A 56,755-nucleotide genomic window follows, 5' to 3' on the forward strand; every position below is an offset into this window, starting at 1 on the left:
CAACGTCGAGAACGACGCAGCGGTCCTCGATCACCTGACGGTGACGAGCAGCGGTCTCCTGGGAATCGGGGCCAACGCCTCCTACGGTCTCGCGATCGAGAACTCCGTCGTCACCGGCAACAACAGCCAGCAGTTCAATGCGCAGCCGGTCGCCGGCGGTGTGAAGGTCACGCGCTCGCGCGGCGTCACCGTCTCCAACATCGACGCCAGCCGCAACACGGGCACCGGCATCTGGTTCGACGAGTCGGTGTACGACGGGTCGATCGTGAACAGCACCTCGAGCGACAACACGGTCGACGGCATCCTGACCGAGCTGTCCGACCACATCATCGTGGCCGGCAACCAGCTCAACAACAACAAGATCGGCGTCATCGTGTACAACACGGCGAACGTGCAGATCTACAACAACGACATCGGCAACAACCGACAGTTCGGCGTCAAGCTCGCGCAAGACCAGCGCCGTCAGGCCAACACAGCCATCACCGGACACGACCCCCGCAGGCCGCTGCCCGACTCGACCCTGACCTGGATCGTCAAGAACGTCACGATCGCCAACAACGCCTTCGGCAGCGGCGGCCTCTACCAGATCTACGGTCTCGACGGCGTCACGAACATCCCGATGGACGCCATGCAGGTCACCATCACGGGCAATCTGTTCAACCAGCATCTGACGAGTTCGCAGTCGATCCTGGTCGGCTGGGGTGCCGGAGACAACCACACCGTCAAGCAGTTCAACGACGTCGCTTCGCTGGCCCAGGCCAAGAACACGTCCTGGAAGAACGGCGAGACGACGGGCGTCCTACCGATCGCGTCGATGGCCACGGCTCTGAAGGGCTCGGTCGGCATCGCCTCGTCGCTTCCGTCGGACGTCGCCGCGGCCCTCGGCCTGAAGGCCGGCACGAAGGTGATCGGCGACTTCTGACCGCTCGCGAGAGCGAGCGAAGGCGCCTCCCGAATCGACTTCGGGAGGCGCCTTCGTGTCGTTCGGCAGGCCGGCCTCAGCGAGCCCCGCGAATGCTCGGTGCCTCTTCGATGGCGTCGGCGGTCTCGGTGATCGCTTCCGCGGTGCGCTCGAGGAGGGCCGTGATGTCACCGGCCTCGAGCTCGGGGGCGGCCTGCAGGGCTCGGGCGATCGCGTCGTAGTACTGCGCATACATCGTGTCGCGGGCCCGATTGCCGGTCACGGTGAGCGAGAGCAGCAGGCTGCGACGGTCGTTCGGGTTCGGCGTGCGCTCCACCAGACCGGCGCCGACGAGACGATCGGTCATCGCGGTGACGGCGCCGGTCGTGATGTCGAGGTAGGCGGCCAGCGCCTTGGGCGTCGGCTCGTCGCCCTCGCCGATCCGCATGAGCGCGTTGAACTCGAGCGGGCTCAGTCCGACGCTGCTCGCGAAGACGCTCCGCAGCCGACGGTGCGCGGCGTCGGCGTCGGACATGGCGTGCGCCACCTCGCGGACGACGGGCGTGTCACCGGTGAGCTGGACGCCGTCGGAGGCACCGGGGTCACTCACCGCGAGGCTCGTGGGGTCTGAGGACACGGAGGGGTCTCCTTCTGGGAGATGTTCGGAAAGGGCGGAATCGAGATGCGCGTCGGATCGACGCGCACACGTGTGTTCGTAGGTCCATGTTCGCAGCACCGAGGCCCTTCGGTTTTGCCCCACTAGTGGGGGTTTCGGTCGATGGCAAAGAATCCCCATCATTGAGTAGCTTCACAAGTGAGTAATCCACTCACTCCTAAAGACTACTGATCAAGCGGCTCACTCAGGCCGATAACCGCATCTACCGAACAAGGGGTTCACGAATGTCCAGCAGCAACCACGCCGCGAAAGCCAAGCGTCTCCGTTTCGCTCCTCTCGCGATCGCCACCGGCGTCCTCGGGGCGGTCCTGCTCTCCGTCTCGATGTCCGGCACGCTGTCGGGCTTCGTCGCCAGCATCCAGAACACGACCAACACGGCCGCGTCGGGCGCCTTGACCATGCAGGAGCAGAACTCCGGCGCCACCGTCACCTGCTCCTCCACCGACGGCGGCACGGTCTCCACGAACACGGCGACCTGCGGCGGCATCAACAAGTTCGGCGGCTCGACCACGATGGTCCCCGGCCAGACCGTCACCACCCCGATCACCATCAAGAACACCGGCTCGGTCACCGCCAACACCTTCACGCTCACTCCCGGCACCACCTGCACCCAGACGGCCAACGGCGCCCTCAACGGCACCGCCACCGACCTCTGCGCGAAGATGACCGTCGTCATCACCAACACGACGGCCAGCCCGAACACGACGATCTACTCCGGCACGCTCGCCGGACTCGCCTCGGGCGGCGCCATCAGCCTCCCCACCGTCGCTGCCGGCGCCACCACGGGCTTCAGCTTCGCCGTCACCCTCGCCTCCACCGCCGGCAACACCTACCAGGGCCTCGCCGCGTCGCTGCCCCTCACCTGGACCTACACCAGCTGATACCGGCAGGATCCCGCCGCACCGGCACCCAGCACCACCCGCACCGCCGCTCCACCCGCACCGCCGCACCACCCGCACCGCCGCACCACCCGCACCGCCGCTCCACCCGCCCCACCCGCCCCTCGGTCGGGACCGCAACAACCCGCGGTCCCGCCCGATCACCCGATGGCCCACCCAGGGCCCCAGGCCCCGACCGGAGTCACAGCATGACGGACACCACGCAGCAGGCCGCGACGCCGGTCGCGGCGGCCCAGCCCGTCATCGACATCCCGGTCGGGGCTCCCCTGCGTCCACGCCGCCCCGGGCGTCACGTCGGACAGTCGATCGCGATCTGGTCGGGCGCCGCCGTCGCCACGGCGCTCGTCGTCCTCGCGCTCCTCTTCCAGTCGCAGGGCGGACGCTGGTTCATCGTCGAGACCCCCTCCATGGGAACCGTCGCCCCGGTCGGCACCCTCGTGCTGACCACGCCGGTCACGACGAACGACCTCCGCGTCGGCGACGTCATCACCTTCCACCCGCCGACGGAGCCCAAGGCCGTCTACACCCACCGCATCGTCGGCATCACGCCGCGCGGCATCGCCACCCGCGGCGACATCAACGGAGCGACCGACCCCTGGGCGCTCGGCCAGAAAGACCTCATCGGTCAGGCGACCACGATCCTGCCCGCCGTCGGCTGGCTGATCCGTGCCCTCCCGATCCTGCTCGTCGGCACCGTCTTCGTGCTCCTCGCCACCCGGCTGTTCGGCAATGCCGCGCGACGCATGTCGTACCGCATCCTCGGCTTCTCGATGCTCCTGTCGCTCACCGTGTACGTACTCCGCCCGTTCGTGAGCCTCGTCGTGCTCACGACCACCGGTACCGCGCACGGCGCCGAGGCGCAGATCGTCTCGACCGGTCTGCTGCCGATCAGCGTGACGGCCAAGGGCGGTACGACGGTCGACCTCGTCGCCGGGCAGGTCGGAACCGTGTCCGTCCCGTCGACGGTCGACATGGGGCACTACAGCCTGTCGTCCGCGCTGCACCTGACTCTTCCCGAGTGGATCCTTTTCGGGGCGATCTGCGCGATCCCTCTCCTCTGGACCTTCATCGTCGGTCTTCCGTCGACCCCCGACGAGGACGACGTCGCGTGATCATCCGCACCGCAGCCGTCGTCGCCCTCGTCGCCGCCGGAACCCTGGCTCTCGTCGCGGCTCTCGCACCCGGATCGTCCGCGGCCTTCGTCGCCAAGGTCGCGAACACGGGCGACACCGCCGCCACGGCGCCGTACTTCACCTGCGCCGGCGCTCTCGCCGGAGACAGGAGCAGCTCGCTCTTCACGCTTCCCCTGAACGAGGCGTCCGGGTCGACGACCGCCGCCGACACCGACACCGGAACGATGCCCGGAACATACCGCGGCACCATGACCACCTCGGCCACGACGCCCCTCGCCTGCCCGAGGGACACCGGCGGCGCGTACGTGCTCAACGGCACCTCCAGCTACGTCTCGAGCGCCACGCAGCAGACCAACCCGCAGACCTTCAGCGAAGAGGTGTGGTTCAAGACCTCCACGGCCTCCGGACGCCTCATCGGTTTCGGCAACGCCCTGACCGGCGCCTCCTCGACCTACGATCGCCACATCTACCTCAACACGGCCGGGCAGCTGGTCTTCGGCACGTACAACGGAACGTACAAGACGATCTCCAGCACAGCCTCGTACACCGACAACGCCTGGCACCAGGTCGTCGCCACCTTCTCGTCCTCGACCGGGATGACCCTGTACGTCGACGGCGCGCAGGTCGCCGTGAACGCGAGCTACAACCTGGCGCAGACCAACACCGGCTACTGGCGGATCGGCTACGACAGCATCACCGCCTGGACCGGCTCCGGATCGAACCCCTACTTCACCGGGAGCATGCGCTTCGCGTCGGTCTATTCGACCGTGCTCACCGCGGCGCAGGTGCAGCAGCACTACAACGCAGGCCGCTGATCGGCGATCCAGGCACTCCACGTCGATCCAGCCACGCACGTGGATCGACGCGGAACGCGTGGATCGAGGCGGGTCAGAGGGCCGAGATCGTCCATGCAGCCGTGTGCGCCTGGCCGGGCTCGAGTCGGACGAGGTCGGTGCCGCTCGAGAACGCGTCCGGCGGGCAGGTCATCGGCTCGACGGCGAGGCCGAGTCGGTCGAGCTCCGGTTCGGGGCGGTCGGCGGTGTGCACCTGCACCCACGGCAGCTCGGTGCCCCACGACATCGCGACTCCGGTGCCGCCAGGGGCCGTGACGGTCACCGTCGACGTGCCGCCGTCGCGCTCGAGACCGGTGAAGGCGTGGTCGAGGAAGAGGTCGCCGATCGGTTTAGCCGAACGGAAGTCGAAGTCTCGGTGAGTGGCGACGGGGTGTGTGGCGACCGGGATCAGCCGCTCCTCGGTGACCTCGAGGTAGTCGGCCGCGGGGAGGGTGAGGGTCCAGTCGTCGACGCGACCGGGACCCGCACTGAGATAGGGGTGAGGTGCCGTGCCGTAGGGAGCCGCCTTCGATCCTGCGTTCGTCGCGTCGACGGTGGTCGTGAGGCCGCCGTCGTCCAGGGCATAGGTGACGGCCACGTCCAGGGCGAACGGGTAGCCGTCGCTGGGGACGACCTCCGCCTCGAGCCGGACCGACGCCGAGGTGGACGATGCGACGTGCCACCTGGCCCAGACGAGCAGGCCGTGCAGAGCGTGCCCGCGATCGGGTTCCGTCAGCGGCAGCTGGTGCTCCGCGCCGTCGAACTCGTACCGGCCGTCGACGACGCGGTTGGGCCACGGGGCCAGGATCGCTCCGCGGTAGACCGGCCGGATCGCGTCTTCGTCGAACGGCACGACCAGATTGCGCCCGTCGAAGGTGAGGCTGCGGAGGCTGGCCCCGACGGCTGCGATCTCGGCGCGGTAGGAACCGTGGACGAGCGTCGTCTGCTCGCCGGAGAGGGGGTGGTCGTCATCGGATTCGTCTTTCTCAGGGGGTCGAATTCAGGGTACCGGGCGCGACGGTCGAGTCGCGCACGATGAGTTCGAAGTCAGCCGTGACCGACGCGAACCCGTTCTCGGTCTCGGGCTCTCTGATCCTGCTCACCAGCAGTTCGACCGCGCGCCGAGCGATCTGAGCCCGCCCCGGCGACATCGTCGTGAGTGTCGGGTGCGCGAACCGGGCATCGCGGGTGTCGTCGACGCCGATCACGGCGACGTCGCCCGGGACCGCGAGACCTCGTTCGAGGAGCACCCACTGCGCTCCGAGAGCGAGAGCGTCGTTGAACCCGAAAACCGCGTCGAAACGTCGTCCGTCGTCGAGAGCCCGCGCGGTCGCGGCGGCGCCCGCGTCGCGCGTCCAGCCGTCGGTCGAGACGACCAGGTCGCCGTCGACGGGGAGCCCTGCCTCGGCCAGCGCCGCCTCGCTCCCCCGACGACGGAGGATCGCCGTGTGGGTGCCGGGAGAACCGGCGCCGAGCAGCAGGATCCTGCGCCTCCCGATCTCGACGAGGTGGCTGACGGCGCGGTGGGCGACCTCCTCGTCGGCGATCAGGACGTGGTCGGCCAGGCCCTCGAACTGCCGCTCGCCGAGGATGACGAGCGGCAACCCGCCGCCGAGCTGCGGGGCATCGGACGGCCCGAGCGCCAGCGGATCGAAGATGGCGCCGTCGATCAGCTGCCGATGCAGGCCCGAGAGCGCCTCCAGCTCACGATCGCGATCGCCGGAGGTCGTCTCGACGAGCACCGTCAGGCCGAACGTCGCGGCGACGTCGATGACCTCCTGCGCGAGCTCGGCGAAGTAGGCCTGGTCGAGCTCCGGCACGATCAGCGAGATCATCCCCGTGCTCCCGCGACGGAGGCTGCGCGCGGTGACGTTGAGCCGATACCCGAGCTCGTCGACCGCCCGTTCGATGCGCGCCCTGGTCTCGGCGCGCATGTACGGGTAGCCGTTGAAGTAGTTCGAGACCGTCTTGACGGAGACGCGGGCCAGCGCCGCAACGTCGTGCATGGTCGCGGGCACGGCGGGGGCCTACTGCTCGGCCAGGCGCACCACGTTCCAGGAGAGGGGCGGCAGGATCACCGTCAGGACGCTGCCCTCCCAGCTCGTGTCGCCGTTCGCCTCGGGCGCCACGGAGTCGGCCGTGTCGACCGTCACCGTGAGATACGGGTCGGGATTGTGCAGGGTGGTCGCCTCCACGAGGTTCAACGCCTTCTCGCCCGCCCCGAAGGACCTCGTGTCGAAGTCGATCGCGATCGACTCGGTCAGCGAACGGTTGACCGCGAACACGGCCACGTCGCCGGTGGCTGCGTCGTGCGTGGCGACGGCGTCGATCGCCGGAACCTCGCCGTACTTCGCCGTCTCGTAGGTCGGCGCCTGGATCTCGCCGCGGAGAACGTCGCCCTGCGCGAACTTCGAGGCCTGCGCGAACGGGTGGTAGGTCGTCTGCTTCCAGCTGCGCCCGCCGGTCTCCGTCATGATCGGGGCGATGACGTTGACGAGCTGGGCCAGGCTGGCGGACACGACGCGGTCGCTGTGCTTCAGAAGCGAGATGAGCAGGCTGCCGACGACCACCGCGTCGGCGACGCTGTACTGGTCTTCGAGCAGGACCGGGGCGACCGGCCATTCCGTCTCGGGGTTCTTCGACGCCTCGCCGTCGAGGTACCAGACGTTCCACTCGTCGAACGAGATATTGATGCGCTTGGTCGCCTTCTTGGCGGCCCGAACGTGGTCGACGCTCGCGATGACGTCCTCGATGAAGTGGTCCATCTCGACACCCGACGCGAGGAAGCTGGCCAGGTCGCCGTCCTTCTCCCAGTAGTAGGCGTGCATCGAGATCAGGTCGACCTCGTCGTAGGCCTCCTCGAGCACCTCGCGCTCCCAGGTACCGAACGTCGGCATCGCCGAGCCGGAGCTTCCGCAGGCGACGAGGGTGAGATCAGGATCGATGAGCCTCATCGCCCGGGCGGTCTCGGCTGCGAGACGGCCGTACTCCTTCGCCGTCTTGTGGCCGATCTGCCACGGGCCGTCCATCTCGTTTCCGAGGCACCACATCTTGATGCCGTAGGGCTCTTCCGCGCCGTTCTCCTTGCGGAGGTCGGAGTGGAACGACCCGCCCTCGCCGTTGGCGTAGTCGAGGAGGTCGATGGCCTCCTGCACGCCGCGAGTCCCGAGGTTCACCGCCATCATCGGCTCGACCTCGGCCTTCCTGGCCCACTTCATGAACTCGTCGAGCCCCACGGTGTTCGGCTCGGTGGAGTGCCAGGCGAGGTCTTTGCGTACGGGTCGCTCGTCGACCGGCCCGACGCCGTCCTCCCAGCGGTACCCCGACACGAAGTTGCCGCCCGGGTAGCGCACGGTCGAGATGCCGAGGTCGCGGACGTACTGCAGCACGTCGCCGCGGAAGCCGTCTTCGTCGGCGGTCGGGTGCCCCGGGTCGTGGATGCCGCCGTAAACGCAGCGACCAAGGTGCTCGACGAAGGTACCGAACGTCTTGCGGGAGACCGGCGCCACGACGAAGGCGGGGTCGAGGCTGAGGCGGGCGTGAGGCATGGGGATTCTCCTTGGTTACATCGTTGTAGTGAAAGTATGTACAACGATGTACTACGGCGTCAAGCCCTGTGGTGGCGCGCGTCGCGCGGTCGCCGTGCCGACCCCCGCCGCGTCGGGGCCGGAGGATCGGGGCCCGGTCGCACGCCGTCGGGCGCGTCGGGGTGCGGTCGCTTCGCGAGGACTTCGGGCCGGATCCTGCCCCCGAACGAGGAGCCCCTCACCCAGACTCCTCTCGTGGCGCCGCCGCACACGACGAAGGCAGGCTCCCGAGGGAACCTGCCTGAGTCGTGGAGCAGAGAGGAACAGAGCCGCTAGACGGTGACGGCCGCCAGCACCTCGTCGAGGACGGCCGAAGCCTCTTCGTCGGTGGACTTCTGGGCGAGCGCGAGCTCGGAGATCAGGACCTGGCGGGCCTTGAGGAGCATCCGCTTCTCACCGGCCGACACGCCGCTGTCTTGGTCGCGACGCCAGAGGTCGCGGACGACCTCGCTGACGCTGTAGACGCTGCCGGAACCCATCTTCTCGGTGTTCGCCTTGAAGCGGCGCGACCAGTTGCCCGGCTCTTCGACGTGGTCGCTGCGCAGAACCTCGAACACCGCCTCGACGCCCTTGGCGTCGATCACGTCGCGGACACCGACCAGATCGACGTTGTCGACCGGCAACTCGATCATCAGATCGCTGGCGTGGACGTTGAGGGTGATGTATTTCTTCTCGACGCCTTTGATGGTGCGGGTTTTGACCGCGGTGATGGTTGCAGCGCCGTGGTGGGGGTACACGACGGTCTCCCCTACTTCGAAAATCATCTAGTAGTGCCTCATGTTCTTTTGATTTGAGTGCGTAGACCAATGCCGGGCATCATCTCGGCAGTCTTATCATTCTACCCGATAAAAGCGTTGTATGATGCCGCGGCCCCGACCCGGGCGACACCTGTCAGCGAACACGCCGGGCAGGATCAGAAGACCAGCACCAGCAGCACGACATTGAGCGTGATCAGGGCGACGGCTGCCACGGCGGCCAGCGCGGTCGTGTGCCAGCGGTTGCGCAGGTCGCCCATCGTGGCGCGCGACGCCGTGAACAGCACGAGCGGTACGAGGGCGAACGGGATGCCGAACGACAGGACGACCTGACTCAGCACGAGCGCGGCGGTGGGGTCGGCGCCGAAGGCCAAAAGAGCCAGCGCCGGCAGCAGCGTGACGATCCGGCGATAGAGGATCGGGACACGGACGTTCAGCAGGCCGTGCATGATCTCAGACCCCGCGTAGGCGCCGACCGAGGTCGAAGCAAGGCCGGAGGCCAAGAGCCCGATCGCGAAGAGCGTCGCGATGACCGGGCCGAGGTGGGTCAGCAGCGCGGCGTAGGCCCCCTCGAGGGTGTCGGTGCCGGAGACGCCGCGTAGGGTGCCGGCGGCGACGAGCAGGATCGCGACGTTGACGGTTCCCGCGACGACGAGCGCCACGGTCACGTCGATCTTCGTCGCCCGCAGCAGCAGCCGCGGCGCGTGGAGGAGCCCGCGAATCTGTCGCGCGCCAGAGCCGAGTGCGCGTAGATGGCGTGCGGCATGATCGTGGCACCCAGGATCGAGACCGCCAGCAGCACCGATCGGGAGCCGTCGAACTGCGGGACGAGCCCCGATGCGACGCCAGCCCACTCGGGCGGCGCGGCCACGAGCCCCGCGCAGAAGCCGATCGCGATGAGCACGACCATCGCCGTGATGATCCGCTCGAAGACCTGAGCGCGGCCGCGGCTCTGGAGCAGCAGCAGACAGAGCGAGATGACGCCGGTGATCAGGCCGCCGACGATGAGCGGGAGATCGAAGAGCAGGCCCAGGGCGATGGCGCCGCCGATCACCTCGGCGATGTCGGTGGCCATGGCGACGATCTCGGCCTGGAGCCAGAAAGCGCGCCGCACCCAGCGCTGCGAGAGACGGCGGCCGAGGAGCTCGGGAAGGCTGGCGCCGGTGGCGATGCCGAGTTTGGCGGAGAGGTACTGGATGAGCCACGCCGTCGCGTTGCCGGCGATGACCACCCAGACGAGCAGGTAGCCGAACAGCGCGCCCGCCGTCATGTTGCTGGCGACGTTGCCCGGATCGAGGTAGGCGACACCCGCGACGAGCGCCGGGCCGAGCAGCGTGACGACGCGGGCGGTGGTCGCGGGGCTCGGCGCGTGACCGGGTGGCGCCTGGGTCGTCATCGCGGCCTCCTGGTCATCGCAGCCTCGTCGTCGTCGCAGCCTCGTCGTCGCAGCCTCGTCGTCGTCGCGGTGCCTCGAACGTCTGGATTGCCAGAGTAGAGGGTGCCGCCGACAGACGTGCACCTCGCCTCCCGGCCCCGCTCGGGCCAGGGCTGACACAATGACAAGACCATGTCCATCAGCCGGCGGCTCTTCCTGACGGGCTCCCTCAGCGGAGCGGGCGTCCTGCTGTTGTCGGCCTGCACCGATCCTGCGCCGAAGCCGAGTGCGACGGCCACCCGCAGCCCCTCACCGACGCCGACGCCCACCCCGACGGCCACCGGGCCGAAGCCGAGCGCGTTCCGACGCAGCACGTGGGGCACCGACCCCTACGCCTACGGCTCGTCGAGCTTCCTGACCGCCGACTCGACCGACGACGACCGGTCCACCCTCCGCACACCCCTCGACGACAAGGTCTTCTTCGCCGGCGAGGCGGTCGCCGAGACCGACCCCGGCACCGTGATGGGCGCTCACGCCTCCGGTCTCGCGGCCGCGGCGCAGGTGGCCGCCGTGGCGGGCTCCGGCGAGCGCATCGCGGTCATCGGCGCCGGCATGGCCGGAGCGACGGCTGCCCGCGCTCTGGCCGATCAGGGCTTCGACGTCGTCGTCGTCGAGGCCCGTCACCGGGTCGGGGGCAGGATCGCGTCGTACGAGTCGGACGACTGGCCCATCGAGGTGCAGCTCGGGGTCTCGACGCTGTTCGGCGACGGGGCGTCGGCGTTCGAGTCCCTCCTCGCCGCCGAGGGGGTCAGCACGGTCGAGCTCGCCGCCTCCGGAACCGCCAGCCTCGACGGACGGACGAGCCCGCTGCCGACCACCGCTGCGATCACGACCGCGCTGGCGAGCGCCTACGCGTGGGCGGAGAGGCAGTCCCAGGAGGTCACGGTGAGCTCGGCGCTGACCGGATCGGGCGCTGCCGCGCGACTCGGCACGACGGCAGACGCGACCGGCGTCTCCGATGCCGACCGCCTGGCGTTCCTCCTCACGGACGCTCTGCCTGCCCGCTTCGGAGCCGGCCCGAGCGCGCTCTCGGCACGCGTCCTCGACGAGGAGCCGCTCCCCCAGGGCGCTCACCTCGTGACCGAAGGCTTCGGCGACTACGTCACCGCCCAGCTGAAAGACCTCGACGTGCTGCGCGGCAGCAACGTCACCCAGATCGACTACGGCAACCAGGGCATCGGGCTTCGCTTCGTCACCGGCGAATCGCTCTCGGCCGATCGGGTGGTCTCGACCATTCCCCTCGGCGTGCTCAAGAAGAAGAAGATCGTCTTCGTCCCGGCCCTTCCGGCAGCGCAGCTGGCCTCGATCGACGCGCTCGGCGTGGGCGTCCAGGACGTCCTGTGGTTGCGCTTCGACGAGAAGCTCTGGTCGAGCGACGCGACCGTCTGGGCGGTGCTCGACGACTCGGCCACCTACAAGATCTGGCTCAATCTCGAGCCGGCGACCGGTTCGCCGATCCTGGTCGCCCTGACCGGTGGCTCGGCGGCGACGAAGATCGGGAAGCTCGGAGACGGCGAAGCGGTCGCCGCCGCCGTGGCGAGCATCTCGTCCTACTTCGATCTCGCCCCGTCGACCGCGTCGCCGACACCGACACCGTCGTCGAGCCCGGCTCCGTGAGCCGGAGGGCTCGCGATCCGGTGCCGCAGCAGGTGCGACGGCCGGAGTCGACTGAGGCCGATCAGTCCGCAGAGGACGGCGAGGAAGATCACGAGGACGATCCCGTTGTAGAGGGCGAACTGCCTCGGGCTGACCTGCGCAGGATCGAGGAAGAAGTACGGGTACCAGCGCACGTCACGCCCGCGATCGAGCGTGAAGAAGCCCCAGACCAGCGGGTAGACGAGCACCAGCCACAGCGTCCGCCACCGCACGGGCGTCCGGCCCGGCGCGAACACCCAGTCGAGCAGCACGTAGCCGGCCAGCCAGAAGTGGAGCACTTGACTCGAGGGCGGGAACGCCAGCGAGTAGTGGTGGCTCGCCGACTGCGACACGATCACGGCGAACACGATCCCCGACACCATGACGTAGCAGGTCACGATCGCGTGCAGCGCCGCGAACCACCGAGGGTCGCTACGACCCCGAAAGGTCAGGACGCCCGACACCACGAGGATGACGACGTTCACCAGGTTGCTCTGCTGCGTGAAGTAGCTGAAGTAGTTGACCGTCGCGAACGTCGAGAAGCCGAGCACGTATTGGAAGTTGGCGACGAGCGCCACGATGCCGACGGCGGCTGCGATGAGCCGGAGGATTCCGAACAGGCGGAACGACAGGGTGGTGTGCACCGCCTCACCCGCTCCCGAGTCGTCCGTCTCGGCGACCGGGGCCGCCACCTACCCGAACGACAGTAGCGAGAACGCCCGGGAGCGAGATGGTGGCGACGGGCGACCCGTCGCCGGCGTCACGCGTCGTCGACCGCGTTGAAGCGCTGCAGCCCCCTGGCGAGGCGGTCGATCTCGTCGTCGCTCCAGTCGGCGAGACGCCGCTCGAGCTCGCGCTGGTTGGCGCGCGTCGACGACTCGAGGAGCTCTCGTCCCCGCGGGGAGAGCACCAGGATCTGCCCGCGGCTCGTTCCCGGAACGGGCGCGGTCGCGATCTCGACCAGCCCCAGCTCCTGCAGGTCGCCGACCTGTCGGGAGACGGTCGATCGGTTGAGCCGCATCGAGTGGGCGATGTCGATGGCCCGGCAGTCGCGCGTTGCGGCGATGAAGGTCAGCAGCGTGTGCTGGACGACCGTCAGCGGAGCGGACGCCCGCCGGTTGCGAGCGACGGCGCGCCTCGAGATCGTCTCCATCTGCGTGTAGACGACTCCCATCCGCTGCTGGCGACCGGACTCCATGCCGAGGAGTTTATCGATCGGGTGTACGCTTTCTCCATGTTGCATAATGCAACACTAACGTCTTCCCCCAATCACGCGAAAGGCCCGTGGTGACCACAGACACGTCCCCCACCCGATCCCTGCAGCAGGTGGCACTCCGCCCCGCACCGGCTCCCGAGCAGCAGGATCACGCGGGCAGTCACCGCCAGCTCCCTGCCACGAGGCCGGGGCCGCGCACCCTTCTCGGCACTCCGGCGGCCGTCTTCCGCGCCTTCGGCCTCGCGGTCCTCGTGCCGCTCTTCCTGGCCGTCGGCATGTCGATGGCGTATCTCGGCGCCTTCCACCAGCCGACACCGCACGACCTGCCCGTCGCCGTGGTCGGGACGAGCGCTCAGACGCAGGTCTTCGCGCAGACGCTGAGCGATCAGGATCCCGGCGCCCTCTCCGTGCGCACCGTCGACACCGAGGCGCGGGCGCGCACCCTGATCGAGAACCGCACGCTCACCGCCGCGTATCTGCCCACGGCGACCTCAGCCACCCTTCTCGTCTCGACGGCGGCCTCCGAGACGAGCGCCAACGTCGCCGAGAAGGTCTTCCTGCCGATCGCCTACTCCGAGAAGCTGCCCTTCACGGTCGTCGACGTCGTCCCGTCCGGCACCCACGACTCGACCGGCCAGGGGCTCTTCTTCCTGCTCGTCGGGCTCAGCGTCGGGTCGTACGCCACCGCCGCGGCCGTCGCCGCCTTCGCCGCGCGCCTCGGCATCCGCTGGTCGATCATCACCTCGGTCGTCATGTCGGGCGTCGTCGCGGGGATCGCTATGACCGTCGCCGGCCCGATCTTCCACGTGATCGACGGCCACGTCTGGGGCATCTGGACGGTCGGCTGGCTCTACTCGCTGGCGATCATCCTGATCGGAGTCGGCCTTCACCCGATCCTGCGCCACTGGACGACGGCCGCCCTGACCCTGATGTTCGTGATGCTCAACTTCACCTCGTCCGGCGGGATCTTCGCCGTCCACCTGATGCCGGGGTTCTTCGCCGGGCTCAACACCTTCTGGAACGGCGCGGCCTGGCTCGACGCGGCACAGACGATCCAGTACTTCCCAGGACACGCCTTCGGCCTCGACATCCTGCGCCTCGGCCTCTGGGCCGCCGTCGGGCTGGGACTGACGCTGCTGACGCACCTGCTGAGCCGTCGCCGGGTCCGTCTCGCCGACGAGCGGGTCTCGACGCGCGAGGAGGAGGCGGTCATCGCCGCCTGACCCCTGCCGGAAATCGAAGGGGATCCTTCCGCCCGCACGGGTTTCGCTGCGATGCGGCGGTCGTCGGACGAAAATCCCCTTCGATTTCGGGAGAGGGTGGGGCCCCTAGGGCATGGCACTGCGCCTGCCGGACATCGCCGGACAGGCGCAACGCATTCCCTCTCCGCCGAATACGGCGACACGTGATGTCGATTTCGGGCTCCCGAAAAGCTGGTGCGGCGGCTGACGAGCGTGCCAGGCTTGAGAAATCGAAGGGGAGTAGTTCCCAAACGGTGAGTCGACATACTGGCGGTCACGACGACCAGCCCGGCGCACCTCCTGCAGGCGAGACAGCGGCAGGCGAACGAGACCTTCGGCCCCCACGGCCGAAGTTCCTCCCTGCCCGGACGACTTCGACCCCGACCGAAGGCACGTCCGCATGTCCCTTTCCTCTTCCATTCGCCCGCGCGCGTTTCTGCCCGCACCCCTGATCCGGCGCATCGTCCTCTGCCTCGCCGTCGCCGGCCCGGCAATCGCCTTCCGCATCACCGGTTTTGCGCCCAACCCGGTGCTCGACCTGTTCGTCTTCGGCGGCGCCGTCGTGGCCGCGTCGTTCATGCTGGCCTGGGCCGCCGAAGCGGCCCAGAAAGACATCTCGGGCGCCCTCGCGATCGCGATCCTGGCCCTCATCGCGGTGCTGCCCGAGTACGCCGTCGACCTCTACTACGCGTTCCGCTCCGGCTCCGACCCCGCCTACGAGCAGTTCGCCGCCGCCAACATGACCGGCTCCAACCGACTGCTGCTCGGCTTCGGCTGGCCCCTGGTCGTCTTCGTCGCGCTCTTCGTCGCCAGGAAGGCCGCCGCCGCTCGTGGCGCCAGCGGAAAGTCACTCCCGCGCGTGCTCGATCTTCCCGGCTCGTCGCGACTCGACGTCGGGGTGCTCGCCCTCGTCGCGGTCCTGGCTTTCTTCATTCCTCTCACCGGCCAGATCGCGATCTGGTTCGGGATCCTGCTGATCGCGATCTTCGCCGCCTTCCTCTGGAAGGCCGGCCGTGCGGCCAACGACCACGACGAAGACGACGAGTTCGTCGGCACCGCCGCACACATCGCGAACCTCCCGGCCCGGGCCCGGAAGATCACGTTCGTGTCGATGTTCGTCGTGTCGGCGGCGATCATCCTGTCGTCCGCCGAGCCGTTCGCCGATTCCCTGGTGAAGTCGGGTTCGGCGCTGGGCGTCGACAGCTACTTCCTCGTGCAGTGGCTCGCTCCCCTCGCCAGCGAGGCGCCGGAGTTCATCGTCGCCGTGCTGTTCGCCCTCCGCGGCCAGGGTGCCGCCGCCATCGGCACCCTGATCGCCTCGAAGATCAACCAGTGGACCCTCCTCGTCGGCTCGCTGCCGATCGCGCACTTCTTCGGCGGCGGCGGCACCGCCCTGCCGCTCGACGGTCGCCAGGTGGAGGAGTTCGTGCTCACCGCGTCGCAGACCGTGATGGGTGTCGCCATCATCATCGCTCTGCGCTTCAACCGCTGGGCCGCGGTCGCGCTCGTCGCCCTCTTCGCCGTGCAGTTCTTCGTCACCGACGAGACGGGGCGCTACGTGCTGAGCACGATCCACATCGTCGTCGCGGCCGTCGCGCTCGTCCTCCACCGGCGCGCCATCCTGCCGACGCTCAGCGCACCGTTCCGTCGAGCCGGCACGATCGCCGACGGCCCGGCCGAGCGGGTCCGCGAGCTCGAAAACGCGTCCGCCCGGTAGCGGTGTTCGTCGTCGGCCTGCGTCCCGCAGCCGTCAGGCGACAGGCGTCACCCAGATGGCGTTGGCGGCGACGGTCGCGAGCTCGGTGGCGGCGACCGAGCCTCCCGCGGAATCGAGCAGTTCGAGGCGGAGGCTCCCCGCGAAGCCGTGGTGCTCGACGACACGCACTCGGCTGCCGACGCGGATCGACAGCGTGCCGAGGAACCTCAACAGCGCAGGATCGTGATCGCTCACCCGGACCACGTCGCCGGACGACCCAGCGGCCAGCTCGTGCAGCCGCCGGCCGGACGGGTGCGTGATGGTGCCGTCCGCGCGCGGGATCGGGTCGCCGTGCGGATCGTGGTCGGGGAAGCCGAGCTCTTCGTCGATGCGGCCGAGGAGGCGATCGGAGACGGCGTGCTCGAGTACTTCGGCTTCGTCGTGGACTTCGTCCCAGGCGTAGCCGAAGTGCTCCACCAGGTAGGTCTCGAGCAAGCGGTGCCGCCGGACGACCTGGACGGCAACCGCCCGCCCCGAGGCGGTCAGCGTCGCGCGACCGTACGGCTCGTAGTCGAGGAATCCGTCGCGGGCGAGCTTCTTGAGGTTGCCGGACACGCTCGACGGCGCGACCCCCAGGGTGGCTGCGAGCTCAGTGGTCGTGAGCCCCTCACCCGACCACTCGTGCGCCTTCCAGATGACCTTGACATAGTCTTCGGTCATCGTGCCGACGCGCTCGGTTGCCATTCCCCAAGCCCAGGACGCACCCTCTGCGGCACGGCGACCAGCCGGCCCGGCATTCACCGGCCCGGCACCCGCCACCGCCGACGGGCGGAGGTCAGTGACCGCCGACGGGCGCCGGGGCACCGTCGACAGCGGCCGGCTTGCGCACGAAGAAGCTCGCCACGATGGTGAACAGCGAGATGATCGCCCCGGCCAGGAACGCCGTCTGCACGCCGGTCATGGTCGCGTCGACCTGGCTGGCGCCCGCCGCGATGCGGCTGGCGGTCCCGGTCGCCAGAAGCGTCACGAACAGGGCCGTGCCGAGACCGGCGGCGACCTGCTGCACGGTGTTGAGGATCGCGCTGCCGTGCGAGTAGAGCTCCGGCTTCACAGCACCGAGCGACGCCGTGAACAGCGGTGTGAAGGTCATGGAGAGCCCGATGCTGAGCACGATGTGAATGACCGGGATCATGTACGCCGGCGTGTCGACGCGGAAGACCATCGCCATCGCCCAGAGTGCGCCGCTGACGAGGATCGAGCCCACCACGAGCAGCGCCGTCGGCCCGATGCGGTCGTACACGCGGCCGACGAACGGCGCCAGGACGCCCATCACGATGCCACCGGGCAGGAGCAGGAGTCCCGTCGTCAGCGTGTTGAAGCCGAGCACCGTCTGCATGTAGATGGGCAGGATGATCAGCGAGCCGAACAGCGCGATGCTCGAGACCGCGATCATCGCGATCGAGATCGAGAAGGTGCGCGACAGGAACGTGCGCAGGTCGAGCAGCGGCAGCTTGCTCTTCGCGAGCCGAGTCTGGCGCAGGACGAACAGCGCGAGCGCGACCAGGCCGACGATCACAGGAACCAGCGGCGTGACGGGCTGGTCGGAACCCGAGGCGGCTTCGCCCACCGATGACAGCCCGTAGAGCAGGCCCGCGAAGGCGAAGGCCGACAGGATGACCGAGAGCACGTCGAGCGGCACCTTGCGCGGCACGGTGACGTTCTTCATCTTGATCGAGCCCAGGATCAGCGCGGCAACGGCGATCGGGAGGACGATGACGAACATGAAGCGCCAGCTGAGCGCGCTCAGGATCAGCCCGGAGATCGTCGGCCCGATGGCCGGAGCCACCGAGATGACGATCGAGATGTTGCCCATGACGCGGCCCCGGGCCGCCGGAGCGACCAAGGTCATCGCCGTCGTCATCAAGAGCGGCATCATGATCGCCGTGCCGCTCGCCTGGATGACGCGCGCGACCAGCAGAACCGGGAAGCCGGGGGCGATGGCAGCCACCAGCGTGCCGGCGCTGAACAGCGACATCGCCAGGATGAAGACGGGGCGCGTGTTGAAACGCTGGAGCAGGAAGCCCGTGACCGGGATGACGACAGCCATCGTGAGCAGGAAGCCCGTGGTGAGCCACTGAGCCGTCGCGGCGGAGATCTTGAGGTCGATGATGAGCGTGGGCAGCGCCACGCTCATGATGGTCTCGTTCAGGATCACCACGAAGGCGGAGACGAGGAGCAGCCCGAGGACGAGGCGGTTGCGCGCGGCGTCGGGGTCGTGCGCGGGCGCCGTCGAGGCGCCCCGGGAGTCAGCGGTGACAGCGGGTGCCGTCGTGGTGTCGTTCGACAAAGAAGTGTTCCTCACGGTGATCATGGAGCAGTACAGAAGCGAACGTCGTCGTCGGGTCAGTATTCCCCTGACCACCGACATTCGCACGTGACTTCACACGCTGTTAACGCGGGAGCCCCGGTGCCGTCCGAGGACGACACCGGGGCTCCCGGAGAACGGGTCAGACCAGGGCGTCCTGCGAGACGAAATCGACCGTCCCGGACAGCGGAGTCCGGGTGACCGAGGTACCGACGTGCACCTCGAACGCGCCCGTCTCGTACTGCCAGCCCGCGTCCCAGTGGGCGAACGCCCGGGCCGGGAGCGCCACCTCGACGACGGTCGAGGCGCCGGCGGCGAGCTCGACGGTGGCGAAGCCTGCGAGCCAGCGCTCGGGTCGCTCGATCGCGGTCTGGGGACGCGCCAGATAGACCTGCACGACCTGCTTGCCGGGTCGTGATCCTGTGTTCGTCGCGGTCAGGGACACCGACGCGGGGGCGGAGGTCGAGAGAGACTCGGAGACCGCCAGGTCGGAGAGCTCCCAGGTGGTGTAGCCCAGGCCGTGACCGAATTCGAACGCCGGCACCGCTCCCGAGCGCAACCAGGCCTTGTAGCCGATGTGGATGCCCTCGTCGTACGCGACGACTCCGTCTTTCGGCGTGACGTCGAGCACCGGCACGTCGGCGAGGGCCGCAGGCCACGTCGTGGGGAGTCTCCCGCCCGGCTCGGCCGCGCCGAACAGCAGGTCGGACAGCGCGTTGCCGTACTCCTGCCCGCCGAAGTACGTCAGGAGGAGCGCTCGGACGTCGTCCCGCCAGGGCATGACGACGGGCGAGCCCGCGTTCACGACGACGATCGTGTTCGGGTTGGCTGCGAGCACGGCCCGGACGAGGTCGTCCTGGCGGCCGGGGAGGTCGAGATCCGTCCGGTCGAAGCCCTCGGACTCGACGCGAGAGTTGGTGCCGACCACGACGATGGCGAGGTCGGCGTCGCCGGCGGCTGCCGCGGCCTCGGCGATCAGCCCCTCGGGGTTCGAGCTGTCGGCCTCGGTGCCCACGGTGATGCTCCAGACGCCCACCATCGACGCGTCGCGGGACTTCATGTCGAACTCGATCTTCACGGCGACGGGTGTGCCGGCCGTGACTTGGACGGGCGCGACGATCGACGGCGGTGCCAGCAGGGAAGCGCCGAGATCCGTGCCGGCGGCGGCTCCCGACGTCTCTTCGCGGACGAGGGCGCCGTCGATGACGATGCGGCCGTGGCCGACGGCGGCGAAGCCCAGGAGCGCTTCGCCCGTCGTCGTCGGCGTCCATGTGGTCGTCAGCTCGGCGACGTGCGAGGTGTCGATCGGAGCGTCGCCGCCGAAGTAGACGAGGGCGGTGCCGCGGCGGTCCTCACGGAACAGCTCGTCTCCGCGTTCGTCGAGGAAGCGGACCAGCATGCCGGGCTCACCGGTCGACGGGTTGACGATCGTCTCGAGCGGCAGCTCGGCGATGCCCTCCTGAACGACGGCGCCGATCGAGTAGGTGACGCGAGCACCGGGAAGCGCGTTCGTGATGCCCTCGAGCGGCGAGACGACCTTCTCGGGCAGGACGGTGGCGCTGCCCCCGCCCTGGGTGCGCGCTTGGAGGGCGTTGTGCCCGATCAGCGCCACGGTGGTCAGGGACGCCGCCTCCAGCGGGAGGACGCCGTCGTTCGTGAGCAGGACACTGCCGGCCGCCTCCGCTTCGCGGGCGAACGCGACACCGTCTTCGACGGTCACCGGGGCGGACTGGACGGGCGCGAAACCCTCGAGGGCGCCCACGCGAGCAGCGAGGCGCAGGATCCGCACCACCTTGCGATCGACCGCCTCCTGCGACACCGCGCCCGCTTCGACCGCTTCGACCAGAGCAGCGCCCCAGGGGCCGTCCGGGCCGGGCATGACGAGATCCTGTGAGTGCTTGGCGCTCTCGATCGAGCGCACCGCGGTCCAGTCGCTGATGACCACTCCGTCGAAGCCCCACTCGGAGTTGAGCGGTGTCTCGAGCAGCTCGTTCTCGGTCGCGGTGATGCCGTTGATCGAGTTGTACGACGACATGACGAGCCACGCGTGCGACTCGGTGATGGTCTTCTCGAAGGCGAGGAGGTAGAGCTCGCGGAGGGCGCGCTCCGAGACCTCGGTGGAGGCGGTGAAGCGGTCGGTCTCAAAGTCGTTCGCGATGTAGTGCTTGGGGGTCGCGCCGACGCCGTTCTCCTGGACGCCCGCGACATAGGCGGCGGCCAGCTCGGCCGTGAGCGTCGGGTCTTCGGAGAAGGCTTCGAAGTGCCGGCCACCGAGGGGCGAGCGGTGCAGGTTGATGGTCGGGCCGAGCACGGCGTCGACCCCCTTGCGACGAGCCTCGACGGCGGACGCGGCGCCGTAGCGCGCGGCGATCTTGGTGTCCCACGACGACGACAGCGCCGTCGCCGAGGGGAGATTGAGCGACGGGGACCGTTCGTCCCAGACCTCGCCGCGGACTCCGGACGGGCCGTCCGAGAACAGGATCTTGCGCAGACCGATCTTCTCGAGGGGCCACGTGTTCCAGAAGTCTCGACCGGTGAGCAGCTGGACCTTCTCCTCGAGGGTCAAGCGGCCGACGAGCTCTTCGAGACGGGCGGTTTCTTCTTCGCTGTCGTACGACATGGAGTGCCTTTCGTGCTGAGTACCACCGCCGTCGGTGGCGCGCGCCGTCCTTGGAGCGCTCCCCGAGGATACCACTAAAACCTACCTTCGGTAGGTAAGTTCGCGGCGCCCCTGCGGTACCGTGGCCGCGTGACCAATGACGCCCCGACCCGCCGGTACGCCAAGGGCGATGCGAAGAGGCGCGAGATCCTCGCGGCGGCCCTCACCGTGATCTCCGAACGCGGCTACCGCAACTCGTCGTTGCAGGAGATCGCCGACTCGGTCGGCCTGACCAAGGCCGGCGTGCTGCACTACTTCGACTCGCGGGAGGGACTCCTGGTCGAGGTCCTGAAGGAGCGCGACGAAGCCGACGTGAGCAGCCTCGTCTCGGCCGACGACGACGCCGTCTCGGCCCTCGAGTTCGCGGCGCAGCACAACCGCGAGGTCCCCGGCCTCGTCGAGCTCTTCTCTCGGCTCGTCGTCGAATCGGAGTCGGACGAGCATCCGGGTCACGACTACATCGCCGAGCGCTACGCGGACCTCGAGAAGAACCTGGCGGCGGATCTCCGCGCGCGGCAATCGACCGGAACCGTCCGCAGCGACGTCGATCCGGACGTGTTCGCGCGGGTGCTGACCGCGGTCAGCGACGGAATCCAGCTCCAGTGGCTGCACGACCGCACGATCGACATGCGCGCCACCTACGCCGCCGTCGTCGACCTCCTGTCGACGCGAGAACCGACCTCGACGGATCACGACGAACGCTAGGGGTATCCCCCACTCGGTCGGTGGGCGGAGGGCTCGACACCCCCAAAGTGAGTGGCATTCCGCATTTGACCTGGAAAAATGCTCGTGATAGTCTTACCGTTGGCTTTCTGAGAGCGAACCATCTATTCGCTCGAATGCCGACGTCAGACCCTGATCCAATGAAGATCCGAGTTTGGCCACCCACTCGTACCGCTCTCCCTGTAGGGCGCATTCCGAACGAGTCACGCAGGTCCGTTCTTCACCAGAACGACCTCATCCAGCACGTCGATACACGGCGTGTGCGAACCGCACGAGGCCTTCGCCCGTACGAACTCGCCGCACAGCATCGAAAGACAGCACCATGAACAATACCATTTCCCTCATCACCATCGACGGGACCGTCACGACGGCTCCCGTCCTCACCCATGACAACCTCGTGGAGTTCGTCGTCGCCGACGAGGCCCAGCGCGAGTTCGTCGTCCGTATCGCCCGCACCGAGCTCGGCGGCCACGTGGCCCCTGGCGCCCACGTCGTCGCTTCCGGCGCCGAGGGCTGGGTCATCCCCGGCCGCGGCTGGCGCGACGAGCCCTCGCGGACCATCCTGCAGGCGCACGACGTGCAGCTGCGCGAACTCGCGTTCGCCGCGTAACGGCTCCTCGACACACGACAGCGGCGCCCACCCCTCGGGGTGGGCGCCGCTTCGTTCGTCCGTCCGGACGGTCAGGTGCGCGGCTTCGCCGGCAGGTTCCCCGCGATGATCCGGTCGAGCCGGCGGTCGTACGCCCGCTGGTCGACCGTGGCCGCGGCGAAGACGGCCGCGTCGTCGGCCGTGACCTTCGACTGGAGGCGGTACTCGGCGTCGTAGAGGGCCGCGCGATAGCCGGACGAGGTCTGGCACGCCGCGTCCTTCACCGCCAGAGTCGTCTCGGCGCTGGTGACCGGGCTCGACGAGACCTCGGTGGAGAACGTCTGCCGGATCGCCGTCGAGGGCATCTCTGCGGGCGAGGACGGCACGGTCGACGACGGCGACTGCGACTGCGCCGGTGCGAGCGCGGTGTCGTAAGCCGGTGCCAGGCAGGATCGCCAGCGCCGCGCCGCCGCGATCACGGCCGATTCGCGTCCGGCCGCGTCGTAGGCCCGGTTCGCGAGCTGTACGGCGCGGACTCCCGCCTCCTGGGCGCGGCCGTCCACGGCCGTGATCGGAAGATCGGTCCGTCGGACGGATCGGATGCACGAATCGACGGCGGCCCCGCGGTGGCCGGTCAGCGGCGGCTGCGTGGAGAAGCGATGCCACAGATACGTGGAGAGTCCGTCCTCTGCCGCACCGTGATACCCCCGCTCGGCCGCCGCGTGGCTCGCCAGCGGCCTGGAGACGGAGAAGTCTCCGTCGGCGGGAAAGGCCAGAGGCCCCTGCCAGGGAACGTCCCAGTCGATACCGCGAGCCGCGAGGCACTTCCCCACGAGCAGGTCGTTCGCATAGTCGCTCTTGTGCGTGTCCACGAGCAGGTAGCGGTCGAGCGGCATCGCCCACGATGCGACGTCCTCGGCGGGGAGATGACTCAGGGTCCGGTCCACGGGCTGCGGGACGTTGGAGACGACGACCGCGGCGGTACCGGCCACCACGACCACGAGGGTCGCGGTCTTGGCGATCCACTGGTGCCCGAAGAGGGCGAACGGGTTCTTCACGGGATTCCTTTCAGGCGCCGACGAGGGCGTTCTCGTAGGCGAAGATGACGACCTGGATGCGGCTGCGCAGGCCGAGCTTCGAGAGCAGCGATCGCACGTGCGACTTGACCGTCGCCTCGCTGACGAACTCGCTCTCGGCGATCTCGGCGTTGCTGAGCCCGCGGGCGACGAGCGAGAAGATCTCGCGCTCGCGGCCCGTGAGGTCGTGGAGGACGTCGGAGGGCACCGGCGAGGCGGCGGGCGCGGCGAACTCGCGCACGAGGTCGACCGCGCTCGACTCGGTCGGGAAGGCGGCCCCGGCGTGAGCCGCGCGGATGGTCGCCAGCACGATCTCCGGCTCGGCGTCCTTCGTGAGGAAGGCGACAGCGCCGGCGGCCAGAGCCGAGTACACGGCTTCGTCGCGGCGGATCGTCGTCAGCGCGACGATCCGGGGCGGGCCGTCGGGCGGCGCCTGCTCGAGGATCAACCTCGTGGCCTCGAGGCCGTTGATCACGGGCATCCTGAGATCCATCAGGATCACGTCGGGACCCTCCTGCTCGACCAGTGCGATGGCCTGCTGGCCGTTCGTCGCGGTGCCGACGCAGACGAGGTCGGGCTGTGATTCGACGAGCATGGCCATGCCGGAGGAGAACAGACGCTGGTCGTCGACGACGGCGACCCGGATCGGGACGGTGGGCTCAGACATCCTGCGCCCCTCCGGCCGACAGGCCGACCGCCGGAACGAAGGCGGTGACGACGAACCGCGAGACGCCGGGGCCGTCGAGACGACCGGTGTGGGCGGCGCGGAGCCACCCGCCCGCGAGACGGGCCCGTTCCTTCATGCCCGCGATGCCGATTCCCCGGCCGGACTTCTCGACGAGCGGCCGGTCGCCCTCGGAGGCGACTTCGAGACTCAGCCCGGTGCGTTCTCCCTCGAGCCCCACGGTCACGTGCGATGCGGTGCCCGCGTGCTTCAGGGCGTTGGTCAGGCTCTCCTGGACGATCCGGTAGACGGCGACCTGCTGAGCCTCCGTGAGCGCGACGGTCTGCTGACCCGAGATCGACAGGTCGATCCGCATCCCCAGCGACCGCATCTGGTCGACGAGATCCGGCACGTCGGCCAGGCTCGCGGCAGGAGCGGTCCCGTCGCCCTCGGCCTGGATCCGCTCGACCAGCATGCGCACGTCGACGAGAGCCGTTCTCGCGACATCCGTGACCGTCGACAGCGCTTCCGCCGCGACGCCGGGTCTCGTGACGTCGAGCGCCCGAGCTCCCTGGGCCTGCGAGACGATCACGGCGAGGAGTGCGCCAACGAGTCGTGCACGTCGCGCGAGATCCGGGCGCGGTCCTCGGACAGGCGCAGCTCGAGGTCGGCCTTCTCCAGCGCCGTGGACGTCTTCTCGACGTCGAGCCGGACGCGCCCCAGGATCCAGCCGATGCCGATCCCGAGCAGCCAGGCGAGCACCCCCACGCCGAAGGCGGACAGGGCGAGCAGGACCGCGTCGTGACGCGGACCGAGTGAGCTCGAGACCCAGGATCCCCAGCGATCCGGCTCGGCGGCCGTGGGAATCGCCGTGACCCACCCGAAGGTCGCCGAAGCCACGGCGATCACCGGCAGCGCGAGCCAGCGCGTGCCGGAGCGGCCGAAGAGACCGACGAAGAACGCGACGTACGCGACCGCGGCGGCCGTCGGCCAGGTCGTCTCGTCGGGCGGACGGACGAGGTGCAGCGCCTGGAGGAACCCGATCGCCAGCAGCAGCCCCATGGCCGTGCGCGGCATCCAGACCGAGAGACCGACGGCGACCGCGAAGAGCGTGAACAGCTCGATGTTCTGCGGGAGGTCGCTGCGATGGACCTCGGCGAGGATCCAGAGGAGAAGGTACAGCGCTCCGGCGAGCGGGGCGAGGGCCTGCCGGAGCGCCCCCAGCAGCAGGGCGGTCCGGCGTCCGATGACGCGAGAGGTTGCTTCCATGCCTCGACGGTAGGGCCGAGGGCGGTGGGAGACGCGACGACCGCGTCGATTTCATCCCTGGTGATGAGACGGTGCTCGAAGCGCGATTCCGGCGTGGACCCAGTTGTGGGGACTGTCTCGCCCGCGATCCTGCCCGTAGTTTCTCGGGTGGGGGCCGCCCCTTCACCACAGGGGAAAGGACCCGCTCCATGACCGCTCGATCCGTGCATCATCGCGCTCTCCAGACGTTCGCGACCGTGGCCGCCGTGGCGGTCGTCCTCTCGGGGGCCAGCCTCGTCGGAGCGGGCAGCGCGGAGGCCGCGACTCGGGTGAGCTACACCGGGTCCCTCCCCACCTGGGCGAAGAAGGCGAATGCGACGGGATCGCCGTCGAGCACGACCGTGGTGCAGGGCGAGGCCTTCCTCGCGCTCCGGAACCAGGCCGGGGCCACCGCTCTCGCCAAGTCCGTCTCCGATCCGGCGAGTGCGGGCTACCGCCAGTACCTCACGCCTGCGCAGTGGATCGCCGCCTACGCCCCGACGCAGTCGACGTACTCGTCCACCGTCTCGATGCTCCGCGGGCGCGGCCTCACGATCACGGGCCAGCCGGCCGGTCGCCAGTACATCGTCTTCCGCGGCACGGTGGCAGCTATCCAGAAAGCCTTCAGCACCAGCCTCCGCACCTACAGCGTCGACGGGCAGGATCTCATCGCCCCGGCGACGACACCGTCTCTCGCCACCTCCGCGGGCAAGACGATCTCCGGGCTGACGCTCGACCAGGGTCGCCTCCTCACCAAGCCGGCCAGCACGTCGCAGGCGGGTTCGGCGAGGTCCGCCGGCTCGACCCTCTCGTCGCTGAGGTCCCTCCTGACGCCTGCCCTGTCGGCCCCGGCCTCCGTGACGGTCAAGACTCCGTGCTCGAGCTATCTGAGCCAGCATCTGGCCACCGTCCCCTCCACCTACGGCACCACCAGGATCTCGACGGCGAACTGCGGGTACACGCCGAAGCAGATCCGCTCCATCTACAAGACCTCGGCCTCGTCGGGCTCCGGCCAGACCGTCGCCATCGTCGACGCCTACGACTCCCCGACCATGCGAACCGACGTCGACACGTACTCGCGCCGCGTCGGTGAGCCCACGCTCACCGCCTCGCAGTACGTCGACCTGTCGCCCAGCAAGACGACCTTCACCGACAAGAAGGCCTGCGGCAACCCGAGCGGCTGGCAGGGCGAGCAGACTCTCGACGTCGAGGCCGTGCACGCCGTGGCCCCGAAGGCGACGATCCTCTACGTCGGCGCCACCGACTGCGGCGCCGGAACCGACGTGGCTCTCTCGCGCATCCTCGACAAGGGTCTCGCCACCATCGTCAGCAACAGCTACGGCAGCGTCGGCGAGCCCAGCTCGAGCGGTTCGAAGGACTACGTCCAGGGCGAGGTGAACCTTCAGCTCCAAGCAGCGGGCGAAGGCATCGGCCTCTACTTCGCCAGCGGCGACGACGGCGACGAGCGCGCCAACACCGGCACCTACCAGGCGGACTTCCCCGCGTCGTCCCCGTGGGTGACCGCGGTCGGAGGCACCAGCGTCGGCCTGACCAAGACGAATTCCACCGCCTTCACCATGGGCTGGGGGAACACCCTCGACCAGATCGTCCCCGGCGCGCACCGCACTCTCCGGTACCACAGCAACCTCCCCGGCACGCTGTTCGCCGGCGGGGCGGGCGGCGGGCGGAGCCGGATCGCGGCCTTCACGGAGCCCTGGTATCAGAAGAGCGTCATCCCGACGTCCGTCGCGGCGGGCCGCCGCGCGGTGCCCGACGTCGCCGCCCTGGCCGACCCGTTCACGGGCTTTTTGATCGGCTATCACCCGATTTCCAACGAGACGACACTCGCCACGCACGCTTTCGGACTCGGAGTCGCCGGCGGAACCTCGCTCGCGACTCCGATCACGGCGGCGCTGGTCGCCACCGTGCAGCAGCAGACCAAGGCCGTCGTGGGCTTCGCGAACCCGGCGCTGTACTCGGTGGCGAAGTCGACGCCGTCGGCCTTCGCGGACGTCCTTCCGCGGGCGAAGAAGGTGGCGCTCGCCTACTCCGACGGCCACAACTCGTACACCGTGACCCTCGACACCGACTCGAGCCTGAAGACCACCAAGGGATACGACTTCGTGACCGGGCTCGGCCAGCTGAACATCGCCGCCGCAGCGAAGTTCGCCACACCGGCCCGTCCGAAGCCGAAGCCCACTCCGACGCCGACCCCGAAGCCCAGTCCCACCGCGACCCCGAGCCCGACGTCTTCTTCGACGCCGACCCCGACGCCGGCCCCCTCCGACTCCTCCTCGCCCGAGCCCACCGACACCCCGTCTCCCGACCCCACGCCGTAGGCCGGGTCGCGCGATGACGCGGAACCTATGAATTTGCACAACTGCACGTTTTCACTTGCGTAAATTTGCAGTGCGAGCAAGAATTGGTCCATGGTTCCCGAACAACCGGGTCTGCGCGACCGAAAACGCGAAGAGACCCGCCGCCGCCTCGAAACGGCCGCCGTCACGCTCGTCCTCCGAGACGGCATCGAACACACGACCGTCGATTCGATCAGCGCCACGGCGGACGTGTCGTCCCGCACGTTCTTCAACTACTTCGACACGAAAGAAGACGCGATCCTCGGCATCAGAGATGCCGAGCTCACGCCCGACTTCCTGGCCGAACACCTCGCCCATCACGACGGCGCCGACATCGTCGAGTCGACCGTCGCGCTCCTGACGTCGCTGCTCAGTCCCTCGATCGAGGGCGCGGCGCTGCACGAGCAGCGGGTCGAGGTCCTGCGTCGCCACCCGCACCTGTTCGGGCGGCACGTCGTTCAGATGACCCGCATGATCGACGAGCTCGTCTCGGCGGTCGGCACGGTCCTGCGCAACGACGGCTCTCCGGCCGACCGCGCGGAGGCCGAAGTGCTCCTCAGCCTGTGCGGCGGAGCCGTCCGCTCCGTCGTCAAACAGTGGGTCGACGAAGGCGCATCCGCGCCGACCGACACCATCCAGCCACGCGCCACCGCGCTGGTCCGCTCTCTCCTCGAAAGAATCTCATGACCTCCGTCGCAACCACCCCCGCGAAGGGTGTCGACACCGGGTCGGGAAGACGGGGCATCCTGCTCGTCTTCGCCGGCCTCATGGTGACGATGCTTCTCGCATCCCTCGACCAGACGATCTTCTCCACCGCCCTGCCGACCATCGTCGGTGACCTGCACGGCGTGAACCTTCAGCTCTGGGTCACCACGGCCTACATCCTCGCCGAGACCATCGTGCTGCCCGTGTACGGCAAACTCGGCGACCTCCTCGGCCGCAAGAACATCTTCATCGTCGCCATCGCGATCTTCATCCTCGGATCGATCGTCGGCGGTCTCGCGACGAACATGGGCACCCTCATCACCGGCCGCGCGATCGAAGGCCTCGGTGGCGGTGGCCTGATGATCCTGGCCCAGGCGATCATCGCCGACGTCGTGCCGGCCCGCGAGCGCGGCAAGTACATGGGCGTCATGGGCGGCGTCTTCGCCTTCTCGAGCGTCGCCGGCCCCCTGCTCGGCGGGTTCTTCACCGACGGCATCGGCTGGCGCTGGGCGTTCTGGATGAACGTCCCGCTCGGCCTGCTCGCCATCGCGAGCGCCGTGTTCTTCCTGAAGCTGCCGAAGCGCCGCGACCAGGGCAAGCCGAAGATCGACCTCTGGGGCATGATCCTGCTCGCCTTCGCCTCGACCAGCCTCGTCCTCGCGACCACCTGGGGCGGCAACCAGTACGACTGGATCTCGCCGCAGATCCTGGGCCTCTTCGCCCTCCTCGCCGTGTCGGGCGTCGCCTTCGTGCTCGTCGAGCGCAAGACCGCCGAGCCGATCATGCCGCTGCACCTGTTCAGGCAGTCGAACTTCGTCTTCACCACCGCTGCAACCCTGGTGGTCGGCATCGCGATGTTCGGCTCGATCGCCTACATCCCGACGTTCCTGCAGATGGTCACCGGGTCGAACGCGACCCAGGCCGGCTTCCTCCTCATCCCGATGATGGCCGGCCTGCTCGTCACCTCGGTCGTCTCCGGGCAGATCGTGTCCAAGACCGGGCGCTACAAGTTCTTCCCGGTCGTCGGCATGGTCATCACAGCGGGCGCCCTGGCGCTCATGAGCACGATGACGGCGACCACGCCCCTGTTCGTCATGTGCGTCTACTTCGCCCTGATGGGCATCGGTCTCGGCCTCGCGATGCAGATCCTCACCCTCATCGTGCAGAACACCTTCCCGCTCCGCGAGGTCGGCACGGCGACCGCGTCGAACAACTACTTCCGCCAGATCGGCGCCTCGCTCGGCGCCGCGGTGGTCGGGAGCCTGTTCGTCACGAAGCTCACCTCGCTGCTGGCCGAACGGCTTCCCGCCGGCTCGGGCAGCGCGACCGGTGGCACCGACTCCCTGACGCCCGCCCTGGTCAAGAAGCTCCCGACCGCCCTGCACGACGTCGTCATCGGCGCCTACGCCGACGCGCTCACCCCGATCTTCCTGATCATGGTGCCGCTCGTCCTGCTGGCCGCGGTGCTGCTGCTCTTCGTGAAAGAGGTGCCGCTCGCGACGACACTCGACCGCGGGGCCGCCGAGAACCTGTCCACCGGTTCGATCGCGGTGGTGCCCGCCTCGACACAGACCGAGATCGAGGCGCAGGATCACGGCGACACGGGTTCGTCGGACGACCGAGAGCCGGTCCCGGCGCACTAGCACCGCCACGACGCGCGGCGGAACGGGGGCTTCGGTCCCCCGTTCTGCCGTCTATCCGGAGCGGTCCCGCTCGGTCACACTGAGCGGATGCACGACCGCTCCCACCCCTTCGCCAGCTGCTCCTGAGCCTGCTGGCGGCCCTGGCAGCGGTCGTCCTCGTCGTGGGCGCGGTGAGAGCCGTCGTCACAGGAGAATCGCCGATCTGGCTGCTCGGCGCGGCGATCGTGCTCGTGGCGAGCCTGATGCTCATCACGGCGCTCCGCCGAAAGCGAGACTGATCCCCGGTTCCGCTGCGTGGGCGGGTCCCCGCAGGCGCGGGCGGGTCTGCGGCGACCGGCCGAGACCTCCGGCAGCCCGCCCACATCGGACGGGCGAGCGACTCAGCTCATGACGCGAGCGACGACCGGAGCCTTCTCGCGACGCCGACGACGGATGTCGCTCGGCGTCTCTCCGAGCACGCGACGAATCGCCAGGGGCAGGATCACGCGCCGACGGCCGACGGCGGTCTTCCAGGTCAGGATCGCTCGGGGCGCGTCGGTCTCGCTGCTTCGGTAGTGCTCGAACGCCTGGTTCCACGGCTTCTTCGCCGCGAAGACCGAGTGGCCGCGCGGCGGGACGTCGCCCAGCCGGACGTGGCCCGAGACGTCGTCGGAGCCGGCCAGGAGCTCGACGTGAACGCCCTTGACGACGTGGTCGGTACGGTTCTCGACGCGCACGTCGTAGACGACGTAGCCCTTCTTGAACGACGTCGGCGCGAGGTGCTCGTGTGTCTTCTTGTCGAGGTAGTTGCTGAAGACGGTCACGACGAGCGGGGACTCCTGCCCGGCGAGGACGGGAACGGCCGCATCTTCCTGCTTCCGGAGCGAGCGCGCCGTGAGCCCCAGCGCGAGGGCCACCGGTGTGCCGACGACGAGAGCGCCGAACGCCTTGATCAGCGGTGCGACCATCAGAGAACCCCTCGAGAAGACATGTCCATACAAGAATCTTGCACCCGTTTACCCGACAGCTGGATCCGAGCTCCGGCGGGACTTGCCCGGGAGGCGACAAAACCGAGCCCCGTTTGTTGGACTTCTCCACGCCCTTTGGTCGACTCCTCCAGTGTTGAATGGATGGCGGCCGACTCGAACCAGGCACGATTCAAGGAGAACCACGCATGAAGCCCCTGCAGAACCGACGAGTCGCCGTGACCGGGATCGGCGTCGTCACGCCGTACGGAATCGGCGTGGACGCCTTCTGGAAGAGCCTCTTCGAACCCGCCGAACCGCTTGCGGTCCGCCGTGTCGACGAGGAGCAACTCGACGCGAGACGCCTCATGAGCCACAAGAACGCCAAGAACTCCGACATGGTCACCCGGATGGCCGTCGTGGCCGCCGACGAGGCCCTCCGCGACGCGGGCCTGCTCAAGATCGACCCCGACGCGCCGAATCCGTCGACGAGCGACACCGGCGAGCTGATCGACGGCATCGACCACGACCGCGTGGCCGTGTCCCTCGGCACGGGCATGGGCGGCGTCCAGACACTGGCCGAGCAGATCCTGGTCCTCGACCGCAAGGGCGAGCGCATGGTGTCGCCCCACCTGGTGCCGATGGTGATGCCGAACGCCCCCGCCGGCGCTCTGAGCATCCGCTACGGTCTTCGCGGCGTGGCGACGACCATCAGCACGGCCTGCGCCGCCGGCACCGACGGAATCGCCGCCGGCGCCCGCATGATCGCCCAGGGCACCGCCGACATCGTGGTCGCCGGCGGCACCGATTCCAGCCTCACCCCGGTCTGCCTCGCCGGCTTCGCCAACATGCGCGCGCTCTCGAAGACCGGGGTCGCCCGCCCCTTCGACCGCGACCGCGACGGGCTCGCCGCGTCCGAGGCGTCCGGCATCCTGATCCTCGAGCCGTTCGACGACGCCGTCGCCCGCGGCGCGCACATCTACATGACGATCGACGGCGCCGCCTCGACGGCCGACGCCTACCACGTCACCGCGCCGGCTCCCCACGGCACCGGCGCCGAGCGCACCATGCGCCTCGCCCTCGACGACGCAGGGCTCGAGCCGGCCCAGATCTCGCACATCAACGCGCACGGCACGTCCACCGGCCTCAACGACGCCGCAGAGAGCGAAGCGGTCGCGCGAGTCTTCACGACGAACCGCCCGGTCGTCACCAGCATCAAGGGCGTGACCGGCCACTCGTTCGGGGCCGCCGGCGCCGTCGAGGCCGTCGCCGTCGCACTCACGATCAAGAACAAGACGATCCCGCCGACCGCCAACCTCGAGCACCAGGACGAAGCGATCGACCTCGACATCCCCACCGAGGGCCGCTCGTGGGAGCCCGGCCCGGTGCTCTCGAACAGCTTCGGCTTCGGGGGCCACAACGGCAGCGTGGTCTTCTCTCCCGCTGTGTAATTTGTGCCCTTTCGCGACCCACTCGGCGCGGAGAGCGCCTCCTGGCCCACGAAACCGGGCTCCGGGGAGACCGACGGCGTGACGCCTCGCGACGGTGGCGGACCGGCGGCGCCCGAGGCCCTTACACTGACCGACGTGAGCACCCTTCAACGACGAGCGCGGGCCGAGAACCGCGCGTCGGCGATGGTGGCGCTGCTCCTGGCCCTGCTCCTCTACGCCTTCCTGCCCGGCGTCATTCCCGCGTGGCTTCGCTTCGGCGTGGCCGTCGTGGCCGTCGCGCTTCTGCTGCCGCGCCTGTGGGTGAACCCCATCCGCCTCCGCCACTCGTCCCGCTGGGCGCGAACGCTCGGCATCGGGCAGTCGTTCTTCCTCGTTGCGGCACAGATCGTGGCGCTCGGTCTCCTCGTGGTGCAGCTCGTCGGCTCCACGACCGATACGGCGCCGCGCCTTCTGCTCGGCGCCCTCCAGATCTGGGTGGTGGGCGTCATCGCGTACGGCCTGGTGTTCTGGCAGCTCGACCGCGGCGGGCCGATCGCACGGCGGGCCGTCGGCGTCGACGAGCACGACCATCCCGACTTCCGGTTCCCGCAGGAGGCCGAACCCGCGACCTTCCTGCCGTCGTTCGTCGACTACCTCACGCTCGCCCTGGCGAACTCGATCGCCTTCACACCCACCGCGACGATGCCGCTCACCAGCCGCGCCAAGATCCTGATCTCGGTCTCCTCGTTCACCGGGTTCGTCCTTCTCGGCGTGGTCATCGCCCGCGGGGTCGCACTGTTCATCTGAGGTGACAGGTAGTTCGAGGGGCGAACCATCGGCGTAGAGTGGGCCCATGGCCGATCAGACGTCCCTCATCCGCGCTGTCCGCGCGCTCGCCCGAGCCTCCCGCGTGGTCGAGCGCGCGTCCGACGGGCTCAGCTTCGCCGACTACCGCGTGCTCGCGGCCATCTCGTCGGGTGAGGAGCGCGCGTCGCGCCTCGCCAACCGCCTGGCGGTGGGCAAGCCGGCCATCAGCGCGACGGTCGACTCGCTCCACAAGCGCGGGCTGATCCTGCGCAACGCCGTCGAAGGGGATGCTCGAGCGACCTCGCTGGCGATCAGCGAGGAGGGTGCCGAGCTGTTCGCCCGAATGGAAGGCAGGATGGCGCGCCAGCTCGAACTCCTCGCGGATCGCACGGGCGATCCCGCCGGGGTGATCGCCTCGCTCGCGTCCCTCGGCGACGCCGTCGAGCAGGCCATGCAGGAGCGCGAGCGGAGGGTCGACGCGTGACGCCGCCCGCATCCGAGACCGGCAGCGGCGGGGCCGCCGGCGCAGCTACGACCGCAGAGCCCACCGCAGGCACCACCGCCCCGACAACGGAGGGCTGGGTCCGCCGGCTCTGGCGCTACATGCTGCGCCACCGTCGCAGCGTGGTCATCTCGCTCGTCGCCGCCCTCTTCGGCAGCCTCTGCCAGGTGCTCGTCCCGCTCGTCGCGCGCCAGATCGTCGACGGCGTGATCGTCGCGAAGACCTCCCCGCTCGTCCCCTGGCTCGTGCTGCTGATCGCGCTGGCCGCGCTCACCTTCGGCTTCACCTACCTGCGGCGCTACCGCGGCGGCCGGGTCGCCCTGGAGGTGCAGAACGACCTCCGCAACGACATGCACGACCACCTCCAGCGCATGGACGCGGCCTCCCTCGACCGCATGTCGACGGGGCAGCTCGTCAGCCGGGCCAACTCCGACTCCGCACTCGTGCAGGGCCTGCTCAACATGCTTCCGATCATGAGCGGCAACCTGACCCTGATGATCCTGTCGATCATCGTGATGTTCACGCTGGCGCCCGTCCTGGCGCTGGTCAGCCTGGTGATGGTGCCGGCTCTGGTGATCGTCTCGTACCGGATGCGCTCCAAGGTGTTCCCCGCCACGTGGGACGCCCAGCAGAAAGAGGGCGACGTCGCTCAGATCGTCGACGAGGACGTCAACGGCGTCCGCGTCGTCAAGGCCTTCGGCCGGGAGAGGCGTGAGGTCGAGAAGATGGCCGGCGTCGCCGGCGGCGTGTACGGGGCGCAGATGCGCTCCGTGCGGATCCAGTCGCGATTCCAGCCGATCCTCGAGGCGATCCCGACCCTCGGCCAGGTCGCCATCCTGGCCCTCGGCGGCTGGCTGGCCCTCCACGGCACCATCACGATCGGCACCTTCCTCGCCTTCACCTCCTACGTGGCCGCCCTCATGGCGCCGGCACGGCAGCTCGCCGTGGTCATCGCCATCGGCCAGCAGGCCCAGGTCGGTGTCGAACGCATCTTCCAGCTCATCGACCGGGAGCCCGCGATCCGCGACGCCGACGACGCCACCGGCCTCGGGCATCTCCGGGGCGACGTCTCGTTCGAGGGCGTCAGCTTCGGCTACGGAACAGAGCACCTCGCGCTCGACGGGCTCGACCTGCACATCCGAGCCGGCGAGCGTGTCGCCCTGGTCGGCCCGAGCGGCAGCGGCAAGTCGACCGTGGCGCAGCTGGTCGCCCGTTTCGCCGATCCGGAGCACGGGCGCGTGCTGGTCGACGGGCACGACCTGCGCGCCGTCACCCTGCACTCCCTCCGGAGCGGCATCGGGATGGTCTTCGAAGAGAGCTTCCTGTTCTCCGACACGGTCGGAGCGAACATCGCCTACGGCCGTCCGGATGCCACCCCGGACGAGATCCGGCACGCCGCGTCCGTCGCCCGGGCGACCGGGTTCATCGAGGCTCTGCCGCGGGGCTACGACACGGTCGTCGGCGAGCGCGGACTCAGCCTCTCGGGCGGCCAGCGGCAGCGGATCGCGCTGGCCCGCGCGATTCTGTCCGATCCCCGCATCCTGATCCTCGACGACGCCACGAGCGCCATCGACGCCTCGACCGAGCAGTCGATCCACGAGGCCCTGCGCGGCGAGCTGGAAGGACGCACCGTTCTGCTCATCGCGCACCGCGAGTCGACTCTGCACCTGGCCGACCGCATCGTCGTGCTCGAGCACGGCCGCGTGGTCGACGAGGGCACCCACGACGAGCTGGTGGCGTCGAGTGCCGTCTACCGCGCCCTCATCACGGGGCTCGACGACGACGAGACCGACGACACCGCTGCCCTCCGGGCGGTCGGCGACATCGACGCCCTGGCCAGGGCGACCTCGGGCGGCACCACCGTGAGCGCCTGGGATCAGGAGTCGCCGGGCGGCGCCGGACGCCCGCGCGCCGCGAGCCCGGCCGGTGGGTTGGGCATGGGCCTCGGAGGCGGTGGCGGCAGGGGCGGCGGCCGAGGCATGGCGTCGTTCTTCGCTGCCACTCCCGAGCTGCTCGCGCGAGTGGCGGCTCTCGGGCCTATCCGCGACAAACCCGCCATCGACCTCGACCGGGAGACCACGCAGGATCGCGACTTCTCGCTCGGGACGATCCTGCGCGAGTTCCGAAAGCCCCTCCTGCTCGGCCTCGTCTTCGTCATCATCGACGCGGTCGCGGGTCTGATCGGTCCGTATCTGGTCAAGACCGGCATCGACGGCGGCGTCCAGAAAGGCTCCGAGATCGTCCTGTTCGCGGCCGCCGGCGCGTTCCTTCTCGTCACGCTCGCCGACCTCGCCGACGGAATGGCCGAGACCTTCGTGACGGGGCGTGCCGCTCAGCGCATCATGCTCAGCCTCCGCATCCGCATCTTCGCGCAGTTGCAGCGACTCTCGCTCGACTTCTACGAGCGCGAGATGGCCGGCCGCGTGATGACCAGGATGACCACCGACGTCGACCAGTTCGAGTCGCTGATCCAGAACGGACTCCTCTCCGCGCTCGTCTCGATCGTCACCTTCGTCGGGGTCGGGGTCGCGCTCGTGGCGATCGATACGGAGCTCGGTCTCCTCACGCTGTCGGTCGTCGTGCCGCTGGCCGCGGCGACGGTCTGGTTCCGCAGCCGCTCGTCGCGCCTCTACGACGAGGCTCGGGAGCGCATCGCGATCGTCAACGCCGACTTCCAGGAGAGTCTCTCCGGCGTGCGCGAGTCGCAGGCGTTCGTCCACGAGTCGGTGACCATGGAGCACTTCCACGGTCTCGGGCGCCGCTACCTCGACTCGCGGATCGCGGCCCAGCGACTGGTCGCGACGTACTTTCCGTTCGTCCAGTTCCTGTCCGGCATCGCCGACGTCATCGTCCTCGGCGTGGGTGCCACGCTGATCGCGTCGGGGCATCTCACCTCGGGTGCGCTGATCGCCTTCCTGCTCTACATCGACATGTTCTTCTCCCCCATCCAGCAGCTCTCACAGGTGTTCGACTCCTGGCAGCAGACGCGCGTCTCGGTGTCGCGGATCAGTCAGCTGATGGCCCTCGAGACGTTGACTCCCGAGCGGCAGGATGCCACGCGACCCGAGCGGCTCACCGGCGCGCTCCATCTCTCGGGCGTGCGGTTCTCCTATCCGGCGGTCGTCGTGCCGGGTGGCTCGGCCGAGCGTCGAGGGCCGTCCGACGTGCGCTCGATCGTGATCGCCGACGAGCTCCCGGCGAAGCCTCCGGAGGCTCTGCACGACATCGAGTTGACCGTCGAACCGGGCGAGACGGTCGCCCTCGTGGGCGAGACGGGCGCGGGCAAGTCGACGATCATGAAGCTGCTCGCCCGCTTCTACGACCCCGACGAGGGCGCCGTCCTCGTCGACGGCCACGACGTGCGCGACCTCGACCTCCACGGCTTCCGCACGCAGCTCGGCTACGTGCCGCAGGAGGCCTTCCTGTTCACCGGCACCATCCGCGACAACATCGCCTACGGGCGCGCAGCGGCGACGGACGCGGAGGTGGAGGCTGCCGCCAGGGCGGTCGGAGCGCACGAGTTCGTCAGCGAGCTGCCCGGCGGCTACCTCCACGAGTTGTCGGAGCGCGGGCGCTCGCTCTCGGCGGGGCATCGTCAGCTGATCGCGCTGGCTCGAGCCGAGCTGGTCGATCCTGCGATCCTGCTTCTCGACGAAGCCACCTCCAACCTCGACCTCCTGACCGAGGCGCGCGTCACCGAAGCGATGCAGAATGTCGCGGAGGGCCGTACGACCGTCGTCATCGCGCACCGCCTTCAGACGGCGCGCGCCGCCGACCGCATCGGTGTCCTCGACGGCGGCCGGCTCGTCGAGCTCGGGACGCACGAGGCCCTCGTCGAGGCGGGCGGGCGCTACGCGGCCATGTGGGACGCCTACGAAGCCGTGGACGCCCCTTGAGCGCGATTCGACGACAGCTGTCGGTGACTCATCGCCGCGGGCGCGTAACCGGGCGGTAACGACCGGACGGTAGAATCGATCCGACGGGAAGGACACAGCGGCGCATGGCGACGGGAACACAGGCCGACGAGGCGAAGCCGGTCGCGACTGCGAACGCTGGGGGTCGTCGTCGAACCATCGGCCTGTGGGACCGCGTCCTCATGAGCGACATCGGCCTGGTGAAGCTCCTCGCCGGTGGCCGCGTGCTGTTCTGCGTGCCGGCGGGCATGGCGGCGGGCTTCGCCATCGCGGGCCTCTTCGGGCTTCCGCCGGTCGTCGGTCTCATGCTCGGGGCGCTCCCCGCGTTCCTGACCTGCTTCGTCGTCGTCGACGAGAAGGCGTCGCGGGTGGCCGCCCGGTCGGCAGCGCTGCTCGTCCCCTTCGTACTGGCCCTGTTCTGCAGCATCGCGCTGCGCGAGTTCCGTGTCCTCGAACTCGTCCTCATCGTCCTCCTGCTGTTCGTGCAGTTCTACTCGTCGCGGTTCGGGGTCTGGGCCGGCGACTTCGGCGGCGGGCTGTTCGCGGCGTACCTCTGCGGGCTCCTCCTGCCGCTGCCCCTGGCGTCGTTCCCCTCGCTCGCGCTGATCTTCACGATGTCGATGGCGGCGACCATCGCGATCCGCTCGATCCTGTTCCATCCCAACGCCTACCGCTCGCTGTCCAGGGCCCGCCGCGCCTTCGTCGGCCGGCAGACCCGCGTCCTCGAAGCCGCCGCCACCCTCCTCGAGGCGCCTGCCGATTCGAACTCCGAGCGCGACGCGGCGACTCTGCAGCGTCGGCGGCGGCAGTCGCACGAGGCTTCGCTCATCACCGACGGCCTCCTGGCGAAACCCGGCTCGGGCCCGACCGGTGTGCGGGCCGAGCAGCTGCACACGCTGCTGTTCGACATCGAGCAGACGGTCGACGGCCTGGCCCGCGTCGCGGTCGATCTCGCCCAGGGCGACACACCCGCTCCCGTCCGGGCCCGGATCGCCGCGGCCATCGAGCTCGTCCTCGACGAGTCGGGGCGCGCCGGTGACCGTGCCGCCGCCGAACTGCTGGCCTGGGCAGACTCCGAGCCGATCGTCGCGACCGATCCCCGCTGGGCGCACGCGGTCAATCGCACGGCACTGCTCCTGTCCGACCTCGCGAGCTCCTCAGCCGGCTGGAGCTCCCTCCGAAAGACGCTGCCCACGAGCGGCGAAGGGGTGCCGTTCCAGTCTCCCGTCGTCCTGGTGGGCGGCCGGCCCGCCGGCGCCGGGCCCATCCTCGACGCCGAGATCGCCGGGGGCGGGATGTCGGGCCCGTGGCGTCGGGTCCGCGTCTCGCCGCCGCTGCGCACCGCGATCCAGGCGGCCGTGGCCGTCGCCATCGCCGAGCCGCTGGCGTTCCTCGTCGACGGGCAGCGGTTCTACTGGGCCGTGATCGGCGTCATGATCGTGCTCGCCGGCACCAACTCCACCCACGACCGGCTGCGCAAGGTGGCCAGCCGCGGCATCGGCACGGTCATCGGCGGCGTGATCGGGATCGCGCTCGTCGACCTCCTCGGCACGACCCACGTGTGGTGGACCTTGGCCATCGTGATCGTGTCCCTGACCCTCGGCATGTACGGCTTCACGAGGTCGTACGTCTTCTGGGTCGTCGGCCTCGTCGTGACGCTGTGCCAGGTGTACGCCTACTCCGGCCAGTTCACCGACACGCTGATCGTCTACCGCCTCGCCGAGAACCTGCTCGGGGCGCTGATCGGCGTCGGCGTCAGCCTCGTGATCCTGCCCGTCGCGACCGGCGTCATGATCAAGCGGGCCGTGCTCCGGCACCTCGCCACCGTGCGCTCCTTCCTCGAGTCGGCCAGCGCCCTCGAGGGCGGCGCCGACGCGGCCGCGCGACTGCGCACCGCGTCGCGAGCCGTCGATCAGGCGACCTATCAGCTCGAGGCCGTGCTCAAGCCCATGGTGCGATTCCCGACGGGCGGCGGATCGCGTCGCGACGACCAGCTGCTGACCGTGCTCCGCGGGGTCGCGGGAAGCCTCAGCGGCATCGCGTACCGCGGCGAGCGCAACGACACGATCGACGGCGAGAAGGCCGAACGCCTGAGCGAGATCGTCTCGGTCATGGTCAGGTCGGTCACCGCTCTGAGCGAGGCCGTCGCCGGCGCGAACGGCGGTGTGTGGCAGAGCTCCGCGGCGCTCCTGGCCGACCTCGACGGCACTCTCACCGACAGCGCCGACGACATCCTGCTGAGCTATCGCGTGCACGCGCTGGTGCGGGTCGACGAAGCCCTCGCGAGCCTGGCGACGTCGTCGGGCATGACGGTGGAGGGCACCGACGCGCAACCCGACCTCAGTGCCCGCCGCGCTCTCAACTCCGCCGGGCACGTCCGGCGCCGCTTCGACGACCAGCGACACGCACCCGCCAACTGAGCCCAAGAAGGCACCGATGACGTCGACCGATCCCGTACCGCTGCCGGACTACGCCGGCGAAGCCCCCGGTCACGGGGTCGAGAGGGTCGACGTGGTGGTCGTCGGCGCCGGCCTCGCAGGTCTCACGGCGGCCCGTGCCCTGACCGCCCGCGGCCTCGCGGTCGTCGTCGCGGAGGCGAGCGATCGGGTCGGCGGGCGCACCAAGGCCCGCGAGGTCGAAGGCTCCCTGGTCGACCTCGGGGGCACCTTCGTCGGGCCTACTCAGGATCGCATCATCGCGCTGGCCGACGAGCTCGGCCTCGACCGATTCGCCACCTTCGACGCCGGCTCGAACGTGATCAGTTGGCGCGGAGCCATCAAGCACTACCGCGGCACCATCCCGCCGATCGGGCCCATCGGCCTCGCCGACATCGGGCGGATCCAGTTCGAGATCGATCGCCTCGGACGCGGCATCGACACCGCCCACCCGGAGCGTTCTCCGCACGCGGCGAAATGGGACTCCCACTCGCTCACGTCGTGGCTCCGCTCGATCCACGCTCTGCCGAGCTCGCACACGCTGATGAGTATCGTCTCGGGGACGACCTGGGGCTGCGAGCCGGGCGAGATCTCGTTCCTGCAGGTGCTCCGCTACATCGCCATGGCCGGGGGCATCAGCCGAATGCTCGACACCGCCGGCGGCGCCCAAGAAGAGCATTTCCGGCAGGGCTCCTGGCAGGTCTCGGCCCGCATGGCCGCCGAGCTGGGCGACCGCGTCCGCCTCGCGACACCGGTGACCGCCGTCGACTGGACCGATGACGGCGCGGTGGTGACCGCGGGCCCGGCGCGCTTCCGTGCCGCACGGGTCGTGCTCGCCGTGCCGCCTGCCCTCCGCGCGCGGATCGCCTTCTCCCCCGCCCTCCCGACCCCGTACTCCGCGCTCACCCAGCGCTGGCCGCAGGGCATCCTCTCGAAGGCGTACGCCGTCTACGAGCAGCCGTTCTGGCGAGACGCCGGGCTGAGCGGGCAGGCTCTGGCCGACACCGGGCCGGTCACGATCACGTTCGACGCGTCGCCGCACGACGGCTCGCGAGGCATCCTGCTCGGCTTCATCGGAGGCGACCACGCCAGGCACTGGGACGCCCTGCCTCCCGCGGAGCGCCGGATCCAGGCGCTGTCGTCGTTCGCGGAGGTCTTCGGCGAGAAGGCGCTGACGCCGCTCGGCTTCACCGACCAGCTCTGGGCCGCCGAGGCGTGGACCGGAGGCGGGCCGACCGCAGCGCCCGCCGTGGGCACGGTCGTCTCGACGGCGCCGTACCTGCGCGAACCCGTCGGTCCGCTGCACTGGGCCGGGACGGAGACCGCCGAGGCGTGGACCGGATTCATGGACGGCGCCGTGCGGTCGGGCGAACGCGCGGCTCGCGAGATCCTGCGGGCCCTTCGCCCCTTTGCCGAGGTGGCGCCGTGACCTTCCAGGCCTCGCACACCCGCCTCACGACCGCCTCGCCCGAGTCCGTCTGGACGCGCTGGACCACCGCCGCCGACTGGGCCCCCGACGACCCCGGCACCGAGTGGGCCGTCTTCGACGGACAGGTCGCAGCGGGCGAGACCGGTCACGTGAAGAGCGCCGGATCACCGGCGCAGCGATTCACCTTCACGCGCGTCGAGCACCACGCGGCGATGGACCTCGCGATCGCGCTGCCCGGCGGGCGCCTCGAGATCCTGCACTCCCTGGCGGAGACCCCCGCTGGGCTGTCGGTGACCCACGGGCTGCTCATCACCGGGCCGCTGTCCGGCCTCTACGCCGCCGTCGTCGGACGCGCGCTGGCACGGGAACTGCCGGAGGTCGTCCGGCTCGTGACGCTGCACGCGCTTCGCGCCTGAGCGAGCGCACGACCCACGGCACACACGGCCCACGGTGAAAGGAGAGTCACGCCCTAGCGGACGGAGCGCACCCGCAGCACGCAGAGCGCTCCGGCGATGGCCGCCGCCCCGGAGAGGACGAACAACCAGACGAAGCCGCCGGTCGACGCGACGACCAGGGCCCCGACCAGCGGCCCGATGTTCTGCGGCACCGCCACGGCGATGTTCATGACGCCGAGGTGGCGGCCGCGGGACGTCGCATCGGGCAGGACGCCGGTGGTGAGAGCCTGATCGACCGACAGGAAGACCCCCAGCCCAGGCCCAGCAGCGCCGCCCCGACGAGCGCCGTCGTCGGCGACGGGAGGAGCGCGAGCAGCAGCGCCGCCACACCCTGCGCGATCCCGCCGACCACGACGAACGGCCTCCGCAGGTCGAGGCGATCCGACAGGGCCCCGCCGAAGACCGCCACCACCAGCGTGACGGCCACGTAGATCAGGACGGCCGTGACGAGGAAGTCCTCCGGATCGCCGATGTGCAGCGCGAACCCGAAGTAGTAGAGCAGCAGGGCGGTCCCGAGGGCGTTGCCGAGGTAGATGAGGATCCGCGAGGCCAGAGCCCAGCCGAAGTCGGGGAACTCCCGCAGTCGGAGGCTCCGGCCCCGGCCGCTCACGCGATGGGCCTGCAGGACGGCATCGCGGTCGGCGCGGCTCAGCGGAGCGTCGCGCAGGCGCACGACGAACGGAGCACAGAAGACGACCAGCAGGATCGCGATCACCAGGTACCCGGTCGACTGCCCGGTGAAGACGAGGCCGACGAGCACGACGCCGAGAACGGTGCCGATGGCGTTCGGCGCGGCCACCCAGGTCGAGACCACGCCGCGCTGCGGAGCGGGGACCTGATCGCTGACCACGGCGGTGAGGGCGGCCGACGCGGCACAGAAACCGATCACCGCCAGGGCCCAGAGCACCGTCTCGGTCACGAGATCGTGCTGCAGCCCGAGCAGCGCGAGCGCCACGGCGAACATCAGCACCCCGCCGGCGATCCACGGCCGGCGCCGGCCGAACCGCGAGACCGTGCGGTCGGACAGCGCCCCGGCGATCGGGTAGGCGACGACAGCGAGCGCGCCGCCCACGCCGGCGACGATCCCGAAGGCCACGACCGTGGGGATCCAGTCGAGCGAGGCGGCCGACACCCCCGTCGTCGCGCTGACCTGCGTCGGGAGGAGCACCTGCAGCGGCGCGAGCTGCGCCATCCACAGGCCGAGCCAGGCACCGCCGAAGCCGACCAGGAAGCGGCCCCCGACGCGCACCGTCGGTTCCGCGCTGGACGCGGTGGCCGGAACCCGCACTTCGGGACTGCTCATGCTCGGAGCGTAGCGAGCGCACGCGTGATCCTGCGTTTCCGACGCGTGAAGTTTGCCGGTGGTTCCGCCCCGGGCCTCGGCCCCGCCCGCCCCTACCTCTGCCCCCGGGCCCCGCCCGACCGCACCTCTGCCCCCGGGCCCGAAATCGAAGGGGATTCTCGATCCGGCGAGGGTGCGGAGCCGGACGGAGGGGGTGCGGGCGAAAATCCCCTTCGATTTCGGGCGAGGGCGGGGCGGGGCGGGCAGGGCGGGCGGGCAGGGCGGGCAGGGCGGGCAGGGCAGGGCGGGCGGGGCGGGCAGGGCCGGGCAGGGCGGGCGGGGCGAGCAGGGCGGGCAGGGCGGGCAGGGCCGGGCGGGGCGGGCAGGTCGATGCATTTGTATGCAAACGGGAATGGGGGCAGGATCACGACGGTTGCAGCAGACATGAAACGCATCGGATTCCTCTCGTTCGGGCACTGGCAGGACGTCCCCGGGTCGAGGACCCGCAGCGCCGGCGACGTGCTGAACCAGACCATCGAGCTGGCCGAGGCCGCCGAGGAGATCGGCATCGCGGGCGCCTATGTCCGCGTGCACCACTTCGCCCGGCAGCTCGCCTCGCCCTTCCCCCTGCTCGCCGCGATGGGCGCCCGCACCAAGACGATCGAGCTCGGCACCGGCGTGATCGACATGAGGTACGAGAATCCGCTGTACATGGCCGAGGAGGCCGCCGCCGCCGACCTCATCAGCTCCGGACGACTCCAGCTCGGTGTGAGCCGCGGATCACCCGAGACCGCCCAGGCCGGCTACGAGTCGTTCGGCTACGTCCCCGCCGACGGCGACACGGACGCCGACCTGGCGCGTCAGCACGCCGCGGTGTTCCTGGCTGCGATCGAGGGAGCCGGCGTGACCCGCGCGAACAGGCAGATGACCGGATCGGACGGCTACCTGCCGATCCTGCCCCAGTCGCCGGGCCTCCGCGACCGCATCTGGTGGGGGTCCGGCACCCGCGCCACCGCCACCTGGGTGGCCGAGCAGGGCATGAACCTGCAGTCGTCGACGCTCCTCATCGAAGACACCGGGGTGCCGTTCGACGAGCTGCAGGCCGAGCAGATCGCGCTCTACCGCGACGCCTGGCGGAAGGCCGGATGGGAGCGCGAGCCGCGCGTGTCGGTGAGCAGGAGCATCCTGCCCCTCATCGACGACGAGTCGCGCCACTACTTCGGTCTGCGCGCAGAGGTCGACTCGCACGACCAGGTCGGCAGGATCGACGGTCCCGACCTCGCGAGATTCGGCCGGTCGTTCATCGGCGAACCGGAGAAGCTCGTCGAGGAACTCGCCCAGGATGCCGCCGTCGCGGCCGCCGACACCGTGCTGGTCACGGTCCCGAACCAGCTGGGTGTCGCGTTCAACGCCCGCCTGCTCGAAGCTGTCCACGCCGTCGGCGCCGAACTCGGTTGGTCGACGCCCGAGCCCGCGGTCGTCTGACCCTGACGCGGAACGTTTTCGACACCGGATCCGGCGTCGGGAGGAGCCGACGCGGGCGCTACGGCGACCGGACGTCGACCGTCGCACCGGTGCGGACGGACTCCTGCGCCCCGAGCACGACGGCCAGCGTGCGCAGCCCGACCGCGATGTCGGGTTGAGGCCGAGCGCCCGCGCGCACGGCGTCGAGGAACGTCGCGATCATCGCCTCGTCGAAGTTCGGCCCGTAGGGCAGGATCCGCGCGGCTCCGGTCGCAGCGTCGATCCCGCGGACGCTCGGCCCGAAGAAGTCGACGTCGACGGTGCCGGAGGTTCCGGCGACCGACAGCGTCAGGCCTCCCCAGATGGGCGAGGTGTCGGGTCGACTCCACGAGCAATCGATCGCGGCGATGACCCCGTCGGCGTAGGTGAGCGTCACGAGTCCGGACGTCTCGGCCTTCGCGCGCGACGTGTGCAGCGTGCTGTTGGCGACGGCGGTGACCGACGCGACGGGAACCCCGCGCAGGGCGTCGAGCAGGTCGGCGATGTGCACGACGTGGTCGACGATCGCGCCGCCGCCCGCGAGCTCCGGGTCGGTGAACCAGTCGCGCGACAGGGGCAGCATCCCGTTGTTGCTCCCCGGATCGCGAAGACGTCGCCGAGGGCTCCGCCTTCGTACGCGGCCCGTAAGCGCTCGAAGGCGCTGGCGAATCGGACGGGGAACGCCATCATCAGCGTCACCCCGGCGCGCTCGACGGCGTCGCGCATGGCGATGCCGTCCGCCCAGGTGGTGGCGAGCGGCTTCTCGCAGAGGATCGCGGCACCCGCGGAAGCGGCCAGCTCGACCAGCTCGCGGTGCCTGGCGTTCTCACTGGTGACGATCACCGCGTCGGGGCGCCAGGCGAGGAGGTCGTCGTAGCTGTCGGCGTAGCCGACCCCGAGACGATCCGCGAGCTCGCGACCGCGGAGGTCGCCGAGGAAGCCTCGGGCGACGCCGGAGAACCGTCCGGATCGGACCCGCGCACCTCCACGCCCGGGAGGTCACGGAGGGCCGTCAGATACCCGATGGCGTGGGTGTGAGCGAACGACATCACGGCGACGCGCAGGGCGCGATCCGGCTCGATCATTCAGTGCACCGCGCCGTCGGGGAACTCGGGGAGGTCGACCGGCTGGCCGGTGTCGAGCGAGGTCAGCGCCGCGTTGGCCAGTGCGACGGCGACGAGCCCGTCGTGGGCGCTCACGCGCGGCGCCGGGCCGCCCGCGAACGCTGACGCGAAGTCGCGCAGCTCGAGGTAGTAGGGACTCTCTGCCGGATCGATCGGCGGCAGCAGCCCGTCGGCCGCCTCGGGCGACTCGAGGTCGGCGGTGTAGTTCTGCTCGGCGAGCGAGGAATGAGCGAGGGTTCCCCGGGTGCCGGTGACGGAGTACTCGGTCGCGAAACGCAGGTGCGGCGGACCCCAGGTCCCGGCGACGTGGCTGATGGCACCGGACGCGTGGGTCAGCAGGACGTGCGCCGCCTCGACCGGATGGGCTCCTTCGTCGCGGCGGATCGAGACGGCGGACACGCGGACGACCTCGCCGGCCACCCACCGGGCGATATCGAGGTCGTGGATCATCTGGTCCATGATGATCCCGCCCGACAGGGAGCGGTCGCCGAACCAGCGCGTCCGGGTGGGGAACGAGCCGGATCGGGAGAAGCGCAGCACGGCGAGCTCGCCGAGAAGCCCCGCATCGACAGCTTCTTTGAGCCGGACGTACTCCGGGAAGTAGCGGACCACGTGCGCCGGGTAGAGCTGGACGCCTCGGGCGGCCGCGCTCTCGACGAGGTCGCGGGCATCGGCGTCGGTGCGCGCCAGCGGCTTCTCGGAGATGACGTTCTTGCCACGGGCGACGGCCCTCTTCACGATGTCGTGATGGGTGTGCGTGGGGGTCGCGACGTCGACGAAGTCGGCCACGGCGAGGAGGTCGTCGAGGGTGTCCGCGACCTCGCCCCCGTGCTGCGCCACCAGGTCGTCGGCTCCCACCGGGGAGTAGACGACCACGCGCGCACCGATGCGCAGAAGGCCCGGCAGGTGGGCGTGGGCGATTCCGCCCGCTCCGATGAGGCCGATGGTCGGCGCACCGTCCTTCACGAGAGCCCCCTCGCACCGGAGAGAAGCGGAGGCTCGAGGAGGAGGGAGGCGCCGATGAGTCCGGCGCCGTCCCCGACGAGGGACTGCTCGACGCGCGGCGGAGAGCGCCAGCCGAGGCGTGACGCGATCCCCTCGCGCAGCGGTACGAGCAGACGGTCGCCGGCCTCGCCCAGCCCGCCGCCGATGACGATGGCGCTCGGGTCGAGCACGGCGGCGAGACCGGTCAGCCCGACCGCGAGAGCCTCGACGGCATCGCGCCAGATCGCGGCAGCGACGGGGTCGGAGTCGAGGGCGGCCGTGATCTCGCGGGCCCCGCCCGGGAGGACACCCCGGCGGCGCGGTACCGGCGCGCGATGGCGCTGGCCGAGGCGTACACCTCGACGCAGCCGCGCTGTCCGCAGGTGCACAGCTCCCCGTCGGGAACGACGGGGACGTGGCCGAACTCGCCCGCACCGCCGGTCGCCCCGGTCACGAACACACCGCCGGTGACGATCGCGGCCGAGATCCCGGTGCCGATCGGCACGAAGACGAAGTCGTCGCCGTCACGCCCCGCAGCGACGCGCGCGGCCCGCTCGGCGCGGGCAGCGGCCCGGCCGTCGTGTTCTAGGGCGACGGGGACTCCGAAGCGCTCGGCGAGGAGATCGACGATCGCCACGTCGGTCCAGCCCAGGTTCGCGGCGAAGATCACCGAGCCGCGAACGCTGTCGACCAGCCCCGGCGAGGCGACGCCGATGCCGGTGAGGCGGTGGCCGCCGGCGGACACGGCGTCGGCCAGCTTGCCGATGAGCTCGACCGTGGCCGCGAGCGGCGAGCCCTCCGCGCCGAAGGTCGGCACCGTCGCCCGTTCGAGGACGATCCCGCTGGGACCGAAGGCGGCTCCCTTGATGGTCGTACCGCCGATGTCGACCGCGACGATCGCGGAATCGCCCGGGGCTGCCTCGAACTGACGGTCGCTCATGCCGCCACCCTAGCGCCGACGACCGCGCGTCCCGCGCGCCACCACGAACGGTTCCACAGACCGGCCGTCACGGCCCGCCGAGCGGTCGCGACCGGCCCGCCGAGCGCTTCGGGGGTCTCGGATCAGACCGAGGCACCCCGGAAGGAGGACGCCGTCAACTCGACGGACCGGAGACGGTCCGCGATGAGCGGCGACTGGTGCGCGACGATCAGCTCGTCGGCCTGCGCGTCTTCCGCGAACCAGGCGAGATAGGAGGCGACCTCGTCCGGCGTGCCGACGGCGGCGTACTTCATCATGTTGGCGATCTGGCGACCGTTCTGCGTCGTCAGGAAGATGTCGATCTGTTCGTCGGTGTACTCGGGCGACGAGGGCGTCCGCGAGATCATGCCGCGGACGCGCGTGCGTCGCATGTCGTCGAACTGCGCTTGGGCGTCGTCGTGCGAGTCGGCGGCGACGACGTTCACGCCGGCGATCACGTGCGGCGCCGAGAGCTGCTCGGACGGCGTGAACTCGCGACGGTAGAACTCGACGGCCTGGTGCAGGGTGTCAGGCGCGAAGTGCGAGGCGAACGCGTAGGGCAGGCCGTACGCGGCCGCCAGCTGAGCCCCGAACATCGAGGACCCCAGAATGTAGAGGGGCACGTGGGTTCCGCGGCCGGGCGTCGCGCTGACTCCCGCGACCCGCGACTCGTCGCCGAGGTAGGCCTGCAGCTCGAGGACGTCTTGGGGGAAGGACTCCGCCGACATGGCGTCACGGCGCATGGCGTGCATGGTGACCTGGTCGCTGCCGGGAGCGCGACCCAGGCCGAGGTCGATCCTGCCCGGGTACAGCGACGCGAGGGTGCCGAACTGCTCGGCGATCGTGAGCGGCGCGTGGTTGGGCAGCATGATGCCACCGGCTCCGAGACGGATCGTCGAGGTCTTGCCCGCGACGTGCCCGATCAGCACGCTCGTGGCGCTCGACGCGATCGTCGCCATGTTGTGGTGCTCGGCGTACCAGACGCGCTCGTAGCCGTTCGCCTCGCCCGCGCGGGCCAGGGCGACGCTGTTCTCGAAGCTCTGCGCCACCGTCTCTCCGGGGGCGATGGGGGCGAGATCCAGGATCGAGAGTGCAGTGGTCATGCAGGACGCAACACCGGGAGCGGCCCCGGTGTTCCCGACCGACGCCTGTAGCCTTTCGGCATGCCTGCGCGTCTGACGATCCTCGACGACTACCAGTCGGTCGCCCTCACCTCGGCCGAGTGGTCTCGCGTCTCGACCACGTACGAGATCGACGTCGAGACGGAGCACATCGACGCGGAGGACGCCCTGGTCGAGCGCCTCGCCGACAGCGAGGTCGTCGTCGCGATGCGCGAGCGCACGGCTTTCCCCGCCGCCGTGCTGGCCCGGCTCCCGAAACTGAAGCTCCTGGTCACCACCGGGATGCAGAACGCATCCATCGACGTGGCTGCCGCCGCGGCCCAGGGCGTCGTGGTGTCGGGAACACAGGGGTCGGGGCGCGAGGTGGCCGAGCTGACGATGGCGATGATCCTGAATCTGGCGAGAAACGTCATCGCGGAAGACCGCAGCATGCACGAGGGCGGCTGGCAGCACACGATCGGCGTGCGCCTCGAGGGCAAGAGGCTGGGTCTCGTCGGGCTCGGCAAGCAGGGCGCCTGGGTCGCAGAGCTCGCGTTGGCGTTCCGCATGGAGGTCGTCGCCTGGAGCCCGAACCTCACGCCGGAGCGAGCCGCCTCGCACGGTGTCACGGCCGTCGACAAGGAGGAGCTCTTCGAGACCTCCGACTTCGTCTCCGTGCACGTTCCGCTGACCGAGGACACCCGCGGCCTGATCGGAGCGGAAGAGCTCGCGCTCGTGAAAGACGGCGCGTTCCTCGTCAACACCTCGCGCGGGCCGATCGTCGACTCGGAGGCGCTTCTGATGGCGCTGATGGTCGACACGCTCGCCGGTGCCGCCCTGGACGTCTACGACGTCGAGCCGCTGCCGGCGTCCGACCCGCTCCGGAAGCTCTCGAACGTGATCCTGCTCCCCCACATCGGCTACGTGACGCGCGAGGTCTACGCCACCTTCTTCGGCCAGGCCGTCGAAGACGTGCTGGCCTTCCTCGACGGCTCCCCCGTCCGCACCCTCTGAAAGGCCCGTGCCGTGTCATTCGTGTTCCCGCCGGCCCCGACCCCGTCGCTCGGCATCGCCGACTCCGACGAGCTGTTCCCCGTGCGGAGGATCCTCTGCGTCGGCCGCAACTACGCCGACCACGCGCGGGAGATGGGCAGCGACCCGGATCGTGAGCCGCCATTCTTCTTCGCGAAGCCCGCCGACGCGATCCTGCCGGCCTCCGGCACCGTGCCGTACCCGACCCTCACGGCGCAGCTCGAGTACGAGATCGAACTCGTCGTCGCGATCGGCGCCGGCGGCACCTCGATCGACCCGGCCGCCGCGCTCGACCACGTCTGGGGTTACGCGGTCGGGGTCGACCTCACGAGGCGCGACCTCCAGCAGCAGGCGAAAGACACCCGGCGACCGTGGGACGTCGCCAAGGGGTTCGACGCGTCCGCACCGGTCACGCCCGTCGTGCCGGCGGCGGCCGTGCCGTCGGTGTCGAACGGGCGCATCTGGCTCGCCGTCAACGGCACCGTGCAGCAGGACGGCGACCTGCGCGAGCTGATCTGGCCCGTCGCCGACATCGTGGCGGCCGCCTCCCGCGCCTGGGCCCTCGAACCGGGCGACCTCCTCTTCACCGGCACGCCCTCGGGCGTCGGCCCGGTCGTGCCCGGCGACGTCGTGAGCGGCGGCGTCTCCGGCGTGGGAGAGTTCTCGTTCACGATCGGCTCGATCCCCGCCTGACCGACCGCTCCGGGCTGTCATCTGGGCACGACCGACCTCGGAGGAACTACTCCCGGGGAGACAGGACGCAGAACTCGTTGCCCTCCGGGTCGCGCAGCACCACCCAGCGCACGTCGGGCCCCTGCCCGACGTCGGCCAGCGTCGCACCGCGGGCCAGGAGGGCGTCGACGTCGGCCTTCTGATCGTCGTCGGGACCGGGCGCCAGGTCGATGTGCAGCCGGTTCTTGAGCGTCTTCTCCTCGGGCACCGGCACGAAGACGAACCCCGGCCAGCGCTCGACGGCCGGCGTCTCGGGCTTCGGGAGCTCGGGCGCGAACGGCGGTGAGATGACGACCTCGTCATCCGCGTCGTACACGATCGGCCAGGAGAGCGTCTCCGCCCACCAGGCCGCTTGGGCTTTCACGTCGTGGCTGTCGACGACGATGCTGTACCACCGCAGAGTCATGCCCTGTTTCTACACCTGTCGCCGCGAGGAGCGACGACCCGGGCGGATCGGGATCACCGGATGGTGGTGGTGACATCGACGAGGCTCGGGGCGGCGGGGGCAGAGCCGAAGCCGAAGCGAACGGGTGGCCAGAGGCGAGCGAGGGCCCCGAGATCCTGCCCCTCGAAGCGCGCCTCGAGCGACGACACGCGCCGGGCGAGAGTCACCCCGTAGAACTCGCGGCGGCCTCCGCCCGCGGTGCCTGCCGTGGCCGAGCCGGGCACCAGGATCCGCGCCACCGGGTCGATCAGCCGCAGCCAGCCCGGCCGTGTGGCGAGCCCTCGCGGCACCGCGCGCAGCAGCATGCCGAGCGCCGAGACGGGTCCGACGGCGAGCCGCAGGTCGAGGACGTCGGCGGCGGGCGGGCTGCCGACCGGCGGGGCACCGACGGGCGCAGAACCGGTGGACGCCGTCCGGACGGGCGCGCTGCCCGCCGTCACGCGGAGGCCGCCGGCGATCTTCCGCCAGGCGACGTCGAGTACCCGCACCTCGTCGAACGTGTACGTCGCGGCGATGAAGTCGGCCGCCTCGACGGAGGGGGCGAGCAGGATCCTGCGCCCCTCGGGGGTCTCGACCATCACGTCGGTGATGCCGCCGAGCGGTGACTCGCGCCACATGCCCACCACGAACCGGGTGCCGGACGTCGTGCCGACCCCGGCGATCCGTCCGATGAAGCGCTGATCCGTCACGCCCTCGACGCTACGCGCCGCCGCTGGGCCCCTCTCGGAGGGTGCCGAGGGCGGCGACGGACTCTTGCAGGGCGACGGCCACGGGGCCGAGCTGCTCGGCCGTGACATCGGCCTGCCAGGTGAAGCGGACGGCGGTCTGCGCCACATCCGGCGGGTAGCCGAGGGCCGTCAGGACGTGCGACGGCTCGTCGCTCCCGGCCGCGCAGGCCGAGCCGCTCGACGAGACGATGCCGCGCCGTTCGAGTTCGAGCAGGATCGCCTCGCCGCTCGTCCCGGGGAAGACGAACGACGCGTTGGCGGGCAGGCGTGCGGGCGAGCGAGCCGGCACGGGCGAGGCACCCCGCGCAGGTCCGACGCCCGCCCCGGTGAGCCGAGCGAGCGGCACCCGCCTCAGCACCTCGGCCACGAACGCGTCGCGCGCGACGGTGGCTGCGGCGGCTCGGACCTCGCGGGACGCCTCCGCGAGACCGACGGCGACCCCGAGCGCCACGGCGCCGGCCACGTTCTCCGTGCCGGAACGCCTCCCGCGCTCCTGACCGCCGCCGTGGATCAGGGGCTCCAGCGGTAGCCGCCCCGCGACGAAAAGTGCTCCGATCCCCTTGGGCGCGCCGACCTTGTGACCCGAGAGACTCAGTGCCTGGACCCCGAGCTCGTGCACCCGGGTCGGCAGCCAGCCCGCGGTCTGCACGGCGTCGCTGTGGAACGGGATCCCCAGAGCAGCGCTCACGGCCGTGAGGGCCGCGAGATCCTGCACCGTCCCGATCTCGTTGTTGGCGTGGGCGAGCGTGACGAGCGTCGTGTCGGGCCGCAGCACCGCCTGGAGCGCGGCGGGCGTGACCTCGCCGGCCGGGTCGAGCGACACGTACGACACCTCGAACCCGTGGAGCCGCACGAGGTAGTCGACGGACTCGAGAACGGCCTCGTGCTCGATCCTGCTCGTGACGAGGTGGCGTCCTCGCGGGTCGCCGAGCGCGATGCCCTTGATCGCGAGATTGTTCGCCTCGGTGCCGCCGGCTGTGAAGACGACCTCGCCGGGCCGGCCGCCCAACCAGTCGGCGACCCGGGCGCGCGCGGTGGCGAGTGCGCGGGCGGCGGACTCGCCTACCGTGTGGTGGCTCGACGGGTTGCCGAAGTCGCCCGTCAGGTAGGGCCACATCGCCTCGAGCGCCTCGCGGCGGACGGGGGAGGTGGCGGCGGCGTCGAGATAGAGCACGACCGCTGCGTCAGACCGCGGCGAAGCCGGTGGCGAATCCGGCGCGCCGCCCCGAGCGCACGTCGATCGCCACGTCGAGCCCGAGATCGAGCGACCGAACGCTGTGCGTCAGCGCTCCGACCGAGATGAGATCGACACCGGATCGCGCGATCGCCGCGACGGTGTCGAGGTTCACTCCGCCGGACGCCTCGACGAGCGCGCGGCCGGCCACCTGGGCGACGCCTTTCACTAGGTCGTCCGGCGCGAAGTTGTCGAGCATGATCGTGTCGATCCCGGCGGCGAGGACGTCTTCGATCTGATCGAGACGGTCGACCTCCACCTCGACGTGCGTCGTGTGCGACAGCTTCGCCTTCATCGCGACGAGCGCCTCGGTCGTGGTCAGGCCCTGGGCGAGCAGGATCGCGAGGTGGTTGTCCTTGACGAGGACGGCGTCGCTCAGCGAGAACCGGTGGTTTCGTCCGCCTCCGGCGACGACCGCGTCGCGCTCGAGAGCGCGAAGCCCGGGAGTCGTCTTGCGGGTGTCGACGATCTGGGCCGAAGTCCCGTCGGTGAGGGCCACGTAGCGCGCGGTCAGCGTGGCGATGCCGGAGAGTCGCTGCAGGAGGTTGAGGGCGATGCGCTCGGCCCGCAGGATCGACCGCGCCGATCCGCGAAGGACGGCCAGCGTCTCCCCCGCCGAGAAAGGCGATCCGTCGGCCGAGAGCACCTCGACCTCGACGAGCGGGTCGACCTCGCGGGCCACCGCCAGCAGCACGCGGACGCCGCTGAGGACGCCGTCCTCCCGGGCGACGACGGACGCCGTGGCCGTGGCCTCGGCCGGGATCAGCGCCTCGCTGGTGACGTCGCCCCAGGGCGCGTCCTCGCGGAGGGCGGCGCGGACGACTTCGGTGATGGCGTCATCGGTGAGCATGTTCGGGAACCTCTCGTGCCCACGACAACGCGCGGGCGAATTCTTCGTCGGGGACGGGGAAGTCGGAGCGGAAGTGCGCGCCGCGCGACTCCTCGCGGGCCAGGGCGCCCTTCACCACGAGGCGCGCGACGTCGAGGAGGTTGGCGGTCTCGAGTGCTTCGACGGTGTCGGCGGTCGGGCGCCCCGCCGCGGCGAGGCTCTCGGCGGCGAGTGCCAGCCGAGCGCCGCTGCGCTCGACGCCCGCGGCGTCCCACATCAGCCGCTGGAGATCGGAGCGCCTGATCACGGGACCGTCGCCGGAGACCGCATCCGGCGTCTCGCCACCCCGGCTCTCGGTGTCGGGCAGCTCGTCGGCGCCGATCGCCTCGATCGCCCGCCAGCCGAAGACGGCGGCCTCGAGCAGAGAGTTGGAGGCGAGCCGGTTGGCGCCGTGGACGCCGGTCGAGGCGACCTCGCCCACCGCGTACAGCCCGGGCAGCGACGTGCGGCCCAAGAGGTCTGTGCTCACGCCACCCATGAAATAGTGGGCCGCCGGGGTGACCGGGATCGGGTCGACGGCCCAGTCGAGGCCGGCCGCGCGAGTCGCCGCGGTGATGGTCGGGAAACGGGACTCGAGCGTCTCTCGGCCGATGGCCGTGGCATCGAGCAGCACCGGAAGACCGGCCTGCCGTTTCATCTGGTCGGCGATGCCCCGTGCGACGATGTCGCGCGGCGCCAGCTCGGCGCGCCGATCGACACCGGCCAGGAAGCGGCGGCCAGCGGCGTCGAGCAGGACGGCGCCTTCGCCCCGCACCGCCTCCGACACGAGGAAGCTGCCGGGCACCGCGAGCGCCGTCGGGTGGAACTGGTAGAACTCGAGGTCGTCGACCCGCGCTCCCGCGCGCCAGGCGGCGGCGAGGCCGTCACCGGTCGCGCCCGCGGGGTTCGTGGTGAACTCGTAGAGCTGACCGGCACCGCCCGTCGCGAGGACGACGGCGTCGGCGCGCAGGAGCGTGCGCCCCGCTCTCGGGTCGAGCAGCAGCTCGACGCCGACCACGCGGGGTTCCCCGAGGTCGAGACGACCAACTCGGTGACGAAGGCGTGCTCGACGATGCGGACCCGCGAAGAGCGAAGGCGCTGGATGAGCGCCTCGACGATCGCGCGCCCGGTGGCGTCACCGCCGGCGTGCAGCACCCGGGCCCGGCTGTGCGCCGCCTCGAGCCCGCGAGCCCAGCCCCCGGGACCGGTGGGACCGGTGGGACCGGTGGGGCCCGTGGGCGGCGCGGGCGGCGTCGGACCGGCCGGTCCGGGTGCCGCTCGGTCGAACAGCACGCCCCAGCGCACGAGGTCGTGGATGCGGAGGGGACCGTCTTCGCAGAGCGCTCGGACCGCCGCGAGGACGGACACGCCGGCGCCGGCCACGAGAGTGTCTTCGACGTGCAGGTCGACCGTGTCGTCGTCGAAGACCGCCGCTGCGATGCCTCCCTGGGCGTAGCGCGAGTTGCTGTCGTCGAGGGCGCCCTTCGTCACCAGCGTGACTCTGTGGCCGAGCGCGTCGGCCCGGAGCGCGGCGGTCAATCCGCCGAGCCCCGATCCGACGACGAGGATGTCGCGAGGCACCTGCATCAGACCGACACCGTGTGGTTCGGTTTGGCGGCGAGCATGCGCTCGAGCGCCAGGCGGGCGGGCTCCGCGACGTCGTCGGTGACCGTGATGCGGTTCAGCACCTCGCCCGGACGGTCGGCGGTGCCGATCAGGGCCTCGAGGGCCCAGGCGATGTACCCCGGGTGGATCCGGTACATCGTCGAGCAGGGGCAGACGACCGAGTCGAGGCAGAAGATCGTGTGCTGCGGGTACTCGGCGGCCAGTCTCTGGACGAGGTTGATCTCGGTTCCGATGGCGAAGGTCGATCCTGCGGGCGCGGCCTGGATCGCCTTGACGATGAAGTCGGTCGAACCGGAGGAGTCGGCGGCGTCGACGACGGGCATCGGGCACTCGGGGTGGACGATGACCCGCACGTCGGGATACTCGGCCCGTGCTCTCGCGATCTGGTCGACGGTGAAGCGCTTGTGGACCGAGCAGAAGCCGTTCCAGAGGATGACCTTGGCCTCGTCGAGGGCCTCGGCGTCGTTGCCGCCGAACGCCTTGCGCGGGTTCCACATCGGCATGCGCTCGAGGGGGACGCCCATGGCCTTCGCCGTGTTGCGGCCGAGGTGCTGGTCGGGGAAGAACAGCACGCGGCGCCCGCGGGCGAACGCCCACTCGAGCACGGTCTCGGCGTTGGACGAGGTGCAGACGATGCCGCCGTGACGCCCGCAGAAGCCCTTGAGGTCGGCGGCGGAGTTCATGTACGTCACCGGGATCACGGGCACGAGGCCGTCGGCGTCTTTCGCCTCCATGTCGCCGTAGAGCCCTTCGAGCTGCTCCCAGGCGGCCTCGACGCTGTCGATGTCGGCCATGTCGGCCATCGAGCATCCCGCGGCCAGGTTCGGCAGGATCACGGCCTGCTCGGGCGTCGAGAGCAGGTCGGCGGTCTCGGCCATGAAGTGCACGCCGCAGAACACGATCGCTTCGGCCGAAGGCGACGCCTTCGCCTTCACGGCGAGTTGGAAGGAGTCGCCCACGTAGTCGGCGTACTGGACGACCTCGTCGCGCTGGTAGAAGTGGCCGAGCATCAGGACCCGGTCGCCCAGGATCTCTTTCGCCGCGAGGATTCGCCGGTGCAGTTCGTCGGCCGAGGCCTCGCGGTACTCGAGCGGGATCTCGCCCTGCAGCGGCGAGCTCTGCGGGATCGCGTCGAACATCGACGAGCC

The 56,755-nt window shown here is 70.2% G+C and carries 52 protein-coding genes and 3 pseudogenes (2 of these 55 running past the window's edge); 23 read left to right on the forward strand and 32 right to left on the reverse strand.

Annotation, left to right across the window (positions count from 1 at the left end; all coding sequences use genetic code 11):
* Positions 1-922: the 3' portion of a right-handed parallel beta-helix repeat-containing protein gene (locus QUE79_RS20090; protein WP_286344607.1), read on the forward strand. The gene continues 1,604 nt to the left of window position 1, outside the view; 922 of the gene's 2,526 nt are visible here — the last part of the coding sequence; its start codon lies off the left edge, out of view; the stop codon is at positions 920-922.
* A gap of 76 nt (positions 923-998) precedes the next feature.
* Here QUE79_RS20090 and QUE79_RS20095 read toward each other — a convergent pair whose 3' ends face one another.
* On the reverse strand, positions 999-1,538 hold the full coding sequence (locus QUE79_RS20095) for a MarR family winged helix-turn-helix transcriptional regulator (RefSeq protein WP_286344608.1): 540 nt from the start codon (positions 1,536-1,538) through the stop codon (positions 999-1,001).
* Positions 1,539-1,801: 263 nt separating this feature from the next.
* Between QUE79_RS20095 and QUE79_RS20100 the strand changes: the two genes are divergently transcribed.
* The 3 genes from QUE79_RS20100 (at position 1,802) to QUE79_RS20110 (ending at position 4,424) form a co-directional block, all read left to right on the forward strand.
* Positions 1,802-2,458 (forward strand): hypothetical protein, encoded by a 657-nt coding sequence (locus tag QUE79_RS20100; protein WP_286344609.1) that lies wholly within the window; start codon positions 1,802-1,804, stop codon positions 2,456-2,458.
* Positions 2,459-2,664: 206 nt separating this feature from the next.
* On the forward strand, positions 2,665-3,588 hold the full coding sequence (locus QUE79_RS20105) for a signal peptidase I (RefSeq protein ID WP_286344610.1): 924 nt from the start codon (positions 2,665-2,667) through the stop codon (positions 3,586-3,588).
* Positions 3,585-4,424 (forward strand): LamG domain-containing protein, encoded by an 840-nt coding sequence (locus tag QUE79_RS20110; protein ID WP_286344611.1) that lies wholly within the window; start codon positions 3,585-3,587, stop codon positions 4,422-4,424. The genes QUE79_RS20105 and QUE79_RS20110 overlap by 4 nt, the downstream gene beginning before the upstream one ends.
* 73 nt (positions 4,425-4,497) lie before the next feature.
* Here QUE79_RS20110 and QUE79_RS20115 read toward each other — a convergent pair whose 3' ends face one another.
* The 5 genes and pseudogenes from QUE79_RS20115 to QUE79_RS20135 all read right to left on the reverse strand — a co-directional run bounded on the left by QUE79_RS20115 (position 4,498) and on the right by QUE79_RS20135 (position 10,180).
* Positions 4,498-5,442 (reverse strand): aldose 1-epimerase family protein, encoded by a 945-nt coding sequence (locus tag QUE79_RS20115; RefSeq protein WP_286346791.1) that lies wholly within the window; start codon positions 5,440-5,442, stop codon positions 4,498-4,500.
* A complete protein-coding gene (locus tag QUE79_RS20120; protein WP_286344612.1) occupies positions 5,429-6,460 on the reverse strand; it encodes a LacI family DNA-binding transcriptional regulator in 1,032 nt (343 codons plus the stop codon). The genes QUE79_RS20115 and QUE79_RS20120 overlap by 14 nt, the downstream gene beginning before the upstream one ends.
* A gap of 9 nt (positions 6,461-6,469) precedes the next feature.
* Positions 6,470-7,990, reverse strand: coding sequence for an arabinosylfuranosidase ArfA (arfA, locus tag QUE79_RS20125; RefSeq protein WP_286344613.1), 1,521 nt, complete (start codon positions 7,988-7,990; stop codon positions 6,470-6,472).
* A 311-nt stretch (positions 7,991-8,301) separates the two neighbouring features.
* Positions 8,302-8,793, reverse strand: coding sequence for a CarD family transcriptional regulator (locus QUE79_RS20130; RefSeq protein ID WP_286344614.1), 492 nt, complete (start codon positions 8,791-8,793; stop codon positions 8,302-8,304).
* Between the two features lie 149 nt (positions 8,794-8,942).
* Positions 8,943-10,180 (reverse strand): annotated as a pseudogene (locus QUE79_RS20135) (Nramp family divalent metal transporter).
* A 171-nt stretch (positions 10,181-10,351) separates the two neighbouring features.
* Here QUE79_RS20135 and QUE79_RS20140 point away from each other — a divergent pair.
* Entirely contained in the window at positions 10,352-11,836 is a 1,485-nt protein-coding gene (locus QUE79_RS20140) for an FAD-dependent oxidoreductase (protein ID WP_286344615.1), read from the forward strand.
* Here QUE79_RS20140 and QUE79_RS20145 read toward each other — a convergent pair.
* Together QUE79_RS20145 and QUE79_RS20150 are read right to left on the reverse strand one after the other, a co-directional pair.
* Positions 11,770-12,546, reverse strand: a complete 777-nt coding sequence (locus tag QUE79_RS20145; protein WP_286344616.1) for a Pr6Pr family membrane protein — start codon at positions 12,544-12,546, stop codon at positions 11,770-11,772. The genes QUE79_RS20140 and QUE79_RS20145 overlap by 67 nt on opposite strands.
* A gap of 68 nt (positions 12,547-12,614) precedes the next feature.
* Positions 12,615-13,052, reverse strand: a complete 438-nt coding sequence (locus QUE79_RS20150) for a MarR family winged helix-turn-helix transcriptional regulator (protein WP_286344617.1) — start codon at positions 13,050-13,052, stop codon at positions 12,615-12,617.
* Between the two features lie 89 nt (positions 13,053-13,141).
* On the opposite strand from QUE79_RS20150, the gene QUE79_RS20155 reads away from it, so the two are divergent.
* On the forward strand, positions 13,142-14,293 hold the full coding sequence (locus QUE79_RS20155; protein WP_286344618.1) for a hypothetical protein: 1,152 nt from the start codon (positions 13,142-13,144) through the stop codon (positions 14,291-14,293).
* 418 nt (positions 14,294-14,711) lie between these two features.
* The gene (locus QUE79_RS20160) at positions 14,712-16,028 is read left to right on the forward strand and encodes a calcium:cation antiporter family protein (protein ID WP_286344619.1); all 1,317 of its coding nucleotides are present in this window, start codon (positions 14,712-14,714) and stop codon (positions 16,026-16,028) included.
* Positions 16,029-16,061: 33 nt separating this feature from the next.
* Here QUE79_RS20160 and QUE79_RS20165 read toward each other — a convergent pair whose 3' ends face one another.
* The 3 genes from QUE79_RS20165 to QUE79_RS20175 all read right to left on the reverse strand — a co-directional run bounded on the left by QUE79_RS20165 (position 16,062) and on the right by QUE79_RS20175 (position 20,992).
* Positions 16,062-16,751: a metal-dependent transcriptional regulator gene (locus tag QUE79_RS20165; protein ID WP_286344620.1), complete on the reverse strand. Its 690-nt coding sequence runs from the start codon at positions 16,749-16,751 to the stop codon at positions 16,062-16,064.
* A 91-nt stretch (positions 16,752-16,842) separates the two neighbouring features.
* Positions 16,843-18,378 carry an MDR family MFS transporter gene (locus QUE79_RS20170; RefSeq protein ID WP_434011019.1) on the reverse strand — a complete coding sequence of 512 codons (1,536 nt, stop codon included), beginning with the start codon at positions 18,376-18,378 and terminating at the stop codon, positions 16,843-16,845.
* Between the two features lie 136 nt (positions 18,379-18,514).
* The gene (locus tag QUE79_RS20175) at positions 18,515-20,992 is read right to left on the reverse strand and encodes a beta-glucosidase family protein (RefSeq protein WP_286344622.1); all 2,478 of its coding nucleotides are present in this window, start codon (positions 20,990-20,992) and stop codon (positions 18,515-18,517) included.
* A gap of 129 nt (positions 20,993-21,121) precedes the next feature.
* Between QUE79_RS20175 and QUE79_RS20180 the strand changes: the two genes are divergently transcribed.
* On the forward strand, positions 21,122-21,736 hold the full coding sequence (locus tag QUE79_RS20180) for a TetR/AcrR family transcriptional regulator (RefSeq protein WP_286344623.1): 615 nt from the start codon (positions 21,122-21,124) through the stop codon (positions 21,734-21,736).
* Positions 21,737-22,076: 340 nt separating this feature from the next.
* Complete coding sequence (locus QUE79_RS20185; protein WP_286344624.1) at positions 22,077-22,364, forward strand: hypothetical protein; 288 nt, start codon at positions 22,077-22,079, stop codon at positions 22,362-22,364.
* Between the two features lie 71 nt (positions 22,365-22,435).
* Here QUE79_RS20185 and QUE79_RS20190 read toward each other — a convergent pair whose 3' ends face one another.
* The 4 genes from QUE79_RS20190 to QUE79_RS20205 are packed head-to-tail and all read right to left on the reverse strand — an operon-like array spanning position 22,436 to position 25,352.
* Entirely contained in the window at positions 22,436-23,401 is a 966-nt protein-coding gene (locus tag QUE79_RS20190; protein ID WP_286344625.1) for a hypothetical protein, read from the reverse strand.
* 10 nt (positions 23,402-23,411) lie between these two features.
* Positions 23,412-24,086, reverse strand: coding sequence for a response regulator (locus QUE79_RS20195; RefSeq protein WP_286344626.1), 675 nt, complete (start codon positions 24,084-24,086; stop codon positions 23,412-23,414).
* On the reverse strand, positions 24,079-24,675 hold the full coding sequence (locus QUE79_RS20200; protein WP_286344627.1) for a sensor histidine kinase: 597 nt from the start codon (positions 24,673-24,675) through the stop codon (positions 24,079-24,081). The genes QUE79_RS20195 and QUE79_RS20200 overlap by 8 nt, the downstream gene beginning before the upstream one ends.
* Complete coding sequence (locus QUE79_RS20205; RefSeq protein ID WP_286344628.1) at positions 24,672-25,352, reverse strand: sensor histidine kinase; 681 nt, start codon at positions 25,350-25,352, stop codon at positions 24,672-24,674. The genes QUE79_RS20200 and QUE79_RS20205 overlap by 4 nt, the downstream gene beginning before the upstream one ends.
* 188 nt (positions 25,353-25,540) lie before the next feature.
* Here QUE79_RS20205 and QUE79_RS20210 point away from each other — a divergent pair, with 188 nt between their 5' ends.
* From QUE79_RS20210 to QUE79_RS20225, 4 genes are all read left to right on the forward strand, one after another.
* Positions 25,541-27,709 carry a S53 family peptidase gene (locus QUE79_RS20210; RefSeq protein WP_286344629.1) on the forward strand — a complete coding sequence of 723 codons (2,169 nt, stop codon included), beginning with the start codon at positions 25,541-25,543 and terminating at the stop codon, positions 27,707-27,709.
* Between the two features lie 90 nt (positions 27,710-27,799).
* Complete coding sequence (locus QUE79_RS20215; protein ID WP_286344630.1) at positions 27,800-28,414, forward strand: TetR/AcrR family transcriptional regulator; 615 nt, start codon at positions 27,800-27,802, stop codon at positions 28,412-28,414.
* Positions 28,411-30,075, forward strand: coding sequence for an MDR family MFS transporter (locus QUE79_RS20220; RefSeq protein WP_286344631.1), 1,665 nt, complete (start codon positions 28,411-28,413; stop codon positions 30,073-30,075). The genes QUE79_RS20215 and QUE79_RS20220 overlap by 4 nt, the downstream gene beginning before the upstream one ends.
* Before the next feature lie 170 nt (positions 30,076-30,245).
* Positions 30,246-30,353 (forward strand): LPXTG cell wall anchor domain-containing protein, encoded by a 108-nt coding sequence (locus QUE79_RS20225; RefSeq protein WP_286344632.1) that lies wholly within the window; start codon positions 30,246-30,248, stop codon positions 30,351-30,353.
* 102 nt (positions 30,354-30,455) lie between these two features.
* Here QUE79_RS20225 and QUE79_RS20230 read toward each other — a convergent pair whose 3' ends face one another.
* Entirely contained in the window at positions 30,456-31,022 is a 567-nt protein-coding gene (locus QUE79_RS20230; protein ID WP_286344633.1) for a hypothetical protein, read from the reverse strand.
* Positions 31,023-31,228: 206 nt separating this feature from the next.
* Between QUE79_RS20230 and QUE79_RS20235 the strand changes: the two genes are divergently transcribed.
* The 7 genes from QUE79_RS20235 to QUE79_RS20265 all read left to right on the forward strand — a co-directional run bounded on the left by QUE79_RS20235 (position 31,229) and on the right by QUE79_RS20265 (position 41,952).
* The gene (locus QUE79_RS20235; protein ID WP_286344634.1) at positions 31,229-32,470 is read left to right on the forward strand and encodes a beta-ketoacyl-[acyl-carrier-protein] synthase family protein; all 1,242 of its coding nucleotides are present in this window, start codon (positions 31,229-31,231) and stop codon (positions 32,468-32,470) included.
* Positions 32,471-32,605: 135 nt separating this feature from the next.
* Positions 32,606-33,256 carry a hypothetical protein gene (locus tag QUE79_RS20240; protein WP_286344635.1) on the forward strand — a complete coding sequence of 217 codons (651 nt, stop codon included), beginning with the start codon at positions 32,606-32,608 and terminating at the stop codon, positions 33,254-33,256.
* Between the two features lie 46 nt (positions 33,257-33,302).
* Positions 33,303-33,740: a MarR family winged helix-turn-helix transcriptional regulator gene (locus QUE79_RS20245; protein WP_286344636.1), complete on the forward strand. Its 438-nt coding sequence runs from the start codon at positions 33,303-33,305 to the stop codon at positions 33,738-33,740.
* A complete protein-coding gene (locus QUE79_RS20250; RefSeq protein ID WP_286344637.1) occupies positions 33,737-37,654 on the forward strand; it encodes an ABC transporter ATP-binding protein in 3,918 nt (1,305 codons plus the stop codon). Before QUE79_RS20245 ends, QUE79_RS20250 begins: the two co-directional genes overlap by 4 nt.
* Before the next feature lie 104 nt (positions 37,655-37,758).
* Entirely contained in the window at positions 37,759-40,092 is a 2,334-nt protein-coding gene (locus tag QUE79_RS20255; RefSeq protein WP_286344638.1) for an FUSC family protein, read from the forward strand.
* Between the two features lie 16 nt (positions 40,093-40,108).
* A complete protein-coding gene (locus QUE79_RS20260) occupies positions 40,109-41,536 on the forward strand; it encodes a flavin monoamine oxidase family protein (RefSeq protein ID WP_286344639.1) in 1,428 nt (475 codons plus the stop codon).
* Positions 41,533-41,952, forward strand: coding sequence for an SRPBCC family protein (locus QUE79_RS20265; RefSeq protein WP_286344640.1), 420 nt, complete (start codon positions 41,533-41,535; stop codon positions 41,950-41,952). Before QUE79_RS20260 ends, QUE79_RS20265 begins: the two co-directional genes overlap by 4 nt.
* A gap of 53 nt (positions 41,953-42,005) precedes the next feature.
* Here QUE79_RS20265 and QUE79_RS20270 read toward each other — a convergent pair whose 3' ends face one another.
* Entirely contained in the window at positions 42,006-42,161 is a 156-nt protein-coding gene (locus QUE79_RS20270; RefSeq protein WP_286344641.1) for a hypothetical protein, read from the reverse strand.
* A complete protein-coding gene (locus QUE79_RS20275) occupies positions 42,158-43,294 on the reverse strand; it encodes an MFS transporter (RefSeq protein ID WP_286344642.1) in 1,137 nt (378 codons plus the stop codon). Before QUE79_RS20275 ends, QUE79_RS20270 begins: the two co-directional genes overlap by 4 nt.
* 423 nt (positions 43,295-43,717) lie before the next feature.
* Here QUE79_RS20275 and QUE79_RS20280 point away from each other — a divergent pair, with 423 nt between their 5' ends.
* The gene (locus QUE79_RS20280; RefSeq protein ID WP_286344643.1) at positions 43,718-44,758 is read left to right on the forward strand and encodes an LLM class flavin-dependent oxidoreductase; all 1,041 of its coding nucleotides are present in this window, start codon (positions 43,718-43,720) and stop codon (positions 44,756-44,758) included.
* A gap of 58 nt (positions 44,759-44,816) precedes the next feature.
* Here the strand turns inward: QUE79_RS20280 and QUE79_RS20285 are convergent, their stop codons facing one another.
* The 7 genes and pseudogenes from QUE79_RS20285 to QUE79_RS20315 all read right to left on the reverse strand — a co-directional run bounded on the left by QUE79_RS20285 (position 44,817) and on the right by QUE79_RS20315 (position 48,945).
* Positions 44,817-45,359, reverse strand: coding sequence for a Gfo/Idh/MocA family protein (locus tag QUE79_RS20285; RefSeq protein WP_286344644.1), 543 nt, complete (start codon positions 45,357-45,359; stop codon positions 44,817-44,819).
* Between the two features lie 155 nt (positions 45,360-45,514).
* Positions 45,515-45,640 (reverse strand): annotated as a pseudogene (locus QUE79_RS20290) (Gfo/Idh/MocA family oxidoreductase); the annotation flags it as partial.
* Positions 45,616-45,861, reverse strand: a complete 246-nt coding sequence (locus QUE79_RS20295) for a hypothetical protein (RefSeq protein ID WP_286344645.1) — start codon at positions 45,859-45,861, stop codon at positions 45,616-45,618. The pseudogene QUE79_RS20290 and the gene QUE79_RS20295, both read right to left, overlap by 25 nt.
* A complete protein-coding gene (locus QUE79_RS20300; protein WP_286344646.1) occupies positions 45,862-46,866 on the reverse strand; it encodes a Gfo/Idh/MocA family protein in 1,005 nt (334 codons plus the stop codon). It lies immediately after the preceding gene.
* Positions 46,863-47,168, reverse strand: a complete 306-nt coding sequence (locus tag QUE79_RS20305) for an ROK family protein (RefSeq protein WP_286346792.1) — start codon at positions 47,166-47,168, stop codon at positions 46,863-46,865. Before QUE79_RS20305 ends, QUE79_RS20300 begins: the two co-directional genes overlap by 4 nt.
* Positions 47,090-47,824 (reverse strand): ROK family protein, encoded by a 735-nt coding sequence (locus QUE79_RS20310; RefSeq protein WP_286344647.1) that lies wholly within the window; start codon positions 47,822-47,824, stop codon positions 47,090-47,092. The genes QUE79_RS20305 and QUE79_RS20310 overlap by 79 nt, the downstream gene beginning before the upstream one ends.
* Positions 47,825-47,946: 122 nt before the next feature.
* Positions 47,947-48,945 (reverse strand): LLM class flavin-dependent oxidoreductase, encoded by a 999-nt coding sequence (locus QUE79_RS20315; protein ID WP_286344648.1) that lies wholly within the window; start codon positions 48,943-48,945, stop codon positions 47,947-47,949.
* Between the two features lie 60 nt (positions 48,946-49,005).
* On the opposite strand from QUE79_RS20315, the gene QUE79_RS20320 reads away from it, so the two are divergent.
* Positions 49,006-49,956: a D-2-hydroxyacid dehydrogenase family protein gene (locus tag QUE79_RS20320; RefSeq protein WP_286344649.1), complete on the forward strand. Its 951-nt coding sequence runs from the start codon at positions 49,006-49,008 to the stop codon at positions 49,954-49,956.
* Positions 49,957-49,968: 12 nt separating this feature from the next.
* Entirely contained in the window at positions 49,969-50,667 is a 699-nt protein-coding gene (locus QUE79_RS20325; RefSeq protein WP_286344650.1) for a fumarylacetoacetate hydrolase family protein, read from the forward strand.
* 46 nt (positions 50,668-50,713) lie between these two features.
* Here the strand turns inward: QUE79_RS20325 and QUE79_RS20330 are convergent, their stop codons facing one another.
* From QUE79_RS20330 to nadA, 7 genes and pseudogenes are all read right to left on the reverse strand, one after another.
* Positions 50,714-51,112: a VOC family protein gene (locus QUE79_RS20330; protein ID WP_286344651.1), complete on the reverse strand. Its 399-nt coding sequence runs from the start codon at positions 51,110-51,112 to the stop codon at positions 50,714-50,716.
* Positions 51,113-51,165: 53 nt separating this feature from the next.
* Positions 51,166-51,840: a hypothetical protein gene (locus QUE79_RS20335; protein ID WP_286344652.1), complete on the reverse strand. Its 675-nt coding sequence runs from the start codon at positions 51,838-51,840 to the stop codon at positions 51,166-51,168.
* 10 nt (positions 51,841-51,850) lie between these two features.
* Positions 51,851-53,053, reverse strand: coding sequence for a cysteine desulfurase family protein (locus tag QUE79_RS20340; protein ID WP_286344653.1), 1,203 nt, complete (start codon positions 53,051-53,053; stop codon positions 51,851-51,853).
* Positions 53,054-53,063: 10 nt separating this feature from the next.
* Positions 53,064-53,963 carry a carboxylating nicotinate-nucleotide diphosphorylase gene (nadC, locus tag QUE79_RS20345; protein WP_286344654.1) on the reverse strand — a complete coding sequence of 300 codons (900 nt, stop codon included), beginning with the start codon at positions 53,961-53,963 and terminating at the stop codon, positions 53,064-53,066.
* On the reverse strand, positions 53,950-54,999 hold the full coding sequence (locus QUE79_RS25895) for an L-aspartate oxidase (RefSeq protein ID WP_350271597.1): 1,050 nt from the start codon (positions 54,997-54,999) through the stop codon (positions 53,950-53,952). The genes nadC and QUE79_RS25895 overlap by 14 nt, the downstream gene beginning before the upstream one ends.
* Before the next feature lie 74 nt (positions 55,000-55,073).
* Positions 55,074-55,568 (reverse strand): annotated as a pseudogene (locus tag QUE79_RS25900) (FAD-binding protein); the annotation flags it as partial.
* Positions 55,568-56,755, reverse strand: partial view of a quinolinate synthase NadA gene (gene nadA / locus QUE79_RS20355; RefSeq protein WP_286344655.1) — the 3' portion only. 123 nt of this gene lie beyond the right edge of the window; only the last 1,188 of its 1,311 coding nucleotides appear in the window; its start codon lies off the right edge, out of view; the stop codon is at positions 55,568-55,570. The pseudogene QUE79_RS25900 and the gene nadA, both read right to left, overlap by 1 nt.

The organism is Frondihabitans sucicola (genome assembly GCF_030296615.1).
GTDB classification, from domain to species: Bacteria; Actinomycetota; Actinomycetes; order Actinomycetales; family Microbacteriaceae; genus Frondihabitans; species Frondihabitans sucicola.

Coding starts and splice junctions, on each gene's coding strand:
- QUE79_RS20220 (WP_286344631.1), top strand. CDS start 28,411: ATGACCTCCGTCGCAACCACCCCCGCGAAGGGTGTCGACACCGGGTCG.
- QUE79_RS20315 (WP_286344648.1), bottom strand. CDS start 48,945: ATGACCACTGCACTCTCGATCCTGGATCTCGCCCCCATCGCCCCCGGA.
- QUE79_RS20285 (WP_286344644.1), bottom strand. CDS start 45,359: ATGCTGCCCCTGTCGCGCGACTGGTTCACCGACCCGGAGCTCGCGGGC.
- QUE79_RS20230 (WP_286344633.1), bottom strand. CDS start 31,022: ATGGTCGCACCGCTGATCAAGGCGTTCGGCGCTCTCGTCGTCGGCACA.
- QUE79_RS20245 (WP_286344636.1), top strand. CDS start 33,303: ATGGCCGATCAGACGTCCCTCATCCGCGCTGTCCGCGCGCTCGCCCGA.
- QUE79_RS20275 (WP_286344642.1), bottom strand. CDS start 43,294: ATGAGCAGTCCCGAAGTGCGGGTTCCGGCCACCGCGTCCAGCGCGGAA.
- QUE79_RS20130 (WP_286344614.1), bottom strand. CDS start 8,793: ATGATTTTCGAAGTAGGGGAGACCGTCGTGTACCCCCACCACGGCGCT.
- QUE79_RS20210 (WP_286344629.1), top strand. CDS start 25,541: ATGACCGCTCGATCCGTGCATCATCGCGCTCTCCAGACGTTCGCGACC.
- QUE79_RS20330 (WP_286344651.1), bottom strand. CDS start 51,112: ATGACTCTGCGGTGGTACAGCATCGTCGTCGACAGCCACGACGTGAAA.
- QUE79_RS20140 (WP_286344615.1), top strand. CDS start 10,352: ATGTCCATCAGCCGGCGGCTCTTCCTGACGGGCTCCCTCAGCGGAGCG.
- arfA (WP_286344613.1), bottom strand. CDS start 7,990: ATGCCTCACGCCCGCCTCAGCCTCGACCCCGCCTTCGTCGTGGCGCCG.
- QUE79_RS20270 (WP_286344641.1), bottom strand. CDS start 42,161: ATGAACATCGCCGTGGCGGTGCCGCAGAACATCGGGCCGCTGGTCGGG.
- QUE79_RS20175 (WP_286344622.1), bottom strand. CDS start 20,992: ATGTCGTACGACAGCGAAGAAGAAACCGCCCGTCTCGAAGAGCTCGTC.
- QUE79_RS20205 (WP_286344628.1), bottom strand. CDS start 25,352: ATGGAAGCAACCTCTCGCGTCATCGGACGCCGGACCGCCCTGCTGCTG.
- QUE79_RS20105 (WP_286344610.1), top strand. CDS start 2,665: ATGACGGACACCACGCAGCAGGCCGCGACGCCGGTCGCGGCGGCCCAG.
- nadC (WP_286344654.1), bottom strand. CDS start 53,963: ATGCTCACCGATGACGCCATCACCGAAGTCGTCCGCGCCGCCCTCCGC.
- QUE79_RS20195 (WP_286344626.1), bottom strand. CDS start 24,086: ATGTCTGAGCCCACCGTCCCGATCCGGGTCGCCGTCGTCGACGACCAG.
- QUE79_RS20215 (WP_286344630.1), top strand. CDS start 27,800: ATGGTTCCCGAACAACCGGGTCTGCGCGACCGAAAACGCGAAGAGACC.
- QUE79_RS20235 (WP_286344634.1), top strand. CDS start 31,229: ATGAAGCCCCTGCAGAACCGACGAGTCGCCGTGACCGGGATCGGCGTC.
- QUE79_RS20100 (WP_286344609.1), top strand. CDS start 1,802: ATGTCCAGCAGCAACCACGCCGCGAAAGCCAAGCGTCTCCGTTTCGCT.
- QUE79_RS20170 (WP_434011019.1), bottom strand. CDS start 18,378: ATGATCACCGTGAGGAACACTTCTTTGTCGAACGACACCACGACGGCA.
- QUE79_RS20255 (WP_286344638.1), top strand. CDS start 37,759: ATGGCGACGGGAACACAGGCCGACGAGGCGAAGCCGGTCGCGACTGCG.
- QUE79_RS20260 (WP_286344639.1), top strand. CDS start 40,109: ATGACGTCGACCGATCCCGTACCGCTGCCGGACTACGCCGGCGAAGCC.
- QUE79_RS20295 (WP_286344645.1), bottom strand. CDS start 45,861: ATGATCGAGCCGGATCGCGCCCTGCGCGTCGCCGTGATGTCGTTCGCT.
- QUE79_RS20150 (WP_286344617.1), bottom strand. CDS start 13,052: ATGGAGTCCGGTCGCCAGCAGCGGATGGGAGTCGTCTACACGCAGATG.
- QUE79_RS20165 (WP_286344620.1), bottom strand. CDS start 16,751: ATGGCAACCGAGCGCGTCGGCACGATGACCGAAGACTATGTCAAGGTC.
- QUE79_RS20160 (WP_286344619.1), top strand. CDS start 14,712: ATGTCCCTTTCCTCTTCCATTCGCCCGCGCGCGTTTCTGCCCGCACCC.
- QUE79_RS20310 (WP_286344647.1), bottom strand. CDS start 47,824: ATGAGCGACCGTCAGTTCGAGGCAGCCCCGGGCGATTCCGCGATCGTC.
- QUE79_RS20280 (WP_286344643.1), top strand. CDS start 43,718: ATGAAACGCATCGGATTCCTCTCGTTCGGGCACTGGCAGGACGTCCCC.
- QUE79_RS20320 (WP_286344649.1), top strand. CDS start 49,006: ATGCCTGCGCGTCTGACGATCCTCGACGACTACCAGTCGGTCGCCCTC.
- QUE79_RS20185 (WP_286344624.1), top strand. CDS start 22,077: ATGAACAATACCATTTCCCTCATCACCATCGACGGGACCGTCACGACG.